The sequence below is a fragment of the Herbidospora sp. NBRC 101105 genome, from assembly GCF_030269205.1.
GTDB lineage: Bacteria > Actinomycetota > Actinomycetes > Streptosporangiales > Streptosporangiaceae > Herbidospora > Herbidospora solisilvae.
The window spans coordinates 452,878-493,401 of record NZ_BSSX01000009.1 but is presented as its reverse complement, the minus strand read 5'-3'; the positions used below and the strand labels follow the sequence as shown (position 1 = coordinate 493,401).

Here is a 40,524-nt window from a genome sequence, read left to right as displayed (position 1 = left end):
CTCACCCGTTCGCCGCTCGAGTACCCCGAAGGGCCTTTCCGCTCGACTTGCATGTGTTAAGCACGCCGCCAGCGTTCGTCCTGAGCCAGGATCAAACTCTCCAAAAGATGTCTTCAGAGAATTTTCCCGGCTGACATAATGTCAACCAAAGGAATCCGTCTAATAGACGGGGTTGTGCATCATGCACTGGCTTTTAGCACACTGTTGAGTTCTCAAGAAACGGACTTGCTTTTGTTTTTCTTTTGTCTTGCTGTTGTGCCTTTATCTTCTCAGCGGCCCCGGTTAGTGTCAAATTCAGCGATTTGACTTCCGGGTCCGAATCCGAGAGGAATTCGGCACCCCCCTTCCGGAGGGCAACCCCTCTAACTTACCAGCGATCGAGGCGGAAGGCGAACCAGCCGCTAGACCGTGGTGTTCAGGGGATGAAGCAACCCACGCCGGATCGCCGTGAGGCGGTGGGTGGGGTTTCGCCGGACCAGGCCGACACGAGAAGACTAACAGTTCCCCCGACCACTCACGCCACAAACGACTGCCGTGGCCTGACAACCAACCTGGTCACTCGCGCATCTAAGTAGCACCCGGTTCGAGCGCGGCCGCCTGACCTCGGTGAGGGCAAGCCGATGTCAAGCCGACCGCAATCAGGGCGGGATACGAATGAGATGCGGGAGTCACCCGACGCCAACCCGGCGTCTGGACCCCCGCCGTGGAGGTGGCCATCATGACGCAGCGGTCGGAGTTCGATGACATCCGCGCCCACATCACGGCCGAGGCCGGGCACGCCGGCGATCTTCTCCGGATCGCCCGGGAACTGCTCGACGATCTGGAGCAGGCGCGCATGCGAGAGGCGTCCCTGCGCAACTACTACCTCGCCCTCCTGACGGCCAGTCGCGCGACGGTCGCCGCCCACGCGGCCGGCGACCCCGAGCCTATGACCTTCCTTGAGCACGAGCTGGCCAAGAACGGCCAGCTGCCCGTGGGCGAGGAGGCCGCCCGGGTACTGGCCGACGCCAAGACCGCCCAGGCGCTCGTGGCCGCGCTCGACCAGCCGGTCCGCCAGCCGCGGCGCATGGGCCCGGCGAGCAGCCGGCTGCGCCGTTGCGTGAGCGTGCACCGCAGCCTGCCGCACTGACCACAGCCGTAGCGCTCGAAGCCACCGCGGCATAACGCGGAAGGCGACCGCACCAGGGGCTGCCACCCCGCGACCGCCCTCCGCCGATGGCCCGCACCCCACACCCACACCCCGGGGTACGGCCGGGCCCGGTTCCGATCCCATCGGAGCCGGGCCACCCAAAGCACCACCAAGGGGGAACGGGGGCCTGATCCTGGGGGGTCGGGATCAGGCCCCACCCACAACCGAGGGTCCCGGCCCGACATGGGCCAGGGCTTTTTCTTCGTTACGGCTCCCGCCCACCCGGCGCCCCCGCCGTCCCCGGCCCGCCAAGCGCCCGGCGCCAACCGGCCGCTTCCGGAACCCACCGCCACGAGCCATCTTTGGCATCTCGCCTTGGACGTTCTCAACAGTCCAGGGCCTTGGATCGCCTGCAATGAGCCGAGGCGGTCACCGACCCGCCGCTCCCTCGGATATCTCGGCAGCCCGACTTCCCCACCTCCACCGGCAGCCTCGAACAGCCCGACTCATGTGCGGGGAGTTGTCCAGCGCGACGGCAATGTCCTCACGGGCAGCCAGGGCCGCCGGCGAGTCCAGCGGATCACGCGTGACGTCTTGGTCGGGATCACGGCCACCCGACCGCCTTGGTCGCCACGGGACAGCCCGGAGCGTGGTCTCGGTCGCGGCGCAGCCGCCGAGCGCCCCTCCGGCATCCATCTCAGGGAAATATCGCGATTTTCCGATATGACCAGCCAAGACGCGCGGCAAAAATTCGACTTCAGATCATTCGGCCGGAATCGTCAGGTCGTACACGAAGAAAAACAAAGTGGCCCGGTTCCAAAGAACCGGGCCACTTTCTTGGTAGCGGGGACAGGATTTGAACCTGCGACCTCTGGGTTATGAGCCCAGCGAGCTACCGAGCTGCTCCACCCCGCGTCGGTATGTATGAACACTATCCATGAACGTGGAGTAGCGCAAATCAAAAGGCCCGGAGAGTGATCTCCGGGCCTTTTGGCTGAGTAGCGGGGACAGGATTTGAACCTGCGACCTCTGGGTTATGAGCCCAGCGAGCTACCGAGCTGCTCCACCCCGCGTCGGTGTGTCTTAAGACTATCCGGCGCGGGGTGATGCGGCAAATTGAATGCTCGGATCAGGGCGCTTGCGGTGGTGTCGACGGTGTCGGCGTGGGTGTCGGGGTCGCCGATCCCGAGGCTACCGGGGTCGGGGACGGGCTGGGTGACGGGGCCGGGTTCGCCGCCGCGCCCTGGGCCGCGGCCAGCTCGTCGAGGGCGGCCTTCAGCGCGGCCTGGGCGGTGCCGTAGGCCTGCCAGTTGGGCGGGTTGGCCGCCAGAGCCGCCTGGGCGTCCTCGTAGGCCTTCTGCGCCTTGCCCAGGGCCGTGGCGACCGTGGCCTGCTGGGTCGGCGTCTCGGCCTGCTCGTTCTGCGTGGGCTGGGTCTGGCCCTCGTTCTGGTCGGTCGGTTGGGTCGTGCCCGACTCGCCGAAGACCTGCTTCAGGGCGGTCTCCAGGTCGTCGCCGAAGCCGACACGCTGGCCGTAGAGGACCAGGACCTTCTGGAGGGTCGGGAAGCGGCCGGCCGCCTCGTCCTTCGGCTGGATGTAGACCGGCTCCACGTAGAGCAGGCCGCCGCCGAACGGGAGGGTCAGCAGGTTGCCGAAGATGACGTCGGTGGCGCCGCCGCTGCCTCTCAGGATGTTGAGCTGGGCGGAGACGGTCGGGTCGGTCAGGAACGTGTTCTGCGCCTGGGGCGGACCCTGGATCGTCGTCGTGCTCGGCAGCTGGAGGATCTCCAGCTTCGCGTTCTTCGCGTCGGCCGTGGCGTCGACCGCCATGAACGCGGCCATGTTCTGCCGGTTGTTCGGGACGAACGTGGTCGTCAGGGAGAACTTCTCCTGGGCGACGCCCGGCATCTTCATGGTCACGTAGTAGGGCGGCTGCTTGCTCTTCTTGGTGGCCGGGTCTTCCGGGACCTTCCAGAAGTCCTGGCCGCCGAAGAAGGAGTCGGGGTTGGTCACGTGGTACTGCGTGAGGATCTCGCGCTGGGCCTTGAACAGGTCGGCCGGGTAGCGCAGGTGCTCACGGAGTTCCGGCGAGATGTCCGACGCCGGCTTGACGATGGTGCCGAAGGCCTTCTGCCACGTCTTCAGCACGGGGTCGGTGTCGTCCCACGCGTAGAGGGTCACCGTGCCGTCGTAGGCGTCGACGGTGGCCTTCACCGAGTTGCGGATGTAGTTGATGTTGTCGCGCGGCACCTGCGGCACGCCGGGCTGGAGCGAGGAGGTCACGTCGGTCGTGAGGCTCTCCAGGCTGTGGGGCTCGGAGTAGGGGTAGGCGTCGGACGTGGTGTAGGCGTCCACGATCCACTTGATCCGGCCGTCGACGATGGCCGGATAGGGGTCGCGGTCGAGCGTCAGGAACGGGGCGACCGCCTGGATGCGCTCGATCGGCTTGCGGATGTACATGATCTTCGAGTCGGCGTTGATGCTGGAGTTCAGCAGCAGGTTGGTCTCGCCGTACTTGAGGGCGTAGAGGAACCGGGTGAAGATCCCGCCGATCGGGACGCCGCCGCTGCCGGCGTAGGTGTTGTTCTTCTGGCCGCTGGTGCTCTGCTCGGGGTAGTCGAGCTCGACCGGGTTGCTGCCCTGCGGGCCGCCGACGATCGAGTATTCGGGCGAGTTCTCGCCGAAGTAGATCCGGGGCTCGTACTTGCCGAGGGCCTGGGTCGGCGGGATGTCCTTCTCGTTGAAGTTGGGCACGCCGCTGCCGTCGACCGCGCTGCCGGGGGCGGCCACGAAGCCGAAACCGTGGGTGTAGACCAGGTGGTCGTTGATCCAGTTGCTCTGGGCGCTGGGCGGGGCGCCCATCTCGCGGACCGCCACGACCGTGTCTTGAACCTTGCCCGTGGCCGGGTTCTTGTAGCGGTCGATGTCGAGCTGCTCGGGGAACTGGTAGTAGCCGCGGATCTGCTGCAGCTGCTGGTAGGTCGGGCTGAGCACCGTCGGGTCGAGCAGGCGCAGGCCGGGGATCTGCGACGACTCCTTCTGCAGCACCTCGGGCTTGGCCTCGGTCTCGGCGCCGTATTGGGTGACCGTCGCGTTGTCGACCCCGTAGGCGGCTCTGGTCGCCTTGATGTTGCGGTCGATGTAGTCGCGCTCCTTGGCCTGCTGGTTCGGCTTGACCTGGAACTGCTCGACGAGCGCCGGGTAGACGCCGCCGATCAGGACCGCCGACAGCACGAGCAGGCCGAGTGCGACGCCGGGCAGCATGCCGCCGGAGCGCACGACCCCCGCGAAGAACAACACGGCGCAGATGAGCGCGATGAACGTGAGGATGGTCTTGGCCGGGAGCACCGCGTTGACGTCGGTGAACGAGGCGCCGTACACCTTGCCCCGATCGGAGAAGACCAGGCCGAAGCGGTCGAGCCAGTAGGCCAGCGCCTTCAGCAGCACGAACACGCCCAGCAGCACCGACAGGTGGACCCGCGCGCCGCGCGAGGCGTGCACCCCGCCGGGGGTCTGGATGCGGAAGCCGCCGTAGAGATAGTGGACCACCGCCGCCGCGATCGCCGACAGGACGACCGCGATGAACAGGAAGTTCAGCACCATCCGCAGGAACGGATAGGTGAACGTGAAGAACGACAGGTCCATGCCGAACTCGGCGTCGACCTTGCCGAACGGCGTGGCGTTCTGGAACAGCAACCAGGTCTTCCACTGGCCCGAGGTCGACGAACCGGCGAACAGGGCGAGGATCGCCATGCCGATCAGGAAGATGATCTTCCGGTGCGGGTCGATGGCCAGGCGGTAGCGGTCGGCCCCCTGGGCGTTGCCGAACATGCCGGGGCCGAACATGGGCCGCACCCGGAAGGCCAGGGCCATGTTGCCGCCGACGATGCCGACCATCAGGGCGGCGCCGACGACGAACAGCAGAATCTGGGTGATCAGCATGGTCGAGAAGACCGAGCTGAATTGCACCGAGTCGTACCAGAGATAGTCGGTATAGAAACCGGCGAAGATGTAGAGGACGATCACGACCGCGACGATCGCGATTCCCACGGGAATGAGCAGGCGGGGCCGGCGGGGCACGCGCATCGCCCGACCGGCTCCGGGGCTCCGGAAGCTCAACGCCAAACCCCTTTGGTCAAAAGCACAAACGGTCTGTGCCTGGCAACCTACACCGCGTTCGGCAGTGCTGCGCTTCCCGAAAGCTCTCGGGAAAGTGTTCAGGAAGTGCAGGCGGGGACGGATCCCGATCCGGTCCGAATCGCGTCGATCGCCTTGATCGCGCCGTTCAGCGTGTCGACTTTGACCAGGCGCAATCCGTCGGGGACGGCCGCCACGGCGGCGGGGCAGTTCGCCGAGGGCGTCAGGAAGATCGTCGCGCCGGCCTTCTTGGCGCCGACCATCTTCTGCTCGATGCCGCCGATGGCGCCGACGGTGCCCTGGGCGTCCATCGTGCCGGTGCCGGCGATGGCCTTGCCGCCGGTCAGCGGGCCGGGGGTGAGCTTGTCGTAGATGCCCAGGGAGAACATCAGGCCGGCGCTCGGGCCGCCGACGTCGCCGACGCTGATGTTGACGGTGAAGGGGAACTTGTAGGACATGCCCATGCGGACGCCGACGATCGCCTGGCCGCTGGACCCCTTCACGGTCTTGACCGTCACGTCCTGCTTGGCGCCCTTGCGGTCGACGCCGAAGGTGACGTCCTCGCCGGGACTGTGCTTGCGGACCAGGGCGGCCACCGTCTCCATGTCGGTGGCGGGGGCGCCGTCGACGGTCATGATCAGGTCGCCGGGCAGCAGCTTGCCCTCGGCCGGGGAGCCCTTGTCGGTGCTGGCGACCTCGACCACGTTCTGGTAGGCGATCTTGAGTTCGCGCAGGGCGGCGGCGGTGGAGGTCTCCTGGGAGGTCGCCATCTCGGCGGTGTTCTCCTCTTCGACCTCTTCGACGGTCTGCTCCCTGGGGAAGATCGTCTCTTCCGGCACGACCGCGATGGTGTCGTCGAGCCAGCCGCGCAGCGCGGTCAGCAGGCCGATGCGGTTGCCGGGGCCGCCCTGGTAGGCGACGGTGACCATGCTGAGCATGCCGGTCGTGGGATAGGTCTGGTGGCCGGCGACGGTGATCACCGGCTTGCCCTTCACGTCGCCGATCGTGTTCTCGGTCGGGCCGGGTGACAGCACGACGTAGGGCACGGGGAGCATCGCGCCGCCCACAGCCAGCGCGAGTGTGAGGAAACCCGCCACGAGCAGGGTGAGGGCACGTCGGGACATGCCAGAACTCTAAGGGCTCGCCGATAAGGAGCGGCTAACAGGCGCCGACCCACTCGGCCGATCCGTCGGCGAAGCGCTGGTTCTTCCAGATCGGCACCTCGTGCTTGAGGTCGTCGATCAGCCGGCGCGAGGCCGCGAACGCCTCGCCCCGGTGAGGGCAGGCCACCGCGACGATCACGGCGATGTCGCCGAGCTCCAGGTCGCCGACCCGGTGGACGGCCGCCAGCGCGGTCACCGGGAAGTCGGCGGCCACCTTCTCGGCCACCCGCCGGAGTTCGGCCTCGGCGCTCGGGTGGGCCGAGTAGGACAGCAGCTCGACGTCGCGGCCCTCGTCGAGGTCGCGGACGGTGCCGATGAAGAGCGTGGTGCCCCCGGCCGCGTGGTCGCCGACGGCGGCGACGACCTCGTCGACGGAGAGCGGGGTCTCGCGGATGGCCAGGAGGCGGATGACGTCCACCCCAGGAGTCTAAATCTTCTTCTTCCGCCGGGCCGCGCGGACGATCGCCGCGGTGCCGATGACGGCCACCGTGGCGCCGGCGGCGGTGAGGGTGGCGTCCTTGCCGGACAGGCGGCGGCCGACGACGGCGTGCTTGCCCTCGCGGTAGGTCATCAGCTCGCGCAACGCGGCGTCGTTGGTCCAGGCCGGCTTCCAGCCCGCGGCCCGCAGGGTCGCGCAGTCGACGACCCAGGGGTAGACGACGTAGTGGAGATCGGTGGCCGGGGCGGGGGTGATGCCCAGGCGGTGGAGGCGCTGGGCGGTGGAGAAGGTCAGGCCCGCGGGGAGCTCGAAGCGGCGTACGCCGGAGATCTCCTCGACCTGCTCCATCTCCAGCCAGCCATCGGAACCCACCGCGACCACGCCGTTGACGTGGCCGAGCGCGGCCAGTTCGAGGGCCGAGACCAGGTCGTCGACGTGGCAGAACTGCCAGCGGGGCAGGCAGCCCTTGACCACGAGCAGGCGGGGGGCCTCGAAGTGGCGGGTGACCACGGTGTCGACCTCGGGGCCGACCAGGGCGGCCGGGCGCAGCACCACGACCTCCAGGCCGGGGTGGGCGCGCAGCGAGCGGCGGACCAGCGACTCGATCTCGAGGTGGTCGCCCACGACGCCGGTGTCGGACTCGGCGGCCACGGGGGCGTCTTCGGGCAGCGGCACGGGGTTGTCGGCGTCGGCGCCGTACACCATCGCGCTGGTGACCAGCACCACCCGGCGCACCCGGGCGGCGGCCGAGGCGGTGAGCACGGTCTGGGCGGCCCGCAGGTTGTAGGCCCGGCGTTCGGCGGGGTCGCCGTCGAGCGAGAAGTCGCCCGCCAGATGGACCAGCACGTCGACGTCGGAGATCCGGTTCGCCAAGAGCGGATCGCGGATGTCGAGCACCCGCCAGGTCACGTCGGTGACGTCGCCGCGTTGCGCGTCGATCGCCACCACACGGCGGAAATCCGCAGACGAGGCGACTTTCGACAGGAACGCCCTGCCTACTCCCGAGGCCGCGCCGGTGACGGCGACGACGGGCGGACGATGGCGTTTCGAGACTGGCACGCGGTCCTCACTTTGCGCTGACACGCCCCACGACGGATAACGTGGCGGATGTGGACTCCTCCATCCTGCACGAGGTGGCGCGGTGACTGACCTGCCAGGTCGCGAAAACGATCCTAACGAGAACCCGTTCGCCATGTTCGGCAACCCCGAGCAGATGGCGCAGGCGATGCGCCAGTTCGCCGACATGCTCTCGGCCCCACCCGGCTCCGGCCCGGTGAACTGGGAGATGGCGAAGAACATCGCCCGCCACGCGGTGGTCGCCGACGGCGGTGACCCGAGTGTGATGGAGGGGGAGAGACGCCAGGTCGTCGACGCGCTGAACCTCGCCGACCTGTGGCTCAACGAGGCCACGTCGTTGCCGAGCGGCGTGGCGAACCCGCAGGCGTGGAGCCGGTCGGAGTGGATCGAGAAGACCGCCCCGATCTGGGGTCAGCTGTGCGACCCGGTGGCCGCCAAGATGGTCGAGACCATGGGCGGCAGCCTCGGCGCCGCCGGGCTCCCGGCCGAGGCGCAGGCCATGGCCGGGCCGCTGATGGGCATGCTGAAGCAGATGGGCGGCATGATGGTCGGCCAGCAGATCGGCCAGGCCCTCGGCACCCTCGCCCGCGAGGTCATCGGCACCAGCGACATCGGCCTGCCGCTGTCCGACACCGCCGCGCTGCTGCCCGGCGGGATCGCGGCGTTCAGCCAGGGGCTCGAACTGCCCGCCGAGGAGATCCGCCTCTACCTGGCCCTTCGTGAAGCGGCGCATCACCGGCTGTTCCAGCACGTGCCGTGGCTGAAGTCACATCTGCTCGGGGCGATCGAGGAATACGCTCGCGGCATCACCGTCGACGTCTCGGCCCTGCAGGACAAGCTCCAGGGGCTCGACATCAACGACCCGTCGCGGCTGCAGGAGATCCTCTCGGGCGGCGACCTGCTCAAGCCCGCCGAGACCGAGCGGCAGAAGGCCGCCCTGGCCCGCCTGGAGACCACGCTCGCGCTGGTCGAGGGCTGGGTCGCCACGGTGGTCGACGCGGCGGCGGCGGGCAAGCTGCCCTCGGCCGGCGCGCTGGCCGAGACGGTCCGGCGCCGCCGGGCCTCCGGCGGTCCCGCCGAGCTCACCTTCTCCACGCTGGTCGGCCTGGAGCTGCGGCCCCGGCGGCTGCGCGAGGCGGCGGCGCTCTGGAAGGCGCTGGGCGACGCGCGCGGCGTCGACGACCGCGACGCGGTGTGGAGCCACCCCGACCTCATGCCGAACTCCGACGACCTCGACAACCCCGAGGCGTTCGTGGCCGGCAAGGAGGACTTCGACCTCGGCCTGCTGAAGCTCCTCGAAGAAAACGACGACGACGACAAGTGACCCTGCGCGACGAAGCCGCGGCGCTGCTCGCGGCCTGGACCGGCCCGACACCGCAGGAGGAGACGCTCCGCCAGGAGTTCCTCCGTCATCTGGCCGAACACGAGAACGGCATGTGGCGTGAGTGCGTACCGGGGCATCTGACCGCCACGACGGCGGTGTTGTCCCACGACGGCGCGAAGGTGCTGCTCACCCACCATCCGAAGGCGAAGTTGTGGCTCCCGATGGGCGGCCACTGTGAACCCGGCGACCAGACGCTGCCCGACGTGGCGCTGCGTGAGGCGGTCGAGGAGTCGGGCATCCCGGGCCTGACCCTGCTGCCCGGTCCGCTGGCGCTCGACCGGCACGAGGTGTGGTGTCATCCGCCGCAGTGCTGGCATCTCGACGTGGAGTTCGGCGCGGTCGCGCCGCCCGGCGCCGAGTTCGTGATCAGCGACGAGTCGCTCGCGCTCGACTGGTTCCCGGTCGACGACATCCCCGAGCCGAGCGACATGGCGACCCGCCGGCTCGCGCGCAGGGCCCGCGCGATGCTCGCACACGATCTTCACAATTGACTTACCCCTCCCCTGCGCGGCGCTGGTTAGTGTGGCCGGGGTGGACACACAGGTAGGCGTCGAAGTCGGCGGGGAGATCCGCTCGCCCGCCCCCTCACCGGGGCGTAAGCGGCGGGCGTTCGCCTGGCTGCTGGCCGGGGTCAGCGTGGTCTGGGCGGTCTTCCGGCTGACCGGGATCGAGCTCACCGGCTTCGGCACGCTCCTGTCCACGGGCACGCCCTACGCGGTGCTCGGGGCGGTCGTGGCGGTCCTGGTCGCGGTGCTGAGCCGGGCGCGGTGGGCCGCGACCCTCGCGCTGGCCTCGGTGGTCGCGTTGTCGTTCGTGGTGCTGCCTCGGGCGCTGCCCTCGGCGCAGCCCTCGGCCGACGGGCCGTCGCTCCGGCTGCTGTCGGTCAACATGCGCTTCGGGCGCGCCGACGTCGGTTCCCTCATGGCTCTTGTACGTTCTGCGCGTCCCGACGTCATCTCGGTGCAGGAGCTGAGCCCCCGGGCCGTCGAGGGGCTGGCCGCGGCGGGGCTGGGGGACCTGATGCCGTACACCCATCTGGAGCCCCACTGGAGCGCCGCGGGGTCGGGCATCTACTCGCGGTTCCCGCTGACCCCTCTGGCGCCGTTCGCGCCCGGGGAGGGGCACCGGATGCCGTACGCGAAGATCGAGGTTCCCGGCGGCCCGCCCGTCGAGCTGGTCGACGTGCACACGGTGGCGCCGCTGGGGCGCGACATCGGGCTGTGGCGCGACGGGCTGCGCTCGCTGCCCCGGCCCGAGGCCGGCACGATCCGGATCCTGGCGGGCGACTACAACGCCACCTTCGACCACGCGGAGTTCCGCGCGGTGCTCGGTCACGGGTGGGTCGACGCCGCCGACGCCACGGGGAAGGGCCTGATCACGACCTGGCCGGCCGGACGGCGGCTGCCGCCCCTCATCACCATCGACCACGTGCTGGTCGACCCGCGGGTGGCGGTCGGGCACGCGAGCGTGCACGACGTGGCCGGCACCGACCACCGGGCGGTCTTCACCGTGCTCAGGCTTCCTTCTTCAGCGGCTGGTTGAACCGCAGCAGGTTGCCCGAGGGGTCGCGGAAGGCGCAGTCGCGGACGCCGTAGAACTGGTCGATCGGCTCCTGGAGGACCTCGGCGCCCGCTTCGGCGATCTTCTCGAAGGTGGCGTCGCAGTCGTCGGTGGTGAAGATCAGACCGCGCAGCAGGCCCTTGGCCAGCAGCTCGGACATGGTCTCCTTGTCCTCCGCCGAGGCGTTGGGGTCGGCCAGCGGCGGTTCGAGCACGATCTCCACGTCGGGCTGCGACGGGGAGCCGACGGTCACCCAGCGCATGCCCTCGTAGGAGACGTCGTTGCGGACCTCCATGCCGAGCACGTCGCGGTAGAAGGCCAGCGCGGTGTCGTGGTCGTCGACGGCGATGAAGCACGTGTGCAGTTTGATGTCCATGCTTCTCACGCTAGAGGGCGACCGCCGGCGTTGGCTTCTCCGTTCCTGACCGGCCTGGTGTGGATCTTCGCGATGCAGGCGGGGATGGCGGCGGCCTCGTCGTGGGAGCGGGCGCGGTAGGCGCTGGGGCTCTCCCCGACCAACTCGGTGAACCGGGAGCTGAAGGAGCCGAGCGACGTACAGCCGACCGCGAAGCAGACGTCGGTGACGGACATGTCGCCGTTGCGCAGCAGCGCCTTGGCCCGTTCGATCCGGCGGGTCATGAGGTAGCTGTACGGCGTCTCGCCGTAGGCGGCCCGGAAGCTGCGGGAGAAGTGGCCGGGAGACATGAGGGCCGCCTTGGCCAGGGCGGGCACGTCGAGAGGGCCGGCGTAGTCGCGGTCCATCATGTCGCGGACCCGGCGCAGCCGGACGAGGTCGTCGCGGTTCACGACAGGACCAACGCCCTGGTGGAGTCCCATCCTTCCAGGCCCGGGTCGAGGCGGGCGAGGTCGTCGGGTGTCCGCAGTCGGTGCCAGCCCGGCCCGGTGGCGACCTTGCGGGGGCCGGGGGCCTGGGCGCGCAGCGCCTTGACGACCTGGGGGTGGTCGACGTCGAGGGTCGCCCACGCGGGGAACGGCAGGTGGGCGGCCACCGCGACCGCTCCCCCGGTGTCGGACGGGCAGACGGCGATCTCGGCGCGGCCGAGTTCGCGGAAGAGCTTGCCGATCAGCAGCGGCGGCAGGTCGGGCGCGTCGGCGCTGACCACGACGGCCTGGTCGGCCGGGGGCAGCGCGGCGAAGGCCTGGTCGGCGGAGTCGACGGAGATCACCGGCGTGCCCGGCCAGGCGATCTCCTCCAAATCTGGGACTCCAACCGATATGATCACGGGGGTCACCAGGTCGAGCCCCGCGACCATCTCGTACGTGTCCTCGGCCACGGCACGAAGGAACTCCTCGCGGCCGACCCCCGGTGGCGCGGCGTCACCGCACGAGGGGGTCACCAGGACGGCCACCAGCCGTTCGGTCAACATTCCTCCGGGGTGCCGCTCGCGGCCATGGAGAATCCCTCCAGGAAACCGCGCGCCCGTTCGGCCTTGGGGTAACGTTCGACCAGCGCCCAGAACCGAGGGCCGTGGCTCGGCACCAGCAGGTGCACCAGCTCATGCATGATCACGTAGTCTACGACCCACGCGGGCATCCCCCGGAGTCTCGCCGACAATCGGATCGTGCCATGATCTGGTGTGCACGACCCCCATCGGTGGAGCTGGTTCTCGACCCAGCGAACACTCGATGGCGCGGCCCGTCCGTCGAGGTAGCGGGCCGACAGTTCCCGCGCGCGATCGAGCAGGTCGTCGTCGCTCGGTCTTTTGCGCTGCTCCTTCGCCGCCAGGCGTTCGAGCATGCGGCGTACCCACTGCTCCTCGTCGGTCGTGCTCAGACCGGCAGGCAGCAGCACGATGGTCTTGTCTCCATCGCGGTACGCGGAAACGGTTCGCCGCCGTCGTGCGCTCCGACGAACCTCGACTGTCTCGGGGGGCACATATGCACGGTACTCGACACGCGCGGAATTCCACAGGGGGTCACGGGCGTTCCCGCTGGTCAATCAACGTTTCCCCCACGTTAAACCGGCACACCGGTCCCATCCGTCGTGTGCGGGAGAGCTGGGGAGAGTGCCCGGTAAGGCCGGTGCGCGGCCTGTTTCCGGGATTGCGGGGCAACGAATGGATATGGGCGGCGGCGCAGGAGTAAAACCTGCGGTGCGGGCCTGACCTGCGCGGACGCGCACCGGGACACCCTCGGCGGCGGCGCGCACCCGGCGTCAGTGATCATGCCTCGCCCGGCGGCCGGTGGCACCGCTCTCCGAGGAATGATCAATAGTGGTCCGGCGGACGTGAATGCGGGCGTGCCTCTTATCGATCTTTTCTCGCATACATCCGATTCGGGGCCGGAACTCCCACTTGAAGAAATCGGGGCCTGGCGCTCGACGGGTGGGCCGGTGGCGACGGACGGTTATCCACAGGCGGCGGGAAAGCGGCTCGGGTGACCGGCGGGATGTGACAGTTTCCCGGCCATGACACAACCCTTGGGTATGGCCAGCCGGCCGCGGGTGAAGCCCGCCGTCGGCGTCGCCGCGCGTGACGAGGAGACCCTCCAGTTCGGGCTGCACCCCGCGCGGGCCGTGCTGCTGACCGGGCTCGACGAGCGGGCGCGGCGCTTCGTGGGCAGCCTCGACGGCACCAGGACGCTGGCCCAGGCCATCGCCGACTCCCAGGTCGACGAGACGATCGCCACGCGCATCATCGACCTGCTCGCCGGGCGCGGCCTGCTCGACGACGTCTCGGGGCCGGCCCCGCTGACCACGCTCAGCCGCGAGGAGCGCGACCGGTTCAGGCCCGACCTGGAGGCCCTGTCGCTTCCGCCCACGGTGTACGAACTCCCGGAGACCGCCTCCGGACAGAAGTCCCCTCCCCCGGCCCTGGATGGGGGCCTGAAGGCCTTCGCGGGCAGACAAGGGTCTTATGTCCGGATTTACGGCGCCGGGCGCATAGGGGCCCGTGTGGCCGCCCTGCTGGCGGCGGCCGGGGTCGGGCGTATCTGCGTGCTCGACCCCGAGTGCGCGCGGGCGGAGGACGTGGTGCCCGGCGGGCTCGGCTGGGAACACGTCGGCAGGCCCCGTGAGGAGGGCGCGGTGGCGGTGGCCGCAGCGGTCGCGCCGAGTGTCACGGCCTGGGCGGGTCGCGCCGCCGCCGGGCTCATGGACGGCGCCGCCGCGCCCGACCTGGTCGTGCTGGCGCCCGTCGGCGCGCCCGATCCGCTGCTGGCCCACGACCTCACGACGCTCGGCATCCCCCATCTGCTCGCCACCTGCGCCGAGGGGTGCGGCGCCGTCGGGCCGCTGGTCGTTCCGGGCCAGTCGCCGTGCCTCTCGTGCATCGAACTGACCCGGCGCGATCGGGATCCGGGCTGGCCGGCGGTCCGGGCGGCCATCAGAGGGCAGTCGGGATGCGACACCATCACCTCGGGTCTGGTCGCGGGGCAGGCGGCCGGGCAGGTGCTCGCGTTCCTCGACAGACGTGGGGTCGACGCCGTCGGAACGGCCGAAATCCTGCCCGATTTACAGTGGCGGCGCCGGGTGTGGCCGCGTCATCCCCGATGCCGTTGTAGTCGAAACGACCAGGCTGGGCTAACAATGGTCGCGTGAGTGACCTTCCGCGCAACGCCGTGACGCGCTCGGCGAAGCTGGCGGCCCTGCCCCTGGGGTTCGCCGGGCGCACTGCTCTCGGCCTGGGGAAACGGATCGGCGGGAAGTCCGCGGAAATCGTCGCCCAGGAGATCCAGGAGCGTACTGCGGCGCAGATTTTCAAGATCCTCGGTGAGCTCAAGGGCGGGGCGATGAAGCTCGGCCAGGCGCTGTCGATCTTCGAGGCGGCACTGCCGAGCGAGATCGCCGGACCCTACCGGGCCACCCTGACCAAACTGCAGGACGCCGCGCCCCCGCTGCCCGCCGCGACGGTGCACCGGGTGCTCGCCGAAGAACTGGGCGACGACTGGCGGGAGAACTTCCTGTCCTTCGACGACCGCCCGGCCGCCGCCGCCTCGATCGGGCAGGTCCACCGCGCGGTCTGGCACGACGGCCGCGAGGTCGCCGTGAAGATCCAGTATCCCGGGGCGGGCAAGGCGCTGATCTCCGACTTCAACCAGCTCGCCAGGCTGGGCAAACTGTTCGGGGCGCTGCTGCCGGGCCTCGACGTCAAGGCCGTGCTGGCGGAGCTGAAAGACCGGGTGGTCGAGGAGCTCGACTACTTCCTGGAGGCCGAGGCGCAACACGCCTTCGCGGTCGCCTTCAAGGACGACCCCGACTTCCGGGTCCCCGACGTGATCGCCGCCAACGAACACGTCCTGGTGACCGAGTGGATCGACGGCACCCCCCTGTCGAAGGTGATCACCGGCGGCGGGCAGGAGGAACGCGACCGGGCCGGCCTGTTGCTGACCCGGTTTCTCTTCAGCTCGCCCGCCCGCGTGGGCATGCTGCACGCCGACCCGCACCCCGGCAACTTCCGCATGCTGCCCGACGGCCGGCTCGGCGTGCTCGACTTCGGCGCGGTCAACCGCCTGCCCGACGGCTACCCGCCGGTCTTCGGCCGCCTGGTGCGCCTGTTCAACCAGGGCGACATGGACACCGTCGTCGACGGCCTGCGGGCCGAGGGCTTCATCCGGCCGCACATCGAGATCGACGTCGAGGCGTTGCGGGCCTTCCTGGCGCCCTACGTCGAACCGACCCAGGTCGAGGAGTTCACCTTCAGCCGGGAGTGGCTCCAGACCCAGGCGGCGAGCGCGACCGACCTCCGCCCGACGAACGTGGTCCGCCACCTCAACCTGCCGGCGACCTATGTGCTGATCCACCGGGTCCACGCGGCGGGCGTGGGCGTCCTGTGCCAGCTCGGCACGACGGCCCGCTTCCGCGACGAGGTCATCGCATGGGTCCCCGGCTTCGCCGACGAGAACGAGGAACCGGCACCCGCACCTTGAGCCGGCTGCTCGGGCCGGGCGCGGGTCTGTTCGGTGGTCAGTCCGGCTGTTCCCCTGTGGGGCGGCGGGCCAGTAAGTATGCCTGGGGGAAGCCGCGCTTGGTGTCCTCGCCTGGGGCGATGACCAATCGGGCGACCTCGGGCAGGTCCGCGTCGAGGAGGAGTTCGGCGACTCGGTCGGGGGAATAGCGGTGGGCCGGGGTTACCGAGTGGTCGAAGGGCTCGCCCAGCCGGGTGGGGTCGTCGTCGGCCTGGAAGCCGAGCAGGAGATGGCCGCCCGGCACGAGCACGCGGTGGAACTCGGCGAACGTCTCGGGGAGGCGTTCTGGCGGCGTGTGGATGATGGAGTAGTTGGCGACGACGCCCGCGAGTGTCGCGTCGGCGGCGGTGAGGGCGGTCATCGTGCCCACGTCGAAGCGCAGTCCCGGGTGGGCGGTCCGGGCGAGCGCGATCATCTCCGGTGACACGTCGACGCCGTGGGCGCTCACACCCAGCATCGACAGGTGGGCGGTTACGTGGCCGGGGCCGCAGCCCACGTCCGCCACCGGGCCGCCGCCCCCGGCGCGGACCAGTTCAGCGAAGACCACGATCATCGCGTGGGCCAGCGGGCTGGAGTGGTAACGCCCGGGGATGTCCCGGGCGTAGTTGGCGGCGACGGCGTCGTAGGCCGCGCGGGTGGTGGCGAGGGAGTCCGGTTCTGTCACGGTTGGAAGCATGCAGAAGGCCCGGGTGTGTAGTGGTACACCCGGGCCTTTTTCTACAAGTGGCCGTTAGAGCCTCGACAGGGCCGCCTGGAGGGCGGCGGTGGCGCGGGCGGCCCGCTTACGGGCTTTGTTCGCGTTGGCCACACGACTGGCGAGGCGGTGCTCCGCGGCTTCCCGCTGGAGCCCTCGTATTCGCTCATCCACCAGTTCCTGGAACAGATGTGGGGCGGTGGAGGTGTGGAAGGTCATCGGACTTCTCTTTTCTGCAGGTCTTCGGGTCGGGTTGTCTGTCGGTCGTTCGTCAGAGCGGGAGCGGGGTCTTGCGGGGACGACCACGGGGCCGCTTGCGCGGAACCACGGTGCCTCGCAGGATCAGCTCGCCGCCCCAGACGCCCCAGGGCTCCTCACGCTCGAGGGCCCGGGCCAGGCAGGTCTCCCTGATGGGGCAGCCGCCGCAGAGCGCCTTAGCGAACTCGACGTCTTCGGGAGACTCGGCGAACCAGAGGTCGGGGTCGGTACGACAGGGGATTTCGGCTTCGATCAGGTCCATGACCGGGGCCGCCATCTGCGTCACCTCTTTGTGAATCGGGTTGGTGTCTGTCCTCTGCAGTGGGGGGATACGGGCCGGAGAAAAAACAAGAAGGCCGCGGATCCGATGTGGGGATCCGCGGCCTGGAGGCTGACTGACCGGTCAGGTTGTGACTGGCCTACTCCAGGCAGGACGCGGACGCCCCACTCCACCCTTGGTGGTGTGGCTGGTCTGCTCGATACGCACGCGCCGGACTAGCGGGTTCGGCGCGAAGGCGCCATCGACGCGCAGTTTGGCGTGCGAGCCATAACCGGCATCGGTGGCAGGGCATGCGGCGGCGAGCCACGGCGTGGCGTTCGACATTCTGATGCTCAGCACGGGGCTCACCTCCTGGTGACTAACTCGGGGGGCCGGACAGTAGCGTCCGACTCGCATGTGCATGACCCTAAACGGCAACCCGCCGAGTGGGCAACACATTTTCGACCTGCGATTACATAGAAATTTTCCGGGTTCAGCCAACCCGGATGAGGCACTCCTGCACGACCGACACGGCCAGTTCGCCGGAGGCGGTGAACATCTGGCCCTGGGCGAGGCCGCGGGCGCCGCCGGACCACGGGGATTCCTGCGCGTACAGGATCCAGTCGTCGGCGCGGAACCTGCGGTGGAACCACATGGCGTGGTCGAGGGAGGCGCCGGAGATGTTCGACGAGCCCCAGGCCAGGCCGTGGGCGAGCAGCACCGTGTCGACGAGGGTGTAGTCGGAGGCGTAGGCGGCCAGCACGACGTGGAGCAGCGGGTCGTCGGGCAGGTCGGCGTCGTAGCGGAACCACACCTGGTTCTCCGGGCCGACCAGGCTCGGGTCGCGGTTGGCCTCCCACGTCAGCGGGGTGACGTAGCGCGCGTCGAGGGGGCGGGGGCGCGACAACCAGCCCGACCACTCGGGGTCGTCGCCGATGAGCTTGCGCAGCCGGTCCTGGAGAGAGGCCAGGTTTTCGGGGCCCGGCACGTCGGGCATCACCGCCGCCTGGTGGTGGACGCCCTCCTCCTCGATGTGGAAGGAGGCCGACATGGTGAAGATGACCTTGCCGTGCTGGACGGCGACCACACGGCGGGTGCTGAACGACCGTCCGTCGCGGACGCGGTCGACCGTGTAGACGATCGGCACGGCCGGGTCGCCGGGGCGGATGAAGTAGGCGTGCAGCGAGTGCACCTGACGTTCCCGGTCGACCGTGCGGGCCGCCGCCATGAGGGCCTGGGCGGCGACCTGGCCGCCGAAGACCCGCTGGATGCGCTCTTCGGGACTGCGGCCGCGGAAGATGTCGAGCTCGATCTGCTCCAGGTCGAGCAGGTCGAGCAACTCCTTGAGGGCGGAGTTCACGAGGCCTCCAGACGGCGTCGGACGAGGGAGAGTACGGCTTGACCGTATCGCTCCAGTTTGACGCGGCCGATCCCGGCTATCGCGAGGAGGGCCTCCTCGGTCGCGGGGGCACGTTCGGCGATGGCCTGGAGCGTGACGTCGGTGAAGACGACGTAGCTCGGCACCTTGGCCTCTTTGGCCGCCTCGGCCCGCCACGCCTTCAGTTCCTCCAGCAGCGCCTCGTCGTATTCGGCGGGGCACGTCGCGCAGCGGCCGAGCTTCTGCTCGGGGCCGGTGGCGAGCGTGCGGGCGCAGATCCGGCAGGTCGCGGGGGCCGCGACGGTCCTGCGGGCGGCGGGCTTCGGGGCGAACGAGGGCTGGGTCGCCGGGGTGCCGGCCAGGGACTCCACGAAGCGCGACGGGCGGCGCGACCGGCGGCCGCCCGGGGAGCGGGCCAGCGCCCACGACAGGTTGAGGTGGACGCGGGCCCGGGTGATGCCCACATAGAGGAGGCGGCGCTCCTCCTCGATCTGGTCGGGGGTCTCGGCGTACACGATCGGGAGCATGCCCTCGGTGAGGCCGACCAGGAAGACGGCGTCCCATTCGAGGCCCTTGGCGGCGTGCAGCGAGGCCAGGGTGACGCCCTCGACCGGCGGGGCGTGCTGTTCGGCGGCGCGGCGTTCGAGGTCGGCCACGAAGGCGGGCAGGTCGCCGCCCTTGGCGGCCAGGTCTTCTGCGAGTTCGGCGATGGCGTTCAGCGACTCCCACTTGGCGCGCGCGGCGCCGCCGCCGGGCCGCTCGGGGGTCAGGCCGATGCCGGCCAGGATCGCGTGGACGGCCGGGGCCAGCGGCTCCTCGTCGTTGGCCGAGCGGGCGGCGCCGCGCAGCAGGACGACGGCCTGACGGACCTCGGGGCGCTCGAAGAACCGCTCCGCGCCGCGCAGCAGGTAGGGCACGCCGGCCTGGGTGAAGGCCTGTTCGTAGGCCTCCGACTGGGCGTTCACCCGGAAGAGGACCGCGATCTCCCTGGTCGGGACGCCGTCGGCCATCAGCTTCTTGACGCGGAGCGCCACGCCCATGGCCTCGGCGGCCTCGTCGTCGTATTCGGTGAAGACCGGTTCGGGGCCCGGCTCGCGCTGGGCGACGAGTTCGAGGCGGTGGGGGCTGCGGGCCATCACCCGGTTGGCGAGGGTGACGACCTCGGGGGTCGAGCGGTAGTCGCGGACCAGCTTCACGACCGCCGCGCCCGGGTGTTCGACCCCGAAGCCGGTCAGGAAGTGGGGGCTGGCGCCGGTGAAGCTGTAGATCGTCTGGTTGGGGTCGCCGACGACGCAGACGTCGTCGCGGCCGCCGAGCCAGGTGTCGAGCAGGAGCTTCTGGAGCGGGTTGACGTCCTGGTATTCGTCGACCACGAAGTAGCGGTACTGCGACCGGATCTGGTTGGCGACCTCGCGGTGCTCGGTCATCACGGCGGCCGTGAGTTCGAGGATGGTCTCGAAGTCGACCAGGTGGCGGGCGCGGCGCAGCTTCTCGTACTGGTCGAAGAGGCGGGCGACGTCGTCGGCCGGGATCGGCGGGGTGCGGCGGGCCTTGAGGGCGGCGGCCGGATAGTCCTCGGGGCCGTGCTGGGTGACCTTGGCCCACTCGATCTCGCTGGCGACGTCGCGCAGCTCGGCGCGGTCGGGGTTGCGGCGCAGCATGCGGGCCGCCTCGATCAGCAGCGGCAGCTTCGACTCGATCACCTGGGGCGGGTCGCCGCCGATGACGCGCGGCCAGAAGTAGGTGAGCTGGCGCAGCGCGGCGGCGTGGAAGGTGCGCGCCTGGACGCCCGGCGCGCCCAGTTCGCGCAGCCGGTGGCGGAGCTCTCCGGCGGCCCGGGTGGTGAACGTCACAGCGAGCACGCTCGGCGCGTCGGCCACACCGGTTCGTACCGCATGGGCGATTCTGTGGGTGATCGCCCGAGTCTTGCCGGTACCTGCGCCGGCCAGCACGCACACCGGACCCCGCAGCGTTTCGGCCACCGCCCGCTGCTCGGGATCGAGGCCCGAAAGGACGTCCAAATGCGGCCTCCAACGTGCGCGGCGGGTGATCTGCTGGCATCATCCTTCCAGCACCCGGCCAAGCGCGTCTCAAGAGCCGGGTCGCAGAAGGCAAAGAGGGAGCGCCCCCGGAGGGCACGACGGGGGCCGCGCGGGGAGGTTTCAGACCCTTGAAGAAAGCGGCCGTCGCCGGTGCGCTCGCACTCGCCGCCGTCCTCAGCGCTCCGATGAGCGCGGGCGCGCACGCCGTCAGCCCCCAGCCGGCCGCCACGGCCTCGCCGACGCCGGTCCCCTCGCCTTCGCCGACCACGACGTCGACGTCCACGCCGCCGCCGGTCCAGGAGCGCAAGACGCTCGTGAAGTACGGCCGTCACGTGCGGCAGCGGATGGACGTCTACTGGCGCGCCGGCGACCCGCTCATCCGCCCGGTCGTGTTCATGATCCACGGCGGCTGGTGGTCGGGCGGCGACAAGGCCTACATGAAGGCGGTCACCCGCAGCTACTTCGACCTCGGCTACGTCGTGGTCAACGTCAACTACCGGCTGTCCGGCGACGCGCGGTGGCCGGCGCAGCGCGACGACGCCCTTGAGGCGATCGCGACCACCCGCCGCATGGCTTCGGAGTTCGGCCTCGACCCCAACCGCTACGCCGTCATCGGCTTCTCGGCCGGCGGCCACATCGCGGCCTCCGTGGGCACCTACGGCCACGGGCAACCCGGGTTACGTGCGGTCGTCGGCGTCTCGCCGGTGATCTCCCCGCTGACCGCCTACTCCGACGGCGGCCCCGGCGCCACCCACGAGCAGCGCAAGCTGAGGCAGGCGGCGGTGGCCCTGGCCGGGGGGTGCGGCCCCAACAAGTGCCCGCGCATCTGGTCGAGCATGGAGGTGCCCTTCCACGCCTCCTACGGCGACGCGCCGATGCTCAGCGTCCACTCGGCCCGCGAGTTCGTGCCGCCCTACCAGAGCGAACTGCTCCGCGAGTCGCTGGCGGTCTACGGGATCGACATGTCGGTCCGGGCCTACCCCGGGCGCAACCACAGTTCGCCCCTGTTCCGGGAGCCCGGCGTGGCCGAGACGATCCAGTCGTGGGTGATCGGACATCTGGCGTACTAGATGGGAAGATGAGCACCATCCGTTGTGTTGGCAATGACCGCCGACAGAAAGGGACGACAATGGCGCTCACGGTATACACCACCACGTGGTGTGGCCCCTGCAAGCGGCTCAAGAGCCAGCTGACCCGCGAAGGCATCGCTTACCAGGAGGTCGACGTCGAGGCCGATCCCCAGGCGGCGTCGTTCGTCGAAAGTGTCAACAAGGGCAACCGCGTCGTTCCGACGGTGGTGTTCCCCGACGGGACCTCGGCGACCAACCCTTCGGTGATCGAGGTCAAGCGTCGCCTGGAGACGATGGGCCAGTCGATATAGCAGTCCGCTGCCGACGGTCCCTACCTTGACCGGTAGGAGGAACCGATGCCCGTCCGAACGCTCGCCGTGATCGCGGCCGGAGGGGTCGCGGGCTCACTGCTCCGCTACGGGCTGGGGGTGCTCTTCCCGAGCGCCCCCGGATTCCCGTGGACGACCCTGTTCATCAACGTCACCGGATGCCTGCTGATCGGCGTCCTGATGGTGGCCGTCACCGAGATCTGGGCCGCCCCCTCCTGGGTACGCCCCCTCCTGGGGGTCGGGGTGCTGGGCGGCTACACCACCTTCTCCACCTACGTCGCCGACATCGGCCTGCTGGTCGCGGGCGACGCGCCCCGGGCGGCGCTGGCCTACCTGGTGGTGACGCCGCTGCTGGCGCTGGCCGCCGTGTGGGCGGGCACGGCCGCCACCCGGGCGGCGGCCCGGCGACTGGGGAGGCTGACATGACACCGGCGCTGCGGCTGACCATCTTCGTCGGCGAGTCCGACACCAGCCACCACAAGCCGCTCTACCACGAGATCGTGCACCGCGCCCACGCCGCCGGGCTGGCCGGGGCCAGCGTCTTCCGCGGCATCGAGGGCTACGGCGCGTCCGACCACATCCACACCACCCGCATCCTGTCGTTGTCGGAGGACCTGCCGGTGGCGATCGTCATCGTCGACGAGCCCGACCGGATCCGGGCGTTCCTGCCCGCGCTCGACGGGCTGATCGGCGAGGGCCTGGTCATGGTGGACGAGGTCGAGGTGCACCACTACGGCGGGCGGTCGCGGTGACCGGACTGCTGACCGCCCTGCTCGTGGCGGCGGGCGCGGCGATCGGGGCTCCCCTGCGTTACCTGACCGACCGGCTGATCCAGTCGCGGCACGACAGCGTGTTCCCGTGGGGGACGTTCGTAGTGAATCTGACAGGGTCGGCCCTGCTGGGTTTCCTGGTCGCCCTGCCCGCCGACGACGCGGTGCGGGCCCTGGCCGGAACGGGCTTCTGCGGCGCGCTGACGACGTATTCGACGTTCAGCTACGAGACCCTGCGCCTGGCCGAGGACGGCGCCCGGCTGGCGGCGGCGGCCAACGTGGTGGCGAGCATCGCGGGCGGCTTGGGGGCGGGCGCCTGCGGCATGCTGCTCGCCCGCGCCATCGGCGGATGACCCCACGACGGCCCGCGATCAGCGGGACGAGCACATCACCCTGCCCGCCCACGGGCAGCATGTCCGGGCGCGCCGTCTCCCGCGTGCTGCCGGAATCCGCTTTCTGCGCTCGTCGGCAGCACGGCGTCAGCGGCCCCAGTTGCCCTCGTCGTCGATCGCCGATCCGTACCAGGTCTCGATGAGCCTGCGGGCGATGGAGACGGGGGGCGGGACCCTGAGTTCGCCCTTCGCGACGGCCACGCGCAGTTCCTCCCGGGTGAACCAGCGGGCCTCGGCGATCTCCTTCGGGTCGAGGGTCAGGTCGCTGGAGAGGGCGCGGGCGAAGAAGCCCAGCATCAGGCTGCGGGGGAACGGCCAGGGCTGGCTGCCGAGGTAGCGGGGGTCGGCCACGCGTACCCCGACCTCCTCGAAGACCTCCCTGGCCAGCGCCGCTTCCAGGGACTCGCCCGGCTCGACGAAACCGGCCAGGACCGACATGCGGCCCTCGGGCCACTGGGGGCCGCGGGCCAGCAGGACGCGGTCGTCGGGGTCGCGGATCAGCATGATGACGGCGGGGTCGACGCGGGGGAAGTGCTGGGAGCCGTCGTTGGGGCAGACGCGCACGTGGCCGCCCTGGGTGACGGTGGTCTCGGCGCCGCACTGGGGGCAGAAGCGGTGGGTGGCGTGCCAGGCCTCCAGGGCCACGGCGTAGACGAACAGGCCGGCGTCGCGGTCGCCGAGGAGCGAACCGGCCTCGCGCAGCCCGGCGGAGTCGGCGTCGTCAGGGAGTTTGGCCGAGACGGAGAAGTAGGCCACGCCGTCGGCGACGCCGAGCAGGTGGCGCTGACCCTCGGGGGCCTCGGCGGGGGTCAGCAGGACGAGGTCGGCGTCGTCGCCCGACCGCTTGACCAGGGTCTGACCGTCGCTGATGACGAGGACGCGTGTGGACGGGTCGTGCCAGACCCGGTCGAGCCAGTCGGGGTCGTGGCGGAGCTGGGCGGAACGGTCGATGGTGCTGCGGCTGAGTAGCAGGGGCCCCAGGAGTCCCTCGGTGATGTCCACGGGGTTATTCTTTCATCGGCGCACGCAGACGCCCGTTCCCCACTAAGGTTCTAGAGGTTAGGTAAGCCTTACCTCAGGGGATGCACTTGCGGCTGTACCTCACCACGCTCAACCCCACCGACTCGGTCACGCGGGGTTTCCTGCCCGCCGCGAAGGCCCTCGGGTGGGAGGTCACCATCCTGACCGATCAACCGGAGGGCTATCCCGGGCACGAGACGATCGCGGCGGACGTACACGACCCGAGAGCCGTCATCGACGTCGTCGCCCGCCACCACCGGCCCGACGTGATCTTCTCCAACTCCGACCACCTCCAGGTCGAGACCGCCCTGGCCGCCGACTACTTCGGCCTGCCGGGCAAGGACTGGCGGGCCTGCCTGACCACCAAGAACAAGGCGCTCACCCGGCGCGCGCTCGGCGACGTGCGCTCGGCCCGGGTGGTGCCGGGCGAGCCGCCGCCCGAGGTCGGCTACCCCGTCGTGGTGAAACCGCGCGAGGGGGTGGCCAGCGAGGATGTCGTCCTGGTCCACGACGACCTCGCCGCGGCGGCACGGGACATCTGGACGCGACGCCCGGGGGCGGTGCTGGTCGCGGAGGAGTACCTCGAAGGGCCGCTGATGACCCTCGAAACGCTCGGCGACGGGGTCACGACCCGGGTGCTGGGCGGGTTCCACACCACGCTCGGCCCGCTGCCCCATTTCGTGGAGGAACGCCTCGACTGGTCGCCGGACCTCGCCGGCGCCGACGAGGTCCTCGCCCAGCTGAAGGCGCTGGGCGTCGGGTTCGGGGCCTGTCACACCGAATACGTCCTCACCGGGAAGGGCCCGCGCGTCGTCGAGGTCAACTACCGGGTCATCGGCGACAACTGCGACCTGCTGCTGGCCGACCACCTCGACGTGCCGCTGTTCGAGTGGATCCTGCGGGTGCACGCGGGCGAACCGGCACCCGAGCCGCCCCGGCCGGGCGGGCACGCGGCGGCGATCAGCGTGCTGGCCACCCGGTCCGGCACGATCATGAAGGCGCCCAAGGAGCTCACGGGCGCCCATGAGGACGTGCGGCTCTGGCACCTGCCGCTCAAGGAGGCCGGGCAGCCGGTCGCGGTGACCCACACCAACCGCGACTACCTGGCCCTGCTGCGGGCCGTCGGCCCCACCCGCGACGCCGTCGACACGGCCGCGAAGGCCTTCCTGGACGCCCACCCCTGGGTGGTCGCGTGACCAACGCCACGGCGGTGCGGGTGGGCCGCGACGGCTACCTGGCGGCGCGGGTGCTCAACGCCCTGATCAGAGAGGACGTCGGCGGGCTCGCCGGCCGGTTGAGCTGGGACAAGGCGGGCGCGTACGTGCCGCTGTCGGCCGCGCGGCGGGTGCGGCTGGCTCCCGGGTTCCCCTCGGGCGGCCTCGAAGGGCTCTTCCAGGACTTCACGGTGGCCCCAGGCGAGGCCGTGCGGCTGCGCGAGGTGCTGGCGACGCTGGCCAGGGTCGCCGACCCGGCCGACGCCGAAGGGGTGGCCGCCTTCACCGAGGAGTGCCGCCAGACGCTGGCCGGCCTGGAGCTGCTCGACCGCCACCGCGCCTCGGTCGAGGACCGGCTGCCCGAGCTGGGGCCGATCGGCTACGAGGTGCTGGCCGCGTTCAGCGACCATCCGGTCTATCCGACCGCCCGCTGCCGCCACGGGCTGACCGAGGAGCAGCTGCTCGCCTACGCGCCCGAGTTCGCGCCGAGGTTCACGCTGCGCTGGGCGGCCGTGCCGGGGGCCGGACCGGCCCCGGAGTTCTTCCCGTCGTTCGCCGCCGTCGGCCTGCCGCCCGGCCTGGCAGCCACCCACCGTCTGTTCCCGGTGCATCCGCTGTCGTTGCCGCAGGTGAACGCCGTGGTCGCGCCGCTCGACTTCCTGCCGGTACGCCCCACGTTGTCGATGCGCACGGTCGAGGTGTCACCCCGCACCCACCTGAAGATGCCGCTCGCCACGGCGACGCTCGGGGTGCGCAACCGGCGGTCGATCAAGCCGGGTGTGCTCGACGACGGCGCGCGGGCCGAACGGCTGCTCGGCGAGGTGCTCGACCGGCACCCCGGCCTGCGCGTGTGCCTGGCCGGGGAGCAGGAGTTCGCCCACTCGGGCAACGAGTTCCTGGCCTGGATGGTCCGGCGGCTGCCTGAGGGCGAGATCGTCTCGGTGGCGGCGCTCAACGCGCCCGGCGTCCTGGAGGCGCTGGCCGACCGGCACTACCGCGGCGACGTCGAGGCGCTGCTCACCGACTACCTGCGGGCGCTGCTGACCTGGAACGTCACCCTCTTCGTCCGGTACGGCGTCGCCCTGGAGGCGCACCAGCAGAACCTCGCGCTCGTCTTCGGCGACGGGCCGATGCGGCTGCTGGTCAAGGACAACGACGGGCTGCTGGCCTCCCCCGACCACCTGGCGGCGGCCGGGATCGAGGTGCCCGGTTTCGCCGACGAGCGCATGCTGACCGGCGATCCCCACGCGCTGGCCGACGTGTTCGTGACGATCACCCTGCACCTGGCCGCCGCCGCGGTGACGCTGCGGCCCGATCTGGTGCGGGCCGCGCTGGCCGAGGCCCTCGACGCGCACGGCGACCACCCGATGGCCCGGCTGCTGCGCAACCGCACGCTGGAGGCCGCCCGCCTGGTCGGCAAGAGCATGGTCACCGCCGGCAGCCTCGTCTCCAAGGCCAGGAGCGGTGCCAAGGACATCAACAAGTTCTACGGGACCAGCGGCCCCAACTACCTGCGAAAGGGGTCCTCCGGCCCATGAACACGAACGTCGCGGAGCACGCCACGGTCGCCGCCCTCCTCCGGTGCTGCATCCGCGAACTGCCCGGCCAGGCGTTCCCGGCCGGGCCGTACACGCTGGTGCGGGTCGGCGGGGTGTGGCTGCGGGCGAAGACCGCCGGAGGCACCGCCCTGCGCGTCTCCGAGCCGGAGCGGCTGACCGGTCCGGCCTGGGAGCCGCTGCGCTCGGCCGAGCTGGTCGAGCTCGTCGCGCGGGAGCTTCCCGGGGTGAACGGCGAGTTCGCGGCGCAGGTGGCCGGGAGCCGGGAGGTCGTCGAGCGGCTGCTGGCGGCCCGCGCCCAGGGCAAGCCGCCCGCCGACGAGTGGATGGCCTCCGAGCAGGACCTCGTGTTCGGGCATCCGTTCCATCCGGCCCCCAAGGCCCGGGAGGCGGCCAGGGGCGACTGGCTCGACTACGCGCCCGAGGCCTACGCCCGTTTCCCCCTGCGGCTGCTGGCGGTGCGCGACGACCTGGTCGTCGAGGAGGGCGACGTGAGCGCCCTCGACGGTATCCCGGCCGAGGTGCCGCCGGGATACCGGCTGCTGCCGGTCCACCCGTGGCAGTTCGAGCTGGTCCGGCCTCCGGTCGACGGCGACCGGCTGATCGACCTGGGCCCGGCCGAGCACGACGTGTTGCCGACGTCGTCGGTGCGGACCGTCTACGACCCGCTGCTCGACAAGTGCCTGAAGTTCTCCCTCGACGTGCGGATCACCAACTGCGTGCGGAAGAACGCCTGGTACGAACTGGCGGGCGGGGTCGAGTTGTCGCGGCGGCTGGCGCCGGTCTTCGCGGCCCTCACCGAGCGGTTCCCGGGCACCCGCTGGTTGCCCGAGCCCGGCTACCGGACCGTCGACCTGGGCCGGGAGTTGTTCGAAGGGCTCGGGGTGCTGGTGCGGTGCAGCCCGCGCGGCCGGTGCGGGCCCGACGTCACGCCGGTGCTGGCGGGGGCGCTGGCCCTGCGGGAGCTCGGGGGCGACGACCCCGTGGCGTGGTGGCGCTCGTACGTCGAGGTGGTCGCGCTGCCGGTGCTGGAGGCGTTCCTGCGGCACGGGGTGGTGCTGGAACCGCATCTGCAGAACGTGCTGGTCGGGCTGGACGCCGACGGGCGGCCCGTGCAGGCGGTGTTCCGCGACCTGGAGGGCGCCAAGCTGGTCGGGCACGACCTGGCCGGTGTTCCCGACGAGGTGGCGCGGGCGATGACGTACACGCCGGAGAAGGGCTGGGACCGGGTGGTCTACTGCCTGGTCGTGAACCATCTGGCCGAGATCGCGGCGTCCGTGGACGCGCCCCTGGAGACGTTGTGGGGCGTGGCGGCGGAGGAGATCGGCGCCTACGGCGACTCGATCGGGTGGCCCGAGCCGCTGGCCCGGCTGATGTCGGGGGTGCCGCTGCCCGCCAAGGCCAACCTGACCGTGCGGTGGGAGCGGCGGGCCGACCGGGCCGCGACCTACGTGCCGGTGGCGAACCCGCTGGTGGTCGCGTGACCGCCAGGCTCCGGGAGATCGCCGGGCGGCTGGGCGACGTGCCGGCCTACGTCTACGACCTCGCGGCGCTCGACGCCCACGCGGCCCGGATCCGCGCGGCCATGTCGGGGATCGAGGTCTACTACGCCGTCAAGGCCAACCCCGACCCGGCGATCCTGCGGACGCTGGAGCCCCACGTCGACGGGTTCGAGGTGTCGTCGGGCGGCGAGTTCGACCACGTCTCGGCGCTGTTCCCGGGTAAGCGGCTGGCGTTCGGCGGGCCGGGCAAGACCGCGTCCGACCTGACGCGGCGGCCCTACCGCTTCCACGTCGAGAGCCCCCGGGAGCTCGGCCTGCTGGAGCCGGCCGACGTGCTGCTGCGCATCAACCTCCGGGTCGAGGCGCAGGGCGCGGCGCTGGCGATGAGCGGGCCGTTCGGGATGGACCCGGCGATGGTGGCCGAGTGTCGCGCCCGGCCGGGCAGGGCCCGGATCAGGGGGATCCACGCCCACCTCGCCAGCGGCCTCGACGCCGCCACCCTCACGGGCCTGGCCAAGACGATCGCCGACCACGCCCTGCCGGGCGAGGAGGTGTGCGTCGGCGGCGGCATGGCGGTGGACTACAGCGATCCCGCGAACCTCTTCGACTGGGAGGCCTACGGAGCCGGTCTCCGCGGACTCGACAGAGAGGTCGTCAGGATCGAGCCCGGCCGGGCGATGACCGCCTACTGCGGCTGGTACCTGACCAAGGTCCTCGACGTGAAGCGCGTCCACAGAGAGCTGTTCGCGATCCTGACCGGCGGCACCCACCACCTGCGCACACCCGTCACCAAGGGCCACGACCAGCCCTTCACGGTCTTCGGCTCAGGCGGACCCGAGGAGGAGGTCACGCTCGTCGGCCAGCTCTGCACCCCGAAGGACGTCTTCGCCCGACGGGTCAGGGCCGCCCTCACCCCGGGAGACGTCGTCGCCTTCGCGATGGCCGGGGCCTACGCGTACAACATCTCCCACCACGACTTCCTGATGCACCCGAAACCGGAGTTCCACTACGTCTCGGGGATGCCGTAGATCAGCGCCGTCAGGTCGTCGAGGCCCATGAGGTCGACCGGCCGGACGGTGCGGTTCTCCAGCACGTAGTGGAAGGCCGCGCTCACCCGGTTCAGCGGCACCTCGGCCAGCTTCGCCCAGGCCAGCCGGTAGGCGGCGAGCTGGATGGCCTGGATGCGGGCGGCGGCCGACCCGCGCGGCCGGTTGCCGGTCTTCCAGTCGACCACGACGTAGCCGTCGTTCCAGGGGAACACGGCGTCCATCCGGCCGCGCACCAGGCGGTCGGCGATGACGGTCTCGAACGGGACCTCCAGGTCGATCGGGGTGCGCTCGGCCCACTCGCTCTCCTCGAAGCGCGCCTGGAGCACCCGGAGCTGCTGGTCGGCCTCGTTGAGGTCGTCGGCCGCGCCGGGCAGGTCGAGTTCGTCGATGAGGCGCTGCTGGCCCCACCGGGTCTCCAGCCAGCGGTGGAACGAGGTGCCCCGCCGGGCCAGCGGGGCGGGCTTGTGGGGCAGCGGGCGGCGGACCTCGCGGGCGTACGCGGACGGGTCCTTGGCCAGGGAGACCAGCGACGAGACCGACAGGCGCAGCGGCAGCTCCACGAGGTTGCCCTCGCGCCGCCGGTCGCGCTCGCGCAGCAGCAGCGTGGTGTCGCGCGCCCACGACTGCATCCGCTCCTGCTCCCACTGCCGCAGTTCGCCGACGCCCTCCTCGTCGAGCCCGTCGAGGGCCTCCCGGACGAACCTGGCCCCTTCGGCGATCCCGTCGCGGACCACCACGGACGGCCACGCCGCCTCGGCGGGCTCGGCCAGCAGCGGGTTCTCCACGGCGTCGTCGTCGGTCCAGACCGGGACCGACGAGGCGTGGTCGCGGACCTCCAGCAGGAACCGGGACGGCTCCAGCGGACGCGACGCCGACCCCCACCGGTAGCCCGACGCGATCAGCAGGTAGTGGGCCCGGGTCACCGCCACGTAGGCCAGCCGCCGCTCCTCGCGCAGGTCGCGCTCCCGGCAGGCGGCGTCGAAGTCGGCCAGCTCCTCCTTGGTCAGCCCTTCGAGGGCGGGCAGGTCGCGGGCGTCGCCCCGCAGCGCGTAGGGCAGTTTGCGCGGGTTGTCGGTCCAGCGGGAGTTGGTCACCGGCGTGGCCGGGAAGATGCTGCCCCGGGCCAGCCCACCGGCCGCCGTGGTGACCTCCGACAGGCCGGGCACGATCACGACGGGCCATTCGAGGCCCTTGGAGGCGTGCACGGTCATCAGCTTGACGCTGTTGGTCTCGCCGACCCGGCCGCCTTCGAGGCCGAACTCCTCGGTCTCGGCCGCCTTGAGATAGGCCAGGAACGCGCCGAGCGTCGGGTCTTCCGCGTCACCGGCGAACCGGGCCGCCGCGTCGAGGAAGGCGTCGAGGTCGGCGCGGGCGGCCAGCGGGCTGCCGCCCCGCGAGGCCACCTCGACGTCGAGGCCGGTCCGGCGCTCCACCTCGGAGATCAGGTCGGGCAGCGGCAGACCGGCGTGGGCGCGCAGCGCCCGCAGCTCCTCGGCCAGCTTCGGCAGCCGCTCGCGGGCCAGCGGTGAGTAGGGGTCGAGCCACTCGGGCCGGTCGGGCAGCTCGTCGAGGGCGTCGATGATGCTGCCGCGTTCGGCCTCCAGGTCGGCGACCACCTGGTCGAGTGGGTCGCTGGGGCGTCCGCCGCGTTCGTCGCGCTCGCGGTTGAGCTCCCTGGCCTGGTCGCCGAGTTGCTTCAGGTCGGCGGGGCCGATGCGCCAGCGCGGCCCGGCCAGCAGTCTGATCAGGGCGTCGCCGGCGGTGGGGTCGTACATGACCCGGAGCGTGGCGACGATGTCGGCCACCTCGGGCACGGTGAGGAGCCCGCCGAGCCCGACCACCTCGACCGGGATGCCGCGCGCCTCCAGCGCCTTGCGGAGCGTCGGGAACTGCGAGCGTTTGCGGGCCAGGATCGCCACGTCGCCCGGTTGCAGGGCCGGGCCCTGCCGGGGCTTGCTCCGCTCGCCCTCCCCCCACGGAAGGCCGTCGGGCGCGAGTTCCAGGCCCAGTTGCCTCTGTACGCCCTCCGCGATCCACTCGGCCTCGTCGTGCGCCGTGGCGTGGTAGGCGCACACCACCCTGCCCCGGTCGGCCCGGTTCTCCCCCGGCGTCAGCACCGGCACCTCGGCGCTCTCGCGGCGCAGGTCGGTCTGGATGCGGGCGGCGACGTCGAGCACCCGCTCGCCGTTGCGGAAGCTGATCGACAACTGCCGGACCGGCGCCGGCTCCCCCTGCGCGGTCGGGAAGTCGTGCGGGAACCGCGACAGGTTGCCCGCCGACGCGCCCCGCCAGCCGTAGATCGACTGGCACGGGTCGCCGACGGCCGTGACCGGATGCCCGCCCCGGAAGAGCGACCGCAGCAGCACGAGCTGGGCGTGGCTGGTGTCCTGGTATTCGTCGAGCAGCACCACGGTGAAGCGGGCCCGCTCGATCTCGCCGACCTCCTCGTGCCGGGAGGCGATGCGCGCGGCCAGCGCCATCTGGTCGCCGTAGTCGATCACCTCACGGGCCTGCTTGAGCTTCTGGTACGCCTCCACGAGCGGCAGCAACTGCTCCCGCACGGCGTGGGTCTGCACCGGCCGGCGCTGGGCCTGGGTGACCCGGCCCGGCAGCATCGCCAGCCGCTCGGACCAGCGCCTGCCGTGGTCGCGCACCTCGTCGGCGGTGGCCAGGTGTTCGGCCATCTCGCCGGCCAGGTCGAGCACCGCGGCGGTGACGCTCGGGGGGCCGAGGTCGATCTGGTCCATCGGGCCGTCGTACTGGCCGACGACGCGGGCCGCCATCTGCCAGGCGACGGCCGGGGTGACCAGGCGCATCGTCGGCTCCATGGCCTCCCGGAGGGCGTGGTCGGTGACCAGGCGGGCGGCGTAGGCGTGGTAGGTGGAGATCGTCGGCTCCACCTCCAGGTCCATCGGCGTCTCGGTCTTCTCGGCGAGCGTCGTCAGCCGCTTGTGCACCCGCTCGGCCAGCTCCGCCGCCGCCTTGCGGGTGAAGGTGAGGCCCAGGATCTGCTCGGGCTTGGCGAACCCGTTGGCGACCAGCCAGACGACCCGCCCCGCCATGGTCTCGGACTTGCCCGACCCGGCTCCGGCGATGACGACCATCGGCCCGAGGTCGGCCGAGATCACTCCGGCCTGCTCGTGCGTGGGCGGTGGCACACCCAGCGTCGCCGCCAGGTCGAACTGGCTCAGCACACCTGGCCCCCGCCGTCGTTCACCGGGCACGAGAACCGGGCCGCGCAGGTGCGGCACCCGTCGTTGACCTTGGCGACGAACAGGTTGGCCGACATGCCGGCCGCGACCGTGGTGACCAGATCCTGGGCCCACTCGGGATTCACGTCGTCGGCGAGCGGAATTTGCGCCTGCTCCTTGGCCAGCGGGCCGGTCCCGGCGGCCTTGCCGACCTGGAGCAGCGCGGCTCCCCCGGGCTCGGTCATGCCGTGGCGCTCGAACGCGCCCAGGACGGTCGCGAGCTGGTAGACGCCGAGCTGCGGGTGGCGGTCGAGCTCGTCGTCGCGCGGCTTGGCGGTGCCGGTCTTGATGTCGATGATCACGGCCCGGTTGTCGCCGTCGCGCTCCACCCGGTCGACCCGGCCCTTGATGACGATCCCGTCGGAGACCACCTGGGTGAACGACTCCTCGAACCCGACCAGCTCACGCGGGTTCTCCCGGTGCCAGGTGAGGAAGCGGTCGACCATCTTCTCGGCCACGGCGCGCTGCTTGCGGTTGAACCAGATGCCGCCGAAGTCGAGGTCGTCCCACACGTCGTCGAGCCGTTTGGCCAGCTCGTCGGTGGTGTGCTCCTCGGCCGCGAGCACGGCGATGGCGTGGATGACGTTGCCGAAGACCTGGGGGACGCTCTCGCCGCCCGTGCCGACCGCGGTCTCCAGCACCCACCGCAGACCGCACTTGGTGAACTTCTCCACCGCCGACGGCGAGATCTGCACCACCCCGTCGGGCCAGGCGAGCGGGCGGTCGTCGGAGATCTCGGTGAGGGCGTACCACGACGACGGGTCGGCCCCCGGCACGCCCTCGTCGGCCAGCCGGGCCAGATGGCGGGCGGCGGCGCGGCGCATCGGCTCGGGTCGGGTCGGGTCGCAGACGGCGGCGCGCAGGTCGGCCACCAGGGCGGGCATGCTCAGCCAGCGGGCCCGGTCGTCGACGGTCGCGTTCTCCAGGCCGCCCGGGACCAGCTCGTTCAGGAACCGCGAGGGGCGCTCGTCGGCGTCCTCGCCGCCGACCGCCGTCACCACCAGCCGGCGGCGGGGGCGGGTGGCGGCGACGTAGAACAACCGCCGCTCCTCGGCCAGCATCTTCGAGCCGAGCGCGTACCTCTCGGCGTCGGTGCCGTCGAGCGCGATCCCGCCCGCCACCTCGACCAGCGACTCGACCCCGAGCAGCGACCCCCGCACCCGCAGGTCGGGCCAGACGCCCTCCTGCACGCCGGCGGCCACCACCACGTCCCATTCGAGGCCCTTGGCGCGGTGGGCGGTCAGGATGCGCACCGCCTCGCCGTCGGGCGCCTGGGCGGCCAGCGAGTCGGCCGGGATCTCCTGGGCCATCAGGTCGTCGACGAACACCTCCACACCGGCCTGCGGCAAGCGGTCGACGAACTTGGCGGCGTAGTCGAACAGGTTCACCACCGCGTCGAGGTCGCGGTCGGCCTGGCCGCCGCGTGCCCCGCCGCCGAGGCTCGAATGGGTCCAGCGCTCCGACAGGCCGCTGGCCTTCCAGACCTCCCACAGGGCGTCTTCGGCGGTCAGGTTCTTCGCCACCGTCTGCCGCGCCGTGGCGAGCAGGGTGGCCAGCCGCTGGGCGGGCGCGGCGACGTGGGGTTCGAGCAGCGTCAGCTCGTTGGGGCTCTGCACCGCCGCCACGATCAGCTCGTCGCTCGACCGGGGCGGCACGATCCCCGCCTCGTGCTCGGCGATCCGCAACCCGCGCCGCAGGCGGCGTACACCGATCATGTCGGTGCCCCCCAGCGGGCCGGTCAGCAGCTCCTCGGCGGTGGCCACGTCGAGCGACTCGGGCCGCGCCGCCGCCTTGAGCAGCAGGATGAGCGGCCGCACCCCCGGCTCGGTGATCAGCGGCCCCTCGTCGCCCGTCACGACCACCGGCACCCCGGCGGTGTGCAGCGCCCGCCGCAACATCGGCACCTGCCGGGTCGCGCTGCGCACCAGCACCGCCATCCGCTGCCACGGCACGCCGTCGAGCAGGTGCGCCCGCCGCAGCGTGTCGGCGACCACGGCCGCCTCCTGCGACACGCTGTCGGCGATCACCACCCGGACCTCGCCCGGCTCCAGCCCGTCGACGGCGTGCAGGTCGCGGTGGGAGGTGTCGCGCCAGCCCGGAGGCACCGGCAACCGGCCCGCGATCCGGCGCGAGGCGGCCAGCAGGTCCTCACCCATGCGGCGGCAGGTGCGCAGCGCCACGACCGGCGCCGCCGCGTCGTCGGTGGTCCGGAACCGTTCGGAGAAGTCGAGGATGTTCCGCACCTCGGCGCCGCGGAACCCGTAGATCGCCTGGTCGGGGTCGCCCACCACGATCAGGTCGCGCCCGTCTCCGGCCAGCCCGCGCAGCAGCTGCTCCTGAGCCGGGTCGGTGTCCTGGTACTCGTCGACGAACACCACGTCGTAGGCCGCGCGTTCGCGGTCCCTGACCGGCCCGTCGGACAGCAGCGCCGCCGCCTCGCGGATCAGCTCGGCGTAGTCGAGCGTCCAGATCGGATCGAGGTCGAACCGCTCCTGGTAACGGGCCGCGAACCGCCCCACCGCCACCCAGTCGGACCGCCCGTGGGTGTGCCCCAGCTCGACCAGCGCGGGCCCGTCGAGCCCCCGCTCCCGCGCACGGGCCAGGAAGTCGCGCACCTCCTCGGCGAACCCCCGCGTCTTGAGCCACTCGCGCATCGCCTCGGGCCACTGCCGGGCCCCGTCCTCCAGCTCGCCGTGCAGCAGCCGCCGCACTTCGAGCAGCTGCTCAGGCCCCGTGAGCAGCCGGGGCGGCGGCTGACCCGCTTCCAGCGCCTCACGGCGCAGCAGCGCGTAGGCGTAGCTGTGGAAGGTCAGCGCGAGGGGCGTGCGGGTGGTGCGGCGCAGCCGGGCGGTGACGCGGTCACGCAGCTCCCCGGCGGCCCGGCGGCTGAAGGTGAGGACCAGGACACGCTCGGGGTCGACGCCGCGCGCCTCGACCCGGTCGACGACGCTCTCGACTATGGTGGTCGTCTTCCCGGCCCCGGGACCCGCCAGAACCAGCAGCGGCCCGCTCTCATGGGCCACCACAGCCCGCTGATGCTCGTCGAGCACAGGACCGGGCCCACGCCCCACGCCCCCGCGCCGCACCAGCCGATAGCTCATAACGCTCTATTGCACCAGATCATGGCCATGCAATGCGCGGCGAACGGTGGTAGTCGACCTCCCATCGGTCCCAGACGGTCGCCATCGGGGCCAGGCGGGCCGCGAAGGCGTCGAACGAGCGCTGGGACTGCGGGGTCCAGGCGACCTCCGCGATGGCCGGGAGGCGGGGGAAGGTCAGGAGTTCGACGTCGTTCATCGTGACGACGGTCTCGGTCCACAGGGCCATCTCGACGCCCTCGATGCGGTCGTCGCCGATCCCGTCGATCAGGGTGGCCGGGTCCCAGTCGTAGGCGTCGTCGACCTCGGTCGTGCCGGCCCAGGTCTGGCCGATGCGGGTGGTGTCGTCGTACTTCATGTCGAGGTAGACGCGGCTGGCCGGGGACATGATGACCTTCGCGCCCCGGGCGACCGCGCGTTCGACGTCTTCCGGGCCGCCGTTGGTCTGCCAGTACTGGACCAGCGCGTTCGGCGGCAGGGCGGTCGCGCCGGCCTCCTGCCAGCCGACGACCTCCTTGCCGTTGGCGGTCACGGCCTGGGCGGCGAGTTCCACGATCTGGGCGTACTCGCGCTCGCTCAGCTTCTCGACCTCGTCGCCGCCGATGTGCAGGTGGCGGCCGGGGGTGAGGGCGGCGAGCTCCGTCAGGACGTCGGTCAGGAACCGGGCGGTCTCCGGTTTGCCGGGGCAGAGGGCCGAGAAGCCGACCTTGATGCCCGTGTACGGTTCGGGCGCCACCCCGTCGCAGGTGAGCTCCGGGTGGGCGGCCAGGGCGGCGTTGGTGTGGCCGGGCACGTCGACCTCGGGCACGACGCGGACGAACCGCTCCTGGGCGTACCGGACGATCTCGCGGTAGTCGGCGGCCGTGTAGAAGCCGCCGGGGCCGCCGCCCACCTCGGTGGAGGCGCCGACCGTGGTCAGGTTGGGCCAGCCGGGGACGGCGATGCGCCAGCCCTGGTCGTCGGTGAGGTGCAGGTGGAGCACGTTCAGCTTGTAGGCCGCCATCAGGTCGACGAACCGCTTCACGTCGGCGACCGGGCGGAAGTGGCGGGCGACGTCGAGCATCGCGCCGCGCCACGCGTAGCGGGGGCGGTCGCTGATCCGCACGCCGGGCAGCACCCGTTCGCGGGCGAGCTGGCGGAAGGTCTGCGCGCCCCGGAACAGTCCCTCGGGGGTGGCCGCGCTGATGCGGGCGCCGTCGGGGCCGACGGTGAGCTCGTAGCCCTCGGCCCCGGCCTCGGGGGCGTCGAGGTCGAGCCTGATCCGGCCCGCGGGGCCGGTGGTGAGCTCCAGGCCGGTGTCGGTTCTGACGCCACTGACGAGCTGGGCGGCGACCGCCGGCTCCTCGGAGGTGACCGTGTCGCCGGGTTCGAGCGTGAAGCCCTGCTCCAGGCGGGTGACCGAGGCGGGGTAGGGCACGAGGGAGAGCTGAAGGGGTTCCGCCGGAGTCCCCGGAGCACACGACGTCACCAGCATCACCAGTCCCAACGAAAGCCGCCGCCACACGACCCTCATTGGATCACGTGACGGCGGCAATAGGAAAGTTTCTTTAACGTTATCCGGTGAAGACGTGGTCGACCAGGCGGGCGGTGGCCTTACCGGAGTCGTGCGGGGCGTACGTCCGGGCGAAGGCCGCGTAGCGATCGGCGAGCCGGACCGAGACCGAGTCGATGGTGCGCAGCACCTCGACCACCTCGGCCGAGCTGGCCAGGCGCGGGCCGGGCCGCTGGGCCTCCAGGTCGAGGTAGAGGCCCCGGTTGGTCTTGTACTTGTCGATGTCGGGCGTGAACAACACGATCGGCCGCCCGGTGGCGACGAAGTCGAACATGCTGGAGGAGTAGTCGGTGACCAGCACGTCGGCGATGACCAGCAGGTCGGCCATGTCGGGGTAGGTCGTGACGTCGATCGCGAACCCGCCGAACGACTGGACGTGCGGGAACGCCTGCATCATGTGCCCGCGGACCAGCACCACGTGGTCGTCGCCCAGCGCCCGCTGCGCGTCGGCCAGGTCGAGCTTGACGGCCGCGTTGCGGCGGTCCCAGTCGCGGAAGGTGGGGGCGTACAGGACGACCCGCTTGCCCTCCGGGATGCCCAGCCGTCGGCGGATGGCCGGGGCCAGCGCGTCGCGGTGGAACAGCACGTCGTTGCGCGGGTTGCCGCACTCCAGCAGTTCGCCCTCGTAGCCGAACGCCTTGCGCAGCACGCCGGACGCCCACGGCGACTGGGAGATCAGCAGGTCCCACTGACGGACCTCGGTGGTCTGCCGGGCGTACACCGGCGGGCGCGGCTCGCGCCGCATGTGGGGCAGGTCGCGGCCGATGTGCTTGACCGGGGTGCCGTGCCAGGTCTGGACGTAGACCTGGTCGTCGCGGGCCCGGAACCACGGCGGCAGGAACTGGTTGGCCACGATGTAGCGGGCGCGGGCCAGGGCCTCGTAGTGCTCCCGGCTGCCCTCCCGCACGACCGTCGGCACGATGCCCTCGCCGAGCCCGAGCTCCGCCGAGCCCGGGGGCACGAAGGCGCCGTCGCGGACGACCCAGATGTGCTCGCCCTCGTCGCCCCGGCGCACCCGCTCCTCGTAGATGGCGCGCGGGTTGTCGGAGTAGGACCGGCCGTCGAAGGAGGCGTAGACGGTGGCCTGGCGGATCGGCTTGGCCTTCTCGGCCGGGTAGAAGGTGCGGCTGAGCGCCCACACCCCGGCCGCGCTGCGCTCGTCGCCGGGCCGCTCCTCGGCCGCCACCAGGACGGGCACGTCGTAGCGGGTGGCCACGAACCGGTAGACGCGGCCGCCGACCGTGCGCTGCTCCTCGTCGATGGTGTCGAGGGCGGCGTGGTCGACCCGGACGGGGACCATCGCGGGGCCGTACTTGCCGGGCGGGGCGACCGACATGGTCCAGGTGCCCTCGACCAGCGGGGTGGTGTCGCCGAAGCGGGCCATCGCGCCGGGCGCGAACTCCACCGTGAAGGCGGTGCCCTCGCGGCGCAGCGGCACCCGGTAGGTCAGCCCGCCCCGGTGCCGCAGCACCAGATCGCGCTCGCCGGTCTCGGCGGGGTAGTCGCCCTCCAGCGTGAGGACGCCGTCGCGCCAGGCCATCGCCTTGATGACGGGCAGCACCTTGTGGCCGGAGATGACCACGCGGTCGCGCCGGTCGCCCTGGACGGTGATCTCGCGGTCGCCCAGCAGCAGCCGGGTCTCCGGAGTGCCCTCCAGCATGACCGAGGCCGCCGGGTCGCCCTTGGGCTCGACCCAGAGCCGCCGCGCGTCGGCGGTCAGCAGGGTCTGCACGCTCAGCGAGAGCGAGAAGACGCTGCCGCCCTCGGCGGGGGTGAACTCGGCCGGCATGCGGTGGCCGCCGACGCGGGCCTTGCCCTTGCTGACGGGACGTCCCGGCAGGAAGCCGGTCAGCTCGATCTGCTCGCCGTCGAGCTTGACGCCGGTCAGCTCGGCCCGGGTGGGCTGGAGCACGACCTGGAGCGCCTTGTCGGAGGTCCAGACGGGCCGCACCCACCAGCGGTCGCGGGTCCTGAGCCCGGCGGGCCGCTCGACCCGGCCGATCGACGGGCCGCGCAGCACGCCCTTGGCGCGGGCGGCGCGCGACCAGATCACGATCTCGGCCCGCCAGGTGGTGGTGTCCTGGACGGTGTGCCGCCGCTTGAGCATGCGCTTGCCGCCGCGGACCAGCGCCCGCACGCCGGCGCGCCAGCGCAGCGAGAACGGGTTGAGCTCGGCCTGGAAGCCGGCCCAGTCGTAGTTGCAGCCGGGCTCGCGGGCGTCGTGGGTGGCCTCGGGCCGGAAGACCCGGGTGGTCTTGAGGGTGACGGGCGGCAGCCAGCGCGGACCGCGCAGGACCACCGTCGCCCGGTTGAAGCGCCGCGACCGCACCGACAGGCCGGCCAGATAGGCGTGGCCGGTGATGCGGAGCTTGCCGCCCTCCCAGGTGATGTCGTCGATCTGGGTGACCGGCACCATGTCGGCGGGGCGCAGGCGCAGCAGCGACTGGTCGGGGACCTCCACGGGGAGGTCGGCGTACCAGCGCAGGCCCTTGCGGACGCGGCGGGACGGCTCGGCGGCCGCGGCGGCCAGCTTGGCCAGCGCGTCGCCGTCGGCCAGCGTCTTGGTGTCGGAGGTCTCGACCAGGTGGAAGGCCACCCGGCGGCCGACCGGCAGGTCGCGCTTGACCTTCGGGTCGACGGTGGCCAGATAGGGGCGCAGCACCTCGATGGCCTGGGCCCTGCGGGCGGGCCCGCGCTTGGCGGCGGCGTCGAGCCGGGCGCCCAGGCAACCGGCCAGCACCTCGGCGTCGAGCCGGGCACGTTCGGCGCTGCTCAGACCCTCTGCGCGGATGAGCTCCACCAGGGCGTCGAGTGGCTCGCCCCGGTCATAGAGCTCCTGGACAGCCCGCAGTCGATCGGCGACGGAATCGCCCTGGCGAGCGGGTGTCATAAGGGGGCACCACCCTTCGGATGACCGGTGTTTCAGAAATGGTAATACCGGTTAAAGGGGGATTCCGTCCCATCGTGCCTCACGCATCAATGCGCGTTCCCCTTTCACCGGTGTTCCTTCCGTACGCCACCTGCGGAGACATTCGGCCTCCAGCCCCGGCGGCGGGCTCCCATCGGTTCTGATCACGCGCCACCACGGGACGCCTCCGCCCCATGTGGCCATCACCCGCCCCACCTGCCGGGGCCCGCCTTCACCGAGATATTCGGCCACGTCGCCGTAGGACATGACCTTCCCGGGCGGGATCCGGTCGACCAGGTCGAGGACCCGGTCGGCGAAAGGGGGCGGGTGTCCGTTCATTGGCTCCAGCTCGTCGGTCCGGCGTAG

34 protein-coding genes, 2 tRNA genes and 1 rRNA gene (1 of these 37 only partly in view) are annotated in these 40,524 nt (G+C 71.4%); 15 read left to right on the top strand and 22 right to left on the bottom strand.

Annotated elements, in window-relative coordinates; translation table 11 throughout:
• Window positions 1-107, bottom strand: a 16S ribosomal RNA gene (locus QSK34_RS34775); the annotation flags it as partial.
• Window positions 108-718: 611 nt separating this feature from the next.
• On the opposite strand from QSK34_RS34775, the gene QSK34_RS34770 reads away from it, so the two are divergent.
• Window positions 719-1,129, top strand: coding sequence for a hypothetical protein (locus QSK34_RS34770; RefSeq protein ID WP_030457229.1), 411 nt, complete (start codon window positions 719-721; stop codon window positions 1,127-1,129).
• Window positions 1,130-1,967: 838 nt separating this feature from the next.
• Here the strand turns inward: QSK34_RS34770 and QSK34_RS34765 are convergent.
• The 6 genes from QSK34_RS34765 to QSK34_RS34740 form a co-directional block, all read right to left on the bottom strand.
• Window positions 1,968-2,044 (bottom strand) — tRNA-Met (locus QSK34_RS34765).
• An 84-nt stretch (window positions 2,045-2,128) separates the two neighbouring features.
• Window positions 2,129-2,202, bottom strand: a tRNA-Met gene (locus QSK34_RS34760).
• Between the two features lie 56 nt (window positions 2,203-2,258).
• Window positions 2,259-5,180 carry a UPF0182 family membrane protein gene (locus QSK34_RS34755; protein ID WP_353051466.1) on the bottom strand — a complete coding sequence of 974 codons (2,922 nt, stop codon included), beginning with the start codon at window positions 5,178-5,180 and terminating at the stop codon, window positions 2,259-2,261.
• 167 nt (window positions 5,181-5,347) lie between these two features.
• Window positions 5,348-6,391, bottom strand: a complete 1,044-nt coding sequence (locus QSK34_RS34750) for a YlbL family protein (RefSeq protein ID WP_285590625.1) — start codon at window positions 6,389-6,391, stop codon at window positions 5,348-5,350.
• A gap of 34 nt (window positions 6,392-6,425) precedes the next feature.
• Window positions 6,426-6,848, bottom strand: a complete 423-nt coding sequence (locus tag QSK34_RS34745) for a molybdenum cofactor biosynthesis protein MoaE (RefSeq protein ID WP_062339097.1) — start codon at window positions 6,846-6,848, stop codon at window positions 6,426-6,428.
• Between the two features lie 9 nt (window positions 6,849-6,857).
• A complete protein-coding gene (locus tag QSK34_RS34740) occupies window positions 6,858-7,928 on the bottom strand; it encodes an NAD-dependent epimerase/dehydratase family protein (RefSeq protein ID WP_285590623.1) in 1,071 nt (356 codons plus the stop codon).
• 82 nt (window positions 7,929-8,010) lie between these two features.
• Between QSK34_RS34740 and QSK34_RS34735 the strand changes: the two genes are divergently transcribed.
• From QSK34_RS34735 to QSK34_RS34725, 3 genes are read left to right on the top strand one after another with little or no spacing between them, the layout of a single operon-like run.
• Window positions 8,011-9,270: a zinc-dependent metalloprotease gene (locus QSK34_RS34735; RefSeq protein ID WP_502875562.1), complete on the top strand. Its 1,260-nt coding sequence runs from the start codon at window positions 8,011-8,013 to the stop codon at window positions 9,268-9,270.
• A complete protein-coding gene (locus tag QSK34_RS34730; protein WP_285590621.1) occupies window positions 9,267-9,821 on the top strand; it encodes an NUDIX hydrolase in 555 nt (184 codons plus the stop codon). The genes QSK34_RS34735 and QSK34_RS34730 overlap by 4 nt, the downstream gene beginning before the upstream one ends.
• Window positions 9,822-9,861: 40 nt before the next feature.
• The gene (locus QSK34_RS34725) at window positions 9,862-10,872 is read left to right on the top strand and encodes an endonuclease/exonuclease/phosphatase family protein (protein WP_285590619.1); all 1,011 of its coding nucleotides are present in this window, start codon (window positions 9,862-9,864) and stop codon (window positions 10,870-10,872) included.
• Here the strand turns inward: QSK34_RS34725 and QSK34_RS34720 are convergent.
• The 4 genes from QSK34_RS34720 to QSK34_RS34705 are packed head-to-tail and all read right to left on the bottom strand — an operon-like array spanning window position 10,844 to window position 12,787.
• Entirely contained in the window at window positions 10,844-11,266 is a 423-nt protein-coding gene (locus QSK34_RS34720; RefSeq protein WP_285590617.1) for a VOC family protein, read from the bottom strand. The two genes, QSK34_RS34725 and QSK34_RS34720, sit on opposite strands and share 29 nt — an antisense overlap.
• Window positions 11,267-11,271: 5 nt before the next feature.
• Entirely contained in the window at window positions 11,272-11,652 is a 381-nt protein-coding gene (locus tag QSK34_RS34715; RefSeq protein ID WP_285590653.1) for a helix-turn-helix transcriptional regulator, read from the bottom strand.
• 41 nt (window positions 11,653-11,693) lie between these two features.
• Window positions 11,694-12,278, bottom strand: a complete 585-nt coding sequence (locus QSK34_RS34710; protein ID WP_285590615.1) for a glycosyltransferase family protein — start codon at window positions 12,276-12,278, stop codon at window positions 11,694-11,696.
• Window positions 12,272-12,787 (bottom strand): M48 metallopeptidase family protein, encoded by a 516-nt coding sequence (locus tag QSK34_RS34705; protein ID WP_062339090.1) that lies wholly within the window; start codon window positions 12,785-12,787, stop codon window positions 12,272-12,274. Before QSK34_RS34705 ends, QSK34_RS34710 begins: the two co-directional genes overlap by 7 nt.
• 549 nt (window positions 12,788-13,336) lie before the next feature.
• On the opposite strand from QSK34_RS34705, the gene QSK34_RS34700 reads away from it, so the two are divergent.
• Complete coding sequence (locus QSK34_RS34700; RefSeq protein WP_285590609.1) at window positions 13,337-14,449, top strand: ThiF family adenylyltransferase; 1,113 nt, start codon at window positions 13,337-13,339, stop codon at window positions 14,447-14,449.
• A complete protein-coding gene (locus tag QSK34_RS34695) occupies window positions 14,446-15,777 on the top strand; it encodes an ABC1 kinase family protein (RefSeq protein WP_285590608.1) in 1,332 nt (443 codons plus the stop codon). Before QSK34_RS34700 ends, QSK34_RS34695 begins: the two co-directional genes overlap by 4 nt.
• 37 nt (window positions 15,778-15,814) lie before the next feature.
• On the opposite strand, the gene QSK34_RS34690 is transcribed toward QSK34_RS34695, so the two are convergent.
• The 4 genes from QSK34_RS34690 to QSK34_RS34675 all read right to left on the bottom strand — a co-directional run bounded on the left by QSK34_RS34690 (window position 15,815) and on the right by QSK34_RS34675 (window position 20,426).
• Entirely contained in the window at window positions 15,815-16,480 is a 666-nt protein-coding gene (locus QSK34_RS34690) for a class I SAM-dependent DNA methyltransferase (RefSeq protein WP_285590606.1), read from the bottom strand.
• Window positions 16,481-16,781: 301 nt separating this feature from the next.
• The gene (locus tag QSK34_RS34685) at window positions 16,782-17,045 is read right to left on the bottom strand and encodes a WhiB family transcriptional regulator (RefSeq protein WP_030451771.1); all 264 of its coding nucleotides are present in this window, start codon (window positions 17,043-17,045) and stop codon (window positions 16,782-16,784) included.
• 475 nt (window positions 17,046-17,520) lie between these two features.
• Window positions 17,521-18,387, bottom strand: coding sequence for an acyl-CoA thioesterase II (gene tesB / locus QSK34_RS34680; RefSeq protein ID WP_285590603.1), 867 nt, complete (start codon window positions 18,385-18,387; stop codon window positions 17,521-17,523).
• Complete coding sequence (locus tag QSK34_RS34675; protein ID WP_285590601.1) at window positions 18,384-20,426, bottom strand: ATP-dependent DNA helicase UvrD2; 2,043 nt, start codon at window positions 20,424-20,426, stop codon at window positions 18,384-18,386. Before QSK34_RS34675 ends, tesB begins: the two co-directional genes overlap by 4 nt.
• Before the next feature lie 149 nt (window positions 20,427-20,575).
• On the opposite strand from QSK34_RS34675, the gene QSK34_RS34670 reads away from it, so the two are divergent.
• The 5 genes from QSK34_RS34670 to crcB are packed head-to-tail and all read left to right on the top strand — an operon-like array spanning window position 20,576 to window position 22,969.
• Window positions 20,576-21,517, top strand: coding sequence for an alpha/beta hydrolase (locus tag QSK34_RS34670; RefSeq protein WP_285590599.1), 942 nt, complete (start codon window positions 20,576-20,578; stop codon window positions 21,515-21,517).
• Window positions 21,518-21,576: 59 nt separating this feature from the next.
• Complete coding sequence (locus QSK34_RS34665) at window positions 21,577-21,828, top strand: mycoredoxin (RefSeq protein ID WP_161484220.1); 252 nt, start codon at window positions 21,577-21,579, stop codon at window positions 21,826-21,828.
• Window positions 21,829-21,873: 45 nt separating this feature from the next.
• Window positions 21,874-22,272, top strand: a complete 399-nt coding sequence (locus QSK34_RS34660) for a fluoride efflux transporter FluC (protein ID WP_285590596.1) — start codon at window positions 21,874-21,876, stop codon at window positions 22,270-22,272.
• Window positions 22,269-22,598: a DUF190 domain-containing protein gene (locus QSK34_RS34655; protein WP_285590594.1), complete on the top strand. Its 330-nt coding sequence runs from the start codon at window positions 22,269-22,271 to the stop codon at window positions 22,596-22,598. The genes QSK34_RS34660 and QSK34_RS34655 overlap by 4 nt, the downstream gene beginning before the upstream one ends.
• Before the next feature lie 8 nt (window positions 22,599-22,606).
• Window positions 22,607-22,969: a fluoride efflux transporter CrcB gene (gene crcB / locus QSK34_RS34650; protein WP_285590650.1), complete on the top strand. Its 363-nt coding sequence runs from the start codon at window positions 22,607-22,609 to the stop codon at window positions 22,967-22,969.
• 126 nt (window positions 22,970-23,095) lie between these two features.
• Here the strand turns inward: crcB and nudC are convergent, their stop codons facing one another.
• On the bottom strand, window positions 23,096-24,010 hold the full coding sequence (gene nudC / locus QSK34_RS34645; protein ID WP_161484150.1) for an NAD(+) diphosphatase: 915 nt from the start codon (window positions 24,008-24,010) through the stop codon (window positions 23,096-23,098).
• Window positions 24,011-24,090: 80 nt separating this feature from the next.
• Here nudC and QSK34_RS34640 point away from each other — a divergent pair, with 80 nt between their 5' ends.
• Genes QSK34_RS34640 through QSK34_RS34625 form a run of 4 tightly spaced genes read left to right on the top strand, consistent with a single transcriptional unit; the run spans window position 24,091 to window position 29,328 of the window.
• Entirely contained in the window at window positions 24,091-25,224 is a 1,134-nt protein-coding gene (locus tag QSK34_RS34640) for an ATP-grasp domain-containing protein (RefSeq protein WP_285590591.1), read from the top strand.
• Window positions 25,221-26,780: an IucA/IucC family protein gene (locus QSK34_RS34635; protein WP_285590589.1), complete on the top strand. Its 1,560-nt coding sequence runs from the start codon at window positions 25,221-25,223 to the stop codon at window positions 26,778-26,780. The genes QSK34_RS34640 and QSK34_RS34635 overlap by 4 nt, the downstream gene beginning before the upstream one ends.
• Window positions 26,777-28,282, top strand: a complete 1,506-nt coding sequence (locus tag QSK34_RS34630) for an IucA/IucC family protein (protein WP_285590587.1) — start codon at window positions 26,777-26,779, stop codon at window positions 28,280-28,282. Before QSK34_RS34635 ends, QSK34_RS34630 begins: the two co-directional genes overlap by 4 nt.
• Window positions 28,279-29,328: a type III PLP-dependent enzyme domain-containing protein gene (locus QSK34_RS34625; RefSeq protein WP_285590585.1), complete on the top strand. Its 1,050-nt coding sequence runs from the start codon at window positions 28,279-28,281 to the stop codon at window positions 29,326-29,328. The genes QSK34_RS34630 and QSK34_RS34625 overlap by 4 nt, the downstream gene beginning before the upstream one ends.
• Here QSK34_RS34625 and QSK34_RS34620 read toward each other — a convergent pair.
• The 6 genes from QSK34_RS34620 to QSK34_RS34595 form a co-directional block, all read right to left on the bottom strand.
• Window positions 29,307-32,543 carry an ATP-dependent helicase gene (locus tag QSK34_RS34620; protein ID WP_285590583.1) on the bottom strand — a complete coding sequence of 1,079 codons (3,237 nt, stop codon included), beginning with the start codon at window positions 32,541-32,543 and terminating at the stop codon, window positions 29,307-29,309. The two genes, QSK34_RS34625 and QSK34_RS34620, sit on opposite strands and share 22 nt — an antisense overlap.
• Window positions 32,537-35,701: an ATP-dependent helicase gene (locus QSK34_RS34615; protein ID WP_285590581.1), complete on the bottom strand. Its 3,165-nt coding sequence runs from the start codon at window positions 35,699-35,701 to the stop codon at window positions 32,537-32,539. Before QSK34_RS34615 ends, QSK34_RS34620 begins: the two co-directional genes overlap by 7 nt.
• 19 nt (window positions 35,702-35,720) lie before the next feature.
• Complete coding sequence (locus tag QSK34_RS34610) at window positions 35,721-37,115, bottom strand: beta-N-acetylhexosaminidase (protein ID WP_285590580.1); 1,395 nt, start codon at window positions 37,113-37,115, stop codon at window positions 35,721-35,723.
• Between the two features lie 136 nt (window positions 37,116-37,251).
• On the bottom strand, window positions 37,252-40,140 hold the full coding sequence (locus tag QSK34_RS34605; RefSeq protein ID WP_285590577.1) for a CDP-glycerol glycerophosphotransferase family protein: 2,889 nt from the start codon (window positions 40,138-40,140) through the stop codon (window positions 37,252-37,254).
• A 51-nt stretch (window positions 40,141-40,191) separates the two neighbouring features.
• The gene (locus QSK34_RS34600) at window positions 40,192-40,497 is read right to left on the bottom strand and encodes an MGMT family protein (protein ID WP_161484158.1); all 306 of its coding nucleotides are present in this window, start codon (window positions 40,495-40,497) and stop codon (window positions 40,192-40,194) included.
• Window positions 40,494-40,524, bottom strand: partial view of a hypothetical protein gene (locus tag QSK34_RS34595; protein WP_062356077.1) — the final stretch only. It continues 329 nt past the right edge of the window; only the last 31 of its 360 coding nucleotides appear in the window; the start codon falls outside the window, past its right edge; its stop codon occupies window positions 40,494-40,496. The genes QSK34_RS34600 and QSK34_RS34595 overlap by 4 nt, the downstream gene beginning before the upstream one ends.

What these genes read in the sequence shown, in the direction of transcription:
- QSK34_RS34770 (WP_030457229.1), top strand. Translation starts at nt 719, where the DNA reads ATGACGCAGCGGTCGGAGTTCGATGACATCCGCGCCCACATCACGGCC.
- QSK34_RS34750 (WP_285590625.1), bottom strand. Translation starts at nt 6,391, where the DNA reads ATGTCCCGACGTGCCCTCACCCTGCTCGTGGCGGGTTTCCTCACACTC.
- QSK34_RS34720 (WP_285590617.1), bottom strand. Translation starts at nt 11,266, where the DNA reads ATGGACATCAAACTGCACACGTGCTTCATCGCCGTCGACGACCACGAC.
- QSK34_RS34715 (WP_285590653.1), bottom strand. Translation starts at nt 11,652, where the DNA reads ATGGACCGCGACTACGCCGGCCCTCTCGACGTGCCCGCCCTGGCCAAG.
- QSK34_RS34710 (WP_285590615.1), bottom strand. Translation starts at nt 12,278, where the DNA reads ATGTTGACCGAACGGCTGGTGGCCGTCCTGGTGACCCCCTCGTGCGGT.
- QSK34_RS34700 (WP_285590609.1), top strand. Translation starts at nt 13,337, where the DNA reads ATGGCCAGCCGGCCGCGGGTGAAGCCCGCCGTCGGCGTCGCCGCGCGT.
- QSK34_RS34685 (WP_030451771.1), bottom strand. Translation starts at nt 17,045, where the DNA reads ATGGCGGCCCCGGTCATGGACCTGATCGAAGCCGAAATCCCCTGTCGT.
- QSK34_RS34665 (WP_161484220.1), top strand. Translation starts at nt 21,577, where the DNA reads ATGGCGCTCACGGTATACACCACCACGTGGTGTGGCCCCTGCAAGCGG.
- QSK34_RS34660 (WP_285590596.1), top strand. Translation starts at nt 21,874, where the DNA reads ATGCCCGTCCGAACGCTCGCCGTGATCGCGGCCGGAGGGGTCGCGGGC.
- QSK34_RS34655 (WP_285590594.1), top strand. Translation starts at nt 22,269, where the DNA reads ATGACACCGGCGCTGCGGCTGACCATCTTCGTCGGCGAGTCCGACACC.
- QSK34_RS34640 (WP_285590591.1), top strand. Translation starts at nt 24,091, where the DNA reads ATGCACTTGCGGCTGTACCTCACCACGCTCAACCCCACCGACTCGGTC.
- QSK34_RS34630 (WP_285590587.1), top strand. Translation starts at nt 26,777, where the DNA reads ATGAACACGAACGTCGCGGAGCACGCCACGGTCGCCGCCCTCCTCCGG.
- QSK34_RS34615 (WP_285590581.1), bottom strand. Translation starts at nt 35,701, where the DNA reads ATGAGCTATCGGCTGGTGCGGCGCGGGGGCGTGGGGCGTGGGCCCGGT.
- QSK34_RS34605 (WP_285590577.1), bottom strand. Translation starts at nt 40,140, where the DNA reads ATGACACCCGCTCGCCAGGGCGATTCCGTCGCCGATCGACTGCGGGCT.
- QSK34_RS34600 (WP_161484158.1), bottom strand. Translation starts at nt 40,497, where the DNA reads ATGAACGGACACCCGCCCCCTTTCGCCGACCGGGTCCTCGACCTGGTC.